Genomic DNA, 57,284 nt, shown 5'->3' on the forward strand with positions numbered 1-57,284 from the left:
CACCGGCAGCTTCGGGGGCTACGAGGCCATTGTGTACGCTGCCGACCACGGCTGCCGGGTTATTAACCTCTCGTGGGGCGGGGTGGGCGGCCGCTCCCGGTTCGAGCAGGACGTGATTACCTACGCCGCCGTTAACCGGGATGCCGTACTAGTGGCCGCCGCCGGCAACACGCCCGCCGAGCTGGAGTTCTTTCCTGCCAGCTACGACCATGTGTTGTCCGTGGCAACCCTGCAGCCCTCCGATGAGCGCAGCACCAACGCCACCTACAGCCGCCGCGTCGATCTGTCAGCGCCAGGCATCAACATCCTGACAACCTGGGGCGATACGGATACCGACTACATGGGAGTCGGGGGCTCGTCGTTTGCGGCCCCGCTGGTAGCGGGCGCGGCGGGGCTGCTGCGCACGCACTTCCCGCAGTATAATGCCGCCCAGATTGCCGCTCAGCTGCGCCGCACCACCGACAACATCAATGCCCTACCTGGCAACGTAGCCTTTGCCGGCCGTATTGGGTCGGGCCGCCTGAACGTGCTGCGGGCTCTTACCGAAACCGCCCAGCAGTCGGCGCGGGTAATCAGCCGTACTACCGCGCCGGCCCGCCGCGCCTACGCCCCCAACGACACCCTGCGCCTGGCCGTAACGGTTCAGAACCTGCTTAGCCCCGTCACGAACCTGACGGTTACCCTGACCTCGCTTTCGCCTTACGTTACTGTTCGGCAGGGCACGTTTGAGGTGGGCGCGCTGGCTACCCTCGCTCAGCGCGGCAACGCTACGGCTCCCTTCCGGCTGGCCGTGGCCGCCTCGGCGCCCCTTAACACCCGCGCTGTACTGCGCTACCGCCTGCAGGATGCCAGCACCGGCTACCAGGAAGATCAGTACGAAACCCTCATCCTCAATCCCGACTACGTGGTGCTGGATGCCAATGACCTGCACCTTACCCTCACCAGCCGGGGCAATCTGGGGTATGATGGCCTGGGCTCCGATGTGGGCGAGGGCGTCAGCTACCGGGGCAGCGCTCCGCTACTGGCTGAGGGAGGCCTGCTGATTGCTACCCCTACGGCCCGCGTAACCGACAACGTGCGCAACGACCGGCGGAGTAACGACCAGGACTTCACGGCGCTGGTTCGCGCTGGCATCTTAACCCAACCTCTCCGGGCCGATCAGGAAGCCTACGGGGTGCTGCAGGACTCGCTGCCCGGCCTTACCAACGGGCGCTCCGTGGGCGTGCGGGTGCGACAGCGGGGCTATGCCTGGGCTGCCGCTCCGCACCGCGACTACGTGGTGCTGACTTACACCCTCACCAACCTCACGACGGATACGCTCAAGCCCCTGCACGTAGGGCTTTACATGGACTGGGACCTGCCCGGCGAGCCCGGCCGCAACGTGGCTACCTGGGAGGCCGGCCGCCGCCTGGGCTACCTCTATGATCCGGCCAAACCTACCTATTATGCCGGGGTAAAGCACCTGGCGGGCGGACAGGCCAGCGTATACTCCATTGACAACCAGGCGCCCGCAGGAGCAGCCGTACGCCTCGCCGATGGCTTTAACACTGCCGAAAAGCTGCTGACCCTGAGTAGCGGTACCAGCCAGCAAACCAGTGGGCTACCGGCTGGCACTGATGCCTCGCAGGTAGTGGGGGCCACCCTCCCCCGCCTCGCCCCCGCCGACTCAGCGGTGGTAGCGTTTGCGGTGGTAGTAGCGCCTTCCTTAGCCCAGCTACAAGCCGCCGCCGATGCTGCCGCTACCCGCTACCAGCAGGTGCTGCCAGTGCGCCCGGCCCAGGGCATTGCGGTAGCCTTGTACCCTAACCCCACTACGGGCCGCCTGCTGGTAGAGCTGCCCGCCGGGCCGGCTACGGTGCGGGTGCTGTCGGCGCTAGGGCAGCAGTTGCAGGAGCACACTGCGCCCACCGGCCACAGCATCCAGCTTGATTTGAGCGCCTATCCGGCAGGGGTGTATGTAGTGCAGATCAGCACTGCCGGTGGTGTCACTACGTGGCGCGTGGTACGCCAACCGTAGCTACCTCGTTTACTTCACCTGCCAGAGCTCTTCCCAGTTAGTGGTATAGGCTGGGGAGCGAAAACCACTACGCCCGGCCCACGCCGCCGACCGGGTTCCGGTAGCGGCGTAGCGCACAGCATCACGCCCAAAGCGCTGATTTAAGCTGTCGAGGGTGCGCATGAGTTGCTGCTGCTCCTGCAGACGAGTTGGCTCAACGGGGCGGAATAAGTCGAGTTGGGGTTGCCCCGGTGGCTCCAGACCACTAAGCAGCACCCCAGCTCGCACGTAGGCGGTACCCGGTTGGTATAGTTGGGCTAGTCCACGGCGAGCGGCGGCCAGCAGCTCGCTGGTATTCTGGGTGGCCTGGGGAAGGTAGATGACGGCCGTGCGGGTAGCAACGTCAGTAGCTGCGGCAAACCTATCGGAGCCCAGCAGCACGGTTACCAGGTTGGCGGCCAGCCCATGGCGCCGCAACTTTTCAGCGGCGCGGGCCGCAAAGGTGGCCACGGCCTCCTGCAGCGCCAGCTGCCCCCGCTGAGGCTGCCCAAACGAGCGGGTGTAAGTTACGCTATGGCGGCGGGCTCCTGATTCATCCTCATCTTCGGGGCGGGGGTGCCAGCTCAGGCATGCTTCGCCCCGCAATTCCCTCCACAACCGCACCCCTACTACGCCACCCAGATTCTGGCGCACCCAGCCTTCCGGAGCAGCAGCCAGCTCGGCGGCCGTGCCTATGCCGGCGACCAGCAGTTTGGGGGCCTGGCGCCGACCAATGCCCCATATTTCCTGTATGGGAGTGGCTACCAAAGCTTTTGCCCGACTTTCCGGAGAATCCAGAATGAGCACACCGCCGGGGGTATGGCGGGCCCGGCGGTTCGCCAGCTTGGCCAGGGTTTTCGTAGGCCCTACCCCCACGCACACCGGAATACCTACCTGCTGTAAAACCGCTGCCCTGATTGCAAGGGCAACGTCCTCATAAGCTGGCCCATGCCGAGCAGGCGCGCCCAGGTGCACAAACGATTCATCAATAGAGTACAGCTCTACTTCCGGCGAAAACTGCCCCAGTACCAGGTTTACGCGGCGGCTTAGGTCACCATAGAGGGGGTAGTTGGAGCTGAATACCCGCACCCGGTGCTGCTCCAGCAGGGGCCGGGCCTTGAAATAGGGCTCCCCCATACGTAGTCCCAGGGCCTTGGCTTCATCGGAGCGCGAAATCAGACACCCGTCGTTGTTGCTAAGCACCACTACCGGCACGCCCACCAGCTCCGGCCGAAAGACCCGTTCGCAGGACACGTAAAAATTGTTACAATCGACTAGGGCGTACATGTAGGAGGCAGTAAGGAAAGTAGTACACAACCGACTAGCATGCGTTATTTCGTCCGGCGCTGCCACTGGGCCAGCGTTTGGGCGGCGGGGCGACCTTCCAACGCATGCACTACGTGGGTTACTACCCCCCACACCTCTAAGCGAGTGCCGGGCAGCAGGTCCAGGGTTGGATACAAGTCATTGGCGGCTTCCAGGCTTACCTGTGTCCCCCGGATGCGAAGGCGTTTCAGCGTGTGCTCTCCATCGAGCACAGCCACCACAATGTGCCCGTCACGGGGTACCAGGGCCCGATCCACGGCTATCAGGTCGCCAGGATGAATTTCGGCCCCAGTCATGGAGTCGCCGGCTACCCGAGCCAGAAAGGTAGAGGCCGGGTTACGAAACAGGTGGCTTTTCAGGTCGAATGCCGGGTCCTGCTGGTGGTCGTCGGCAGGGGAAGGAAAGCCGGCCGGAACCGGGCAGCCGTAGAGGGGCAGTTCGGCGGGCAAGAGCTGCAGCGCCGGAATTGCGTAGGTGAGCAAGGTATTCATAGGCAAAAGGCGCTTCAGTGTACGCCGCCGCTATTTACTAATTATATTAGCAAATAAGCAAATATTACCCTTAAGCTCAACCGTAGTTAACGCACTTATTCATTCTGGCATGTTTCATAGTTTTTATGGCCCTAATGCATTTTTACAGCATTTTATCACAAAAACAAAATACCAGAAAACAACCCAATATTTTTAGCTTATTGACGTCAATATTCTTATCTTTGGATATGTCGAAAGTAAAGCTTCCTGTCCCGCTTCCCGTGCAGCAGTATGCTCGCTGCGTTGATGCCAGCCGCCGCCCCGCCGACCATATTGGGGATTGGCCCGTTACCGGCCAGGTGTACCCCATCCAGATGCGCCGCAACGCCCGTAGCGGCGAGTTGCAGGTGCATGTGCTGGGCTTCTACGCTGAGCGCCCTTACGGTGCTTTTGCCCGTCACCGCTTCGAAACGGTGGCCCAGGTGTGGCTTAACTAGCCGTCTTCATCTTTCCACTCTTCACTCCCGGCTGTGTCGCTCCACGCGAAACCAGCCGGGTTTTCTTTTTGCTCAGATTTTATCCTGCTACAAATAGACAGAAGCATTAAGCCAACATCCGCATCATCATCGCCTCTAGCGGTACTGCCAGAAGATACCAAAGTCGAAGGGTGTCCAGAGGGCGGCTTTCTGGCCCGATACCTTCAGGGCATCGTTGGCCCAGGTGTTGCAGGTATAGAACAGGTTATAGGTGCGCGTGGCCTCATAGAACGCATCGTGCTGCCCGTAGCTGTAGCCCCGGATGAGCTCGGTCCGGCCCCGGGTGTCGTAGTCGAAGCTCTTCTTGATGAAGGCAATCAGGCGGGCGTATTCGGCGCGGGTCAGCAGCACTTTCACGCAGTCAGGGCCAGGCTGGGGCTCGTGGTGGAAGGTAGCATGCATGGCCGTGGTGCTCAGCCAGAACATGGCCTTCACGGCGGTGCTCGGCTTTAGCTCGGCCCAGGTGGGGGTGTTCAGATAGAAGCCCTTGTCGCCCCAGCCAAACCCCACGTAGCTGCGGGTGGTGTCCATGGCGGGCGTATCGGAGTAGGAAACCAGCTGAGTCCAGTCCATCTGGTCGGTTCGCACGGGCACTACCACGTCGGTATGCACGCCGTTGGAGAGAATGTAGGCTTCAATTTCGCCGGTTTCGGGCGAGTTGCGGCGACCAACGGGAACAGCAGAAAGGCCTACCGCGGCGGCCAGATACAGGGCCAATGCCCCCACTACTCCACCGCCTACGTAGGCGGCTCCTTTGGCTACTTTCCGAAAAGCATCGGACATAAAAAGAACTTGCGTGTACAATTGAAATCAGGACCTCATACGCAGCAGCGCGAAAAAAGCCGCTTACATGCCTTGATCGTGGCAACCTAGCCGATTCTCAGCTTTCCTGGCCCGCAGGCTCAGGTTATCTTCGTGCTTTCCCTACCCCCATGAGTCAGCCCAACGACCAATTATACACCATCCCGGCTCCGTACCGCCGCATGGAGAACCTGCACATCCTGTTCTGGCTGCTCAAGGATATCGGCTGGTGCATGGTGTGGAAACCCCTGGGCATTCTGATGGTTTTTCCTACCCTGCTCATTGCCGTGCTCATCACCTGGCGCACCCGCAGCATCAAGGCTGAGCTGGCCCATAACCTGGCCATTGTGTTCTGGATTTCGGCCAACTCCTACTGGATGATCAGCGAGTTTGTGGGCTTTGATACGGTGCAGCTAGGCGGCGGTGCCACGGGCAAGCACCTGGCCCTCCTACCCTTTCTTACGGGCTTACTGATTTTACTGTATTACTACCTGGTGCAGAAGCCCCGAGAAGCGCAGGCCGAAACGGTGGCTGCCTCATAGCGTGCCGGCTGCGCGCAGCATCTCCTCTATTAGGGCCACTGCCTGCTGGAACCGTGCGGGCCAGTCGCCGCCAATTTCCTTGTGTTCGATACCAAAGTCGGCCAGCGTTTGGCGGTGGATTGCGTCGAGGTGGAGGCGCTCGGCGGCGGGCAGGCGGGTGCCATCCTGCACGAAGGGTACATCGGGCAGCAGGTAGAGGTAGAGGTCGGCGTGGTTGAGGGAGTAGGTTTCGGCAGGCACCGGGAGGTAGGAGCCTTGTGTTAGTTGCGCGTAGGACTGGGTGATGTGAATGTCGGTATCCAGCAGCAGCAAAGGCCCGGCTGCGGCGCGGGCGGCGGCAATGCGCCGGGCGTGCTCGTCGGCCACAAGTAGCAGGTCGGTGCGGCTGAAGCTGGTGGAGTCCGAAATCAGGTCGCGGCCGGCTTCTGCCACGAAACTGGCTCCGAAGTGCGCGGCTAACTGCTCCGTTAGGGTGGTTTTGCCCGTCGATTCGGTGCCCAGAATAGCTACCGTACGGCGGTAGTAGGATTGCACCGCCGCCGGCAGGTAGGACCACTGCGCCCGCACCCCCTGCCGGATAGCAGTAGCCGATACCGGCACCTGCGCCCTTGCCCTATCAAAATCAAGGTGGCGGATGCCCATACGGGCGGCTACCAGCGCCCCATACGGCTCGGAGGTTACTACCAGCGAAACTCCAGGCACTACCTCCCGAAATGTATCGGCCCAGACGTGGGCCACGACCTCGGAAGAAACCGACGTGTTGGGCAGTTCCTCCTCACGGTAGTCCAGCAATTGCACGCTTACCTCGGGGCAGTGCGCGTAGGTGTCTTCTATCCATTGGGCACGTAGCGCGCCGGGCAGGGTTTCGTGGTTGCTGGCGCACACTAGCACCGTCAGGTAGTCGCAGTGCCGACGGGCGAAGTCAATGAGGGCAACGTGCCCCTGGTGGAAGGGCAGAAATTTCCCGAATACAAGTGCGTTCGTCATAGGTGCCGGGGTAGGAAGCTACGCGCCCCTACCCTCCCGAAGTAAGTAAAGTGCCTGGCCTCATAAGGCCTGGTAATTGGATCATATATGCAGGCGCACATCGAGGTAGAAGTTGGCCGGAGCCTGCACGAAGTACCTGCGGGTGCCATCGGGCTCTACCGTGCCGTTGTTGAAGTAGCGGGTGTTAGTGAGGTTGTTCCCGAACAGTGTTACCTCCCAGCGGGGCCGGGCGTACTGCACCCGCGCATTCAGCAAAGCGTACCCGCTGATGGCGGCGGAGTTGGCGAAATCGAGGTAGGAGCGGCTTTGGTAGCGGCCTGCTACCCCCAGCAACCAGCTCCCGGTTTGGTAAGTAGCTTCCTGATTAATGAGCAGCGCCGGGGTTAGAATAGGCCGGAAGGACTGCTCCTGCTCCCGGATGCGGCTGCGGTTGAAAGCCGAGTTGTTGGTAAGTGTGAGGCGAGGCAGCGGTTGCCAGCGCACGGTGGCCTCCAAGCCCATCCGGCGGCTGCTTTTCACATTATCCGTTAGCGCCAATCCGTTCGGACCCAATTGCCCATTCAGCACGATTTCGTTCTGAAAATCCATGTAGTAGGCGTTCAAGCTCGCCTCCAGGGTAGCACTCCGGTACCGGATTCCCAGCTCGTGGTCATTCACGTACTCGGCGCGGGTGCTGCTGAGCAGAGGTTGGCCGGTGCTGTCGGCCAGCAGGTCGTCATTGCCCCCGAACAGGTCGTTGCGGGTGGGCTCCCGGCCGGTGCGGCCCAGGGTGTAATACAGGGTAGTACGCTGGCCTACCATCACGCTGGCACCTACTTTTGGGTTCAGGAAACGCCACTCCAGGGTTTCCAGCGGCACGCTGCCCTTGTATCGGAACGAAACGGCCCGACCCTGCACATCGCCAAACAGCGTAAGGCGACCCAGCTGGTACTCGGCTTTGCTGAACACGCTACCCTCCCGCTTGTAGCCCGTATTGCGGTACAGTTCCCCGGCGGTTTGCTCGCTACCCAAGTGGCGGCGTTGGTAGGTGCTCAGGTGCAGGCCGCTGGTCCAGGTCAGCCGGTCGGTGCGGTAGGTATAGGTGCTGAAGGTCCCGAGCAGACCCGAGCGGAAATCGTAGCGGTACAGCTCCGTGGTGGGCGGCAGGCCCAGGAAGGTGTTCAGGTCGAAATCGTAGCCCCCACGTAGGCCTGAGGCGTACACGCTGGTATTCACCTCCGAGCGGCTACCCACCAGCCATTGATTCTGGAGTTGCACCAGGGCCTGCTGAAACCGGTCGTTTTCGGCTCCGTTGGCGTTGGCCCGGCGGTTGCGGCGCAGCACCGAGTCGGCCACGGGCAGCCAGGCCAGTTGGTTACGCTGCTGCCCGGCCAGCACACTCAGTTTCCAACTGGTTTTCTCATAAAACAGCCCTCCACTAACATACACCGACTGCGAGGTATTGGCCGAGCGTTCCTTATAGCCATCGGAGTGCAGGTGCGAGGCCCGAGCATACAAGGCCGCTCGTCCCCGCCGGCCGCTGGCGTACTCGCCAAAAGCCCGGTAGCTCCCAAATGAGCCGTAGCCCCCGCCCAACGTCGTACGGGCTGAGTCGAGCAACGAGGGTGAGAACAACTGAATGCTGCCGCCGTAGCTGGCCACGCCGTTTTGGGTAGTGCCTACCCCCCGCTGAATCTGCACACTGCTTAGGGAGTTGAACAGGTCGGGGTAGTTAGAGAAATAGGCCCCTTGGTCCTCGGGCTCATTGAGCGGCACCCCATCCAGGGTGGTATTGATGCGGGTCTGGTCGATGCCGCGTAGGCGGAAGTAGGCGTAACCCTGGGTGCTGCCAGCATCGGAATAAGCCGTGACGCCTGGCGTTTGAGTTAGCAGGAAAGAAGGCTCTTGGCCCACACTGAGGGCCGCTAGCTCCCGCCCGCTCAGGTTCAGAAACGTAACCGGCGTGCGGCTGCCAGCGCGGTAGGTTACGGCCACCTCCGGCAGCGCCTGGGTACTGTCCGTAGCCGTGAAGTCTGCTGGTGTTACCGGAGTTTGTGCCAGCGCTACGGGGGTAGCAACTAACAGAAGAGAGGTGGCGAGTAGAAAGTGCTTCATGCAGGAACGGCGCAGCAGAATCGGCGGAAACCGCGCGGCGCAAAGGTAAGCGGCTGGAGCTCGGCGGTTCACTTTTATGATTGTTCTGCTCCACCGCTCAGCAGCGGCTATTCGGCCTACTTCGCTAGGGCTATTTCTTTCTGATGCCGATACCAGTTTCGCAGCCCCCATATCCCTACTGCTAGCAGCAATACCCACAATTCCGGCTCCGACATGCGCTGCACGTCATCATCAACATCCAAGGCGGCGTTGCCGGCTAGCACCTCGTTCTGCTTGCGCAGCAGGGCGGCTTTCTGGGCTTCGTTCTCCAGAGCAAGGTAGGAAGTAAGCGGGCTCAGAATGCCCGACCGGAAGCTGCCCCGAATGGCTGCCAGGCGCATGGGCTCGGCGGCAGCGGGGTTGTGTGCCTGGTATAGCTGGTAGCCCTGCAGCCACAAGCCATCCTGCCAGGTTTGCCCCAGCGCACGGGGTAGGGAGAATGTTTCTGTCCCTAGCACCACCGAGGGCTGCCCGTTGTCGGGCAGGTAGGCACGGGGCTGCTCAGCCGTCGGCCAGGCCCGTACGGCCCTACCCTCCGCCGAGGTTTCAGGTGGCGGGAGCGGCTGACTGGAACGCTGCAGCAAAGAATGAGCCTGGGCGGAGCCATCGGCAGCCAACACCAGAAAGGTAGACTGCTCAGGAGTAGCCGCCTGCAACGCGGCAAAATTGGCGGGCAGCACTGCCTGCTGCAACGAACCCGTAACGGCTACCAGCACGGGGTACTCCGGGGTTGGGTGGAGCCAAGCTTCCGCTAAGAGGCGTTGCATAGCCCCTTCCAGGTAGTAGCCCCCAGTAGCTGGTGTTGCTTGCCAGGCAGATAGCCAATCTGTTCCGGCAGGCAAGGTGGTTATTCCGCTGTTCACCAGAGTATAACGGGCGGTAGCTTTGGCACCCGGCCGTTGCTGCAGAAAGCTTTCTATGCGTTGCTGATACGCCGTGGGCTTTGCGCTTGCAGTAGCCGAGGCATCAAGCAAAAAGTGGTAATAAGGCCGACGCTGTACTAGCGGTAGGGCTTGTTTGGCGGTGGCACTCAGATATACTACCTGCCCACCAGGGGTAGTAACAGATTGCCGAAGTGGTTGAGCAGCGGAAGCGGCCACTTCACCCAGTTGCACCGTCTGTCCGGCAATCTGCAGAGCTACGGGCTCTTTGTGCAGCACCCGAAAACCGGTGCGTCGTACTTCCAGGGCCGCAAACGGGAATACGCGCAGGGCTAGCCGGTTGCCTGTAAGGTAGTACAGAATACCAGGGTCGCGCTGCTCATTCCGGATTTGCGCAAACACCCACATAGCCGATTTTTTTTCGGCCAGAATGCCTTTTTCGCGGCGGCCGTGCATATCCAGGTAGTACTCCTGCACCCAGCAGCCTACGGGCAGCGCTAGTGTGGTGTGATATTCTGCGTTGCCCTCCTGGTCCGGATTGGTGATTTCCAGATCTACCCAGCTGCTCCAGGCCGCCTGCCGGGCATCGTAGTGGCTGCGGCTGGTTAGCTTGGTTAGCTGGGGGCGTGGTTCCTCCTCGGGCTCATCCCTTTGAAATTGTTCCCGATTATACACCGGCCGCTCACTGCCGAACACTTGCTCCAGTCGCCGCAGCTTTTCTTCTGACAGCGTGAGGTTATCGAGCACCAACCAGTTGAAGTAAGTAGAGAGATACGGCAGCTCGCTTCCGAAAACACTGGCACTAGGGTCCTTGTGCGCCCGCACCCGCTCCAGCGTATAGAGCAACGGGTTGGCATCAATTTGAGGGGTAGGCTTACTGTAATCCGGAGTGTAGATATAGGCCAGGGCTTGGTGCAGGGCCTGGCGACAGTACAGATAGTTGGCCGTAATGCCCAGGGGCAGCAACAGGCTGCTGGCAATCAATACTCCTATCACAAGTCGGGGTGAGAAATACGTTCGTAGTACCTCCACGTCCTGGCTTAGCTCGCGCAAATGCACCAGTAGCAACAACAGGGGCGTCAGCATCAGGAAGCCAACTCCAACGGCTACCACTGCAATAACGGATAGGGGTAGGAACGGCAGGAAGACGAGAAAAAAGTACAGCGTATAAGCCAGTGTGAAGCTTCGGCCCGCCAGCAGGGCCAGGCGCCACCACTTGTTCGCCGGGGCGGACACACACAGCAGCGCCCCGTTCAGTACGGCCAGCCCATAAAACCACCAACCGTGGAAATTCCCGAAGATGCCACTGGAAGAGGGCCCAAATTCTTTGAAGAATACGCCTGAATTCACCAGCAGCCCGAGCACTGGCATTACCAACGTAATCAGCACTTTCCAGAGGAGTTGATACTCAGCCCATACCCCCGCTTTTCGGGTGAGCAGGATATACACGCCGCGGGCCAGGAAAAACAGAAAAAGCAGGGTTCCGGTGATGAACAGCACGACCAGCGCGTGTTGCCCAAACTGGCCGCCAGGCACTTGCCACCATGGCAGCACTAGTTGCCCGAACAGGTAGGCGCCGATCGGCACGGCCAGGGCCACCCCAAAATTGGCTAGGGCCCGGTGGGGCCGGTCGGCCGGGGTTAGGTTGAGCAGAATGACGAGGGCGGCGTGTGCCAAGGTGGGCATCAGGAAGGTGCCGGCATACAGCGGCATTTCACCCGGCACCATCCAGCGCGGCACCTCCCGCGGAAACAAGCGGTCTAGGTGGTATCCGTACAGGTACAGGAACGCTATGTACGCAGCCAAAGCCAGAGCCCCGTAGAGCGTTGGCAAGGGCTGCTTACGCTTCAGCTGCCACCCGGCGTATGCTGCGTGCACTACCCCCAGGCCTATTAACAAACTGCCCAGCACGAGCCACAGTTGCTGGCTATCAGGGGGTAGCAGGGTATGGATAACGCCGTATTCCCCGCCCAGCAGTAATGCTAGCACGGCCAGCGGGAGCGTATTGAGCACAAATAGCCATTTCGGATTAAGCAGGTTCTGCATAAGAAGAGAGGTAGCGGGAGCAAAGCAGCCGGAAGCCGCCGTAGATAAGAATCAGAAAAAACAGATATACCAGCACGCCCTCCGCCTGATGCGCCCAGGCATAGCGCTGTCCTAACCCGGGAAGCAGCCGCTGCAGGGCCACCGCCGACAAAATACGGGAGGCATTCACCAGTACCGTGAGCAGGTAGCCCAGCACGGGCAAGCTCAGTAGCCACCCACCTCCCAGCGCTTTGCCAGACCCGGCATACCGCCCACCGATGGCAAGCAGCAAGCCGGTGCATACCAGCCAGAAGTTGAAGCCTGAGCAGGACTTGTCAATAGTGAACTGTAGATCGGAATGCACGAATCCTTGGGCCGGATCAAAGAAGGAACCAGAGCCTAGCGCTCCTCCTACCAAAGCATTCGTGGGGCCTAACAGCCACAACAGGTCAGTGGATGTGGCTCCGGCGTAAGCAAACTTTAAGAGCAAAAAGCCAGCTCCTATGCTGCCATACAGCACTGAGGCTTTTGTGCGTGAGGTATTCATAGCTAGCTAATAAAGACGAACACAGTAATGAACGCACAAACATATCATAAAGTACTTTGTATTTCAAAGTTTCATAAACTAATAACATTACTCCCTGATAAACCACTTCATCATTAAGCTTTCGCTTCCCAGCTGCTCGCTAGATCCGGCTCAGATTTTCCGGCTTCAGCTTCAGCAAGGGTTGTAGGCTGCCTTTGCGGGTGCCTAGTTGTTCCCGTAGCTCCACTACCCTACCCCCCACTTTCACCTGAATGCTAAGCGCGCCACTGGCGGCCTGTTGCACGGTGTATTGAGCACTCTTGTTCGCAAAGCGCAACTTGGTGATGCCAGAAGCTACCTGAATAGTAAACTTGTCGGTTTCAGCTCCAAACTCAGGATAAGTAAATTCTAACTGCCCATCTTTCCGCAGCAGCGCGTAATACAACATCAGGCCATTATCGGTGGTGAACAGCACGGCTTGCTTACCGTTGCCAACCACCTGAAATGAGCAGACTACCCGGATGCTTTCGTCCTCCAGATACAGTTCCTGGCTGGTGGTCTGCACCATGCGGGTACCACTCCAGGTAGTAGTGGTAGTCGTCTGGAATGGAAACCGCATCATGTCCATTTCCACCTGACGCACTAGAAACGGCTCCCCATTGCGAATAATGAACTCTGAGTCCTGGTGCCAGCAGCACCCACTCTTGGTTGAGGTGTAGAGGCGCTTGGTTTTGGCATCCACCTGAAACATACCACAGTAATCCTGGGCCAGATCCGTAAACGCCTGGCTATGCTTCAGCTCCGTGGGCAGGTTCAGGTAAATCTGGAAAGAAGGACCGTGGTAGCAGCTGTTCTGCCCGTCTTCAATGGCAAGGTCGAGCCGGCCGTCGAAGTTGAAATCCTCACTGATAATTAGGCTCTGCTCGCCGTAGGGCACCTCCTGAATGTTGGACTGCGCTTTACCGTTGTGCAGGGACAGCGCCAACTCCTCCGACTCTACCTTGACTACTTCTTTTTTCGTCTTCTTGTCGTAAATGGCAACCCAGCCGGGACTAAACACCTCCGCAGTATCCTGAATGTAGATTTTGCCGAAGTAACTCGGTGAGAAGTCATCGACTAAATAGGTTTGCTGCGCCCACGAAGGGTAGGCGGCAAGCAGTAGTAACAGTAAGAATAAGTAGCGGGACATGGTAGCTCAGTTGCAACAGCAAAGAACATCATTTAGAGCCCATCTTCCCGCATCGACAACCAACCTTGGAATTGAATTTTTAAAGTATCCCGCGCTTCAGTGTTCGCTGCAATAATGTCCATGCCACCGTCATAGGGAGCTATTAAGCACTGTTGTTCTCTTGAGACTAAGAAGAACCTTATATCATCCTGTGCCACGTCACGTAACGCGTTGTTCAGTACACCCCATTGCCAATCAACCTCTACGAATATGGGAAGGTAACAGTCCTCTTTCCCATATTCTACACTATTGACCTCTCTTAACGGCAGTGCTGGTAAAGCAGTAAAAGAGAAATGCTGCAAAGCTGTTTCTGTCCAGGGTATATCCATGTTGATGCTACCCTTAATCTCGTAGCCACCCGTTACTAGTAAAAGCTGGGCTCGTGTGCCTAACAAGGCCTGAGTAATTGTGTTCTGGCGATTAAGCAGCATTGTCCAGTCCTCCTCATCCTCTGGATATCTTTTGGATTCTGGCAAACTGTGAAACCTCACCCACCGATCAGGGTAGTCGTGTCTAAACAGGTAATTAATTGGTAATGTATCTGGATAAGCGCTAGACCAAAATTCGGTAAACTCTTCGGCTGTCATCATCTAATTCTTTTTAAAGAAAGCCGCCGCCTCTTTGGGGCAGCCGTCTTTACAGTAGTACTGCAAGAATATCTATTTCACTACTACCTGCACACCTATCTCCTGCCCTGCTGCTAGCTTCGGGATGAGGGCATGGTAGGTAATGTTGGGGGCTTCGGTAGTCATGCTGGGGCTGATGGTTACGTTGAGTAGCAGTTTGCTGGTGTAGCAGTCCTGCTGCAGGGTATAGTTGATTCCGCCTACCCCAGTGGCTAGCCCTTTCTTACCAATCACCAAATCATAGGTAACAAAGTCGATTTGTGGGCGGCAGCTGCCGCTTACTTGCTGCTCAAACTCTTGCTGGGAGCGAATGACAGTGTAGGTTTCCGACAGGTTGACATTCATCTGGCGGACAGTGTTCTCGCAGCCGTACTCCGTTTCTAAGCTTTTCACGACGGCAGGGATGTTCAGGCAAGGTTCCGGTTCAGTGCCACACACCGTAGCGCAGCCACTTACCAACATAGCAGTGCCAGCAAATAGAGTAAAGAATGTTTTCATAGTGAGTGGCCAACTATAAGTTCTTTCCTCCTCTGATTCAGCTTTCAATGAGAAGGTTGCAACTCGCCTGGCAAACACACGAAAAAGGCCGCCCCAGAATCTGGGGCGGCCTTTTTTAGAAAGCTAATGCTTGAATTATTTCTGCGACATCATGCTGCCACCGGCTTCCTTCAGGCGAATCAGGTTCAGGGCCGAGCCGGCTTTGAACCATTCGATCTGACCTTCATTGTAGGTGTGGTTTACCGTGATGAGATCAGTGTCGCCGTCGGCGTGGTGCAGACGAACCTGCAGGGGCTTGCCGGGGGCAAACTCCGTCAGGCCGAGGATGTCGATGGTGTCGTCTTCCTCGATCAGGTCGTAGTCGGCCTTGTTGGCGAAGGTCAGGGCCAGCATGCCCTGCTTCTTCAGGTTGGTTTCGTGGATACGGGCAAACGACTTTACCAGTACAGCGCGCACGCCCAGGTGGCGGGGCTCCATGGCCGCGTGCTCCCGCGACGAACCTTCACCGTAGTTCTCGTCGCCTACTACCACCGAGCCAACGCCCAGGGCTTTGTAGTTACGGGCTACCTGCGGCACGGCCGAGTACGGCGTACCCTGGGTCAGGGCATCCTTCACCGAGTTAGCTTCGCCATTGAAGGCGTTGATAGCCCCGATGAGCATGTTGTTGGAGATGTTGTCCAGGTGGCCGCGGTATTTCAACCACGGGCCGGCCATCGAAATGTGGTCGGTGGTGCACTTGCCCTGGGCTTTGATGAGCAGACGCAGACCCATCAGGTCTACCCCTTCCCACGGCTTGAAGCCTTCCAGCAGCTCCAGACGGTCGGAGTTCGGATCAACGATTACCTGTACGCCCGTGCCATCGGCGGCGGGAGCCTGGTAGCCGGCATCCTCTACGTCGAAGCCGCGGGGGGGCAGCTCGATACCCTGGGGCTCATCAAACTTCACCTGCTGGCCGTCTTTGGTGGTCAGCGTGTCGGTGAGGGGGTTGAAGGTCAGGTCGCCGGCAATAGCGAAGGCCGTTACGATTTCGGGCGAAGCCACGAAAGCGTGGGTGTTCGGGTTGCCGTCGTTACGCTTGGCGAAGTTGCGGTTGAACGAAGTGATGATGGAGTTCGGCCGCTTCATGTCGTCCATGTGGCGGGCCCACTGCCCGATGCACGGACCGCAGGCATTGGCCAGTACTACCCCACCCATCTGGGCGAAGGTGTCCAGCAGACCGTCGCGCTCCACAGTGTAGCGCACCAGCTCCGAGCCGGGCGTTACGGTGTAGTCAGCTTGTACCGTCAGGCCTTTGTCGGCGGCTTGCTTAGCTACCGAAGCAGCACGGGTGATGTCTTCGTACGAGGAGTTGGTGCACGAGCCAATCAAGCCAACTTCCAGCTTGGCAGGCCAGTTGTGCTCCCGAACGGCCGCAGCGAACTGCGAAATCGGCCAGGCAGCGTCCGGTGTGAACGGGCCGTTTACGTGGGGCTCCAGCTCCGAAAGGTTTATTTCAATCAGCTGATCGTAGTAAGCCTCGGGGTTAGCCAGAACTTCGTCGTCGGCGCGCAGGTGAGCGGCTACACCGGAAGCCATAGAGGCAATTTCAGCGCGGCCGGTGCCCTGCAGGTAGGCAGCCATTTTCTCGTCGTAGGCGAATACCGAGGTAGTAGCCCCGATTTCAGCGCCCATGTTGCAGATGGTAGCCTTGCCCGTGCACGAGAGGTTTTCAGCACCTTCGCCGAAGTACTCTACGATAGCACCGGTACCGCCTTTCACGGTCAGGATGCCAGCCACCTTCAGGATTACGTCTTTGGGAGCCGTCCAGCCAGAGAGCTTACCGGTCAGCTTCACGCCAATTACTTTCGGGAACTTCAGTTCCCAGGCCATGCCCGACATTACGTCCACAGCATCGGCACCGCCAACACCAATGGCAACCATGCCCAGGCCGCCAGCGTTGGGGGTGTGTGAGTCAGTGCCGATCATCATGCCGCCGGGGAAGGCGTAGTTCTCGAGCACTACTTGGTGAATGATACCAGCACCGGGCTTCCAGAAGCCGATGCCGTATTTATTGGATACCGAAGCCAGGAAGTCATATACTTCCTTGTTTTCGGAGTTAGCTACGGCCAAATCCTGGTCGGCGCCGCGCTCTGCCTGAATCAGGTGGTCGCAGTGTACAGTGCTGGGCACGGCCACTTGGGCTTTGCCTGCCTGCATAAACTGCAACAGGGCCATCTGGGCGGTGGCGTCCTGCATGGCTACGCGGTCCGGAGCGAAATCGACGTAGGAAACGCCCCGCTCATACGCCTGCGAAACAGAGCCGCCGTACAGGTGAGCGTACAGGATTTTTTCAGTCAGGGTAAGCGGGCGGCCAACGGCGGTACGGGCGGCTTCAATGCGAGAGCCCATGCCATCGTACACGGCCTTGATCATTTCTAAGTCAAACGCCATAATGCGAAATGGAAAAAGTGGAGAGAACGAACCTGTCGGAAACAGGTACGCAAATATAGTTGCCGGTCGTTGCGCTGCCTAAAATTTCGGGCCCTGGGCGGCCCTGGCGGCCTGATTTAGAATCATTCCAAAAGGCACCGCTACCTTGCCGGCAGGCAGAATGCGCTGCCGGCCTTACATTCGCGACCTTGCTTTACTTAAACTAATAGCAGGCGGTAGTAGTTTAGCCTCGAATCAACCTTTTAACTTTTTTCCCATGCCCGTCGCCTTCTCTTTTCGCAAGGCCATAGCCGGGGCCGGACTCGCGCTGGCCGCGGTGGCCTGTCAGTCCAATTCTTCCTCCGAAAAAACCGAGCCCGTGGAAACCACCGGCGCCAATGCTACCTACCTGCCGGCTGGTACCTGGCGCGGGGTGCTGTCGGCCCAGGGCCAGGAAATTCCGTTTCTGTTTGATGTAGAAGCGGGCAATAACAATCAGCCGGTAGCCGTGTACCTGCGCAACGGCGAGGAGCGCCTGAAGCTGGACGAAATCAAAACCGTAGGCGACTCTACCACCATCCGCCTGGGCGTGTTCGATGCCGCGCTGGTGGTATACGCCGACGGACAAACCAACCTGAAAGGTGCCTGGGTGAAGTATGATGCCAAGGAGCCCTACCGGGTACCCTTTTCGGCCAGAAAAGGCGAGGGCAGCTTGTTTGGGGCAAAATCGGGAAAGGAAAATCAATCTTTTGCCGGGACTTGGAAGGTCACGTTTAAGGGCGACGACGGCGAAACGTACCCCGCCGTAGGCGTATTCGAGCAGAAGGACCGGGCCGTGACCGGCACTTTCCTGACCTCTACCGGCGACTACCGCTACCTGGCTGGCAACGTGGATGGCAACACCATGAAGCTAACCACGTTCGATGGCAGCCACGGCTTTCTGTTTACGGCTGAAAAGCAGGAAAACACACTTACCGGCGACTTCTACAGCGGCAAATCGGGCCACGAAACCTGGACGGCTACCCTCGACCCGAACGCCAAGCTGCCCGACGCTAACGCCCTCACCGGCATGAAGCCCGGCCAGAAAAAGCTGGACTTCAAATTCCCGAGCATTATGGAAGGCGGCAGTATCTCGCCTGCTGACCCCAAGTACAAAGGCAAGGTAGTAGTGGTGCAGATTCTGGGCTCCTGGTGCCCCAACTGCATGGACGAAACCAACTTCCTGGCTCCTTGGTACGAGAAAAACAAAGGCCGCGGGGTGGAAATCATCGGGCTAGGCTACGAGCGCACCACCGACCAGAAAGTAGCTGCTCAGAAGCTGCTGAAGATGAAGCAGCGCATGAACGTGGGCTACGACCTGGCCGTGGCCGGCGAAGCCAACAAGGACGCCGCCAGCCAGTCGTTGCCCCAGGTGCAGAAGGTACTGGCCTTCCCTACCACCATCTTCCTCGACAAGAAAGGCGAGGTGCGCAAGATTCACACGGGTTTCTCAGGCCCCGGCACTGGCAAGTACTATGAGCAGGAAGTAGCCGAGTTCAACAAAACCATTGACCAGCTGCTAGCCGAGTAGGTTGCTGGCTGCTGTTTATATGACGGGCCTGCTCTTCTCTGGAGGGCAGGCCCGTTGTGCTATATCAGACGGGTAGCAAACTCCTGACAGCACTTTATCAGGCCCGACTTCCTACCCCATGCTCTGTAGCCAAACCCCACTTCATTCGTACTGATAGTCGGCTACGTCTGTCAGGACCTGCACATGAAGCGTCCTGCCCTTTTGCCCGACATTCCTACCCCTCGCCTCCATGCCAACCCCGATACAGCGCTATGTACCCCGCACGCGGCGAGCCGTCCGCAGCCTGATTCAGCTTCATCCGGCTCCCTGGCGCTGGAAGGTGGGCTTGGAAGCAGGGCTGGCGCTGGGGTTGCCGCTGGGGCTGTTTACCGCGCTGGGACACCAAGGTTGGGGGCTGCAGGCGGCACTGGGAGCCTTCACGGCCCTGTACGGAGCTAGCCTGAGCCGCCGCGACCGGATGAACTTGCTGCCGCTGGTAGCGGCCGGACTGGTTTTGGCCTCGGGGCTGGGGGTAGCGGGCGCCGGCAGCCTCTGGCTGAGCAATGTGTGCCTGGTGCTGGTGAGTGCAGTGGCATGCGTGCTGACGCTGGGTATCCGGCTGGGGCCACCCGGCCCCATGATGTTTGTGCTGGTAACGGCCGTCAGTGCCCACCTGGCCCGGCCGAAGGAGTTAGGCGGAGTTGGCTTGCCGGGCCTGCCGCTGATTGGGCTGGTAGCGGTGGGGGCAACCCTGGCTTACCTGGTGATTATCGCGCCGCTGCTGTTGCCCTCGGTCCGAAAGCGCCACGGGTCGGCCTCAGGGCTGCGGGTGCTGTATCCGAAGTTTCAACTCGACGAGGACACCCTGCTGATGGCGCTGCGCGTGGTGGTAGGCGTGCTGATTACCTGTCTGGTGAGTCGGCCGCTGGGGGCGCACCGGACGTATTGGGTGGTGCTGTCGGCAGTGGCGGTGCTGCAGTCCAGCGCTTCCCGGCAGCTGACGACCATCCGGGGAGTGCAGCGCATGATTGGTACGCTGCTGGGCATTGGGGTCTTTGAGCTGCTGACCTTGGCTCAGCCTTCGGGCCTGTGGCTGGTGGCACTGCTGATGCTGCTGCAGGCGGCTACAGAGGTAGTGGTGGCCCGCAATTACGCCTTCGCCCTGCTGTTTATTACCCCTATGGCGCTGCTGAATTCCACGGCCGGGCACCCCGGCAGCACGCTAATTTCGGTGGAAGGCCGCGTTTTCGATACCCTGCTGGGGGCCACTATTGCGCTGCTGTTGTTCTGGGCCAGCGAGTGGCTGGTGCGTAGGCTACCCCTGTTTACTCAGGCAAAGCCAACCAATGCGCCGTAGCACTGCCACCAGCCTACAACCGTAGTGCTACACCTGCGCCCGTGGCCGTTCCAGCAGCACAATGGGCTCGGCGTGGTAGGTGGTGCGGGCAAATTCCCGGAACCCAAACTTGTGCGCCACTCCCAGGGAGGCCGCATTGTCGGGGTCGATGATGCAGGTCAGGCGGGCCGTTGGAAACTGCGCCTCAATCCATTGCAAAGCCGCTCCTACTGCCTGGGTGGCGTAGCCCCGGCCGTGCACGCGCGGCGAAAGAGTCCAGCCGGCTTCGAGGGTGCCTTTGAGGGACGGCGTCAGGTCGCGCTGAAAGTCAAAGAACCCTACGGTACCGATGAATTCGCCGGTGGCCTTTTCTTCTATCGACCAAGCCCCGTAGCCAAGCAGCGTCCAGTGCCCCTGCTGAGCCAGCAGCCGACGCCAGCCATCTTCCTCGGTTTGGGGCTTGTTGCCGAGGTAGCGGTAGAACGCGGGGTCGGTGAGCATGGCGGCAAACGCGGGCAGGTCGGTTATGCGGGGGCCGCGCAAAAGCAAATCGGGGGTTTCCAGTTCAGGGACCGAAGAATGCGGGGCGGTTAGCAGGCTCAGGGGCTGGGTCATACAGGCAAGTATAGCAAAATAGCTTCCCGGTGCCGCATCAGAAGAAAAGGAAACGACGAGTAAAAGCGCCGATTGGTCGGTGTTTCGGAGGTAGTGCTAGATAAGTAGGCCAACGGCGGGCAATCGGGCACTGGGTTTGAATGAAGACTGGCAGAACGCAGCGCGTTAGGCGCTACCCTTACTTCAGCCTTCAACCTTCTCAGTATCATGAAAAAGCACCTCTTTAGCCTCGCCCTTCTTTTTGGTTTATCTTCTTCCATCGTAGGCACCAGCTTTGCCGCCGACCTGCGCCAGGATGACGGCCGCCAGCGTCGCCAGGGCCGCGAACAGCGCCAGGACCGTCGCCAAGACCACGACCGCCGGGGCAAGTTTAGCGCCCAGGAACGCCAGCGCCGCACCGATGAACTGGCCAAAGAACTGGACCTGAGCAAAAAGCAGAAGTCGAAAATCGAGAAGATTTTCCAGGATCAACAGCAGCAGATGCAAGCCCTGCGTGGCCGTTCGGGCCAGGACCGGGGCCAGCAGATGAGCGAGTTCAAGCGCATCCGCGAAAACACCGATAAGCAGCTCAAAGACGCCCTCTCGAAAAAGCAATATGCCCAACTGGAAGCCAAACGCCAGGAGCGCATGCGCCAAATGAGCAACCGCCGCGACCGGCAGCAGGACCACCAAGGTACTGACCGCCGCGGCTTCGGGGGCCGCAGCTAATTTCCTACCCCCTGCTTAGGCCGTAACCTGTTCAAGCCGCTCTGTCCGTTCGCTCGGGCAGGGCGGTTTTGCGTGGAGGCGGGGGTAGGGCGGGTAAACGGTAGAAACACATTTGCTACACAATAGGACGTGTCATGTCGAGCCCCGCGAGACATCTCGCTCGAATCGTTGGATTACTATTCCAACGTCAGCACGTGAGATGTCTCGACAAGCTCGACATGACACGTCTTTTATTGCAATGTTCCTGTGGTCAGGGGCTCACTGGCAAAGCATTGTGGCCTTTTGCCGGATGCAGTAAAGTATTTCCCGTATATAATCGACTACGGGCTTACCTCCTACCCCACTCGCATGCGCAAACCTCTCCGCTTCCTGGGCCGCCTCACGGTCAGCCTTCTGCTAGTTCTGCTGGTAATAGGCGTAGCCTTTGCCAACCTCAGCCCCGAGTTTGGGGGCAAGCCCACCAAGGCCGAGCGGGCAGCCTACGCGAAATCGGGGCACTACCAGGATGGGGAATTTCAGAATCTGGTACCCACTACCCTCATGACGGGGGGCAGCACAGTTGGCTCGCTCTGGCGCTTCTTGTTCAGTAAAACCCCCAACGACAAACCCGCCGGACCGCTGCCCATGCAGCCCCTGGACTCCGTGAGCATCACGCAAAAAACGCCGGAAGTGCTACGCGTAACCTGGTTTGGGCACTCGGCCAGCCTGGTAGAAATAGCCGGGAAGAACATTCTGCTTGACCCCATGCTGAGCGTGAAGATGGGCCCTATTTCCTGGATTACGCCCCAGCGCTACAATCCGCAGGTAGCCATTACCGCCGAGCAGCTGCCGCCTATTGATGCCGTGCTCATTTCCCACGACCACTACGACCATCTTGATTACCAGACCATTCTGCGGCTCAAAGACAAAACTACCCACTTCTTCGTGCCACTGGGGGTAGGAGCCCACCTGCGGGCCTGGGGCGTGGCGCCGGAGCGGATACGGGAGCTGGATTGGAACGACTCGGTGCAGCTGCCCGGCGGCCTGAGCATCACCAGCACGCCGGCCCGGCACTTTTCCGGCCGGGGTCTCACCAACCGCAACTCCACTTCCTGGAGCTCTTGGGTGATAAAATCGGCTACAAAGCGCGTATTCTATAGCGGCGACGGGGGCTACGGACCGCACTTCCAAACCATCGGCCAACAGCACGGCCCCTTCGACCTGGCCCTGATGGAATGCGGACAGTACGACGCGCAATGGGCTCAGATTCATATGCTGCCTGAGCAGAGCGTGCAGGCCGCCCTGGATGTGCAAGCCAGGCTGCTGTTACCCGTGCATTGGGGCGCTTTCACGGAGGCCCATCATGCCTGGAACGAACCAGTGCAACGGGCTTCGGCCGCCGCTGCTCGCCTCAATTTACCTATGACAACTCCCCTGCTGGGCCAAACTATTACGCTCGGTGCCGGCCCACTTCCGCAAACGAAGTGGTGGCAGTAGGGGTGTTCTGATGAGCATTAGACGAATTAAGCAGAATCTGGCCTGCAGTGAGGATTGAGTGAAAAATAGCTGTCATCCTGAGTATAGCGAAGGACCTTATCACGTCAGCACGAGTCGTAATAACGATTTGTTCTAGCGTGACAAGGTCCTTCGCTGCACTCAGGATGACAGCTATTTCGGCTACGCTAGCCGCTCAAACTGCAGCACTACTCCTTCCTGGGGCCGCAACGTTACCAAGGGCACGGGTACTACCTCCTCCTTCGTGATGGGCGCGACGGTGAAGTGCCGGAGCGTTTCCAGCAGTACCAACTGAATTTCAGCCAGGGCAAAGTGGTTGCCGATGCACAGACGCGGTCCGCCCCCGAAAGGCAGGTAGGCGTAGGCCGGCACCGGCGGCTGGGCACCCGGAGCAAACCGCTCAGGCCGAAACGCATTGGGGGCGGGCCACAGCGTAGGGTGGCGGTGCAGCCCGTAAATGTAAAGTGAAAAGAGCGTGCCCTTCGGAAACGGGTGCCCCTGAAACTCATCGTCTTCCAAAGCTACGCGGTCCAGAATCCAGGCCGGGGGGTAGAGCCGCATGGTTTCCTGAATCACTTGCATGGAGTATGGCAGGCGGGCTAGCTCCTCGAACTCCGGGGCCCGATGGGCCAGGCCAGCTGCCGCCCGCTCCTGCCGAATCTGGGCAGCGGCCTCGGGGTGCTCAGCCAACAAATAAAACAGCCAGCTTAAGGCGTTGGCTGAGGTTTCGTGGCCGGCCAGTAACAGGATGTTGGCTTCATCTACCAGCTGTTCTTCCATCATAGGCTCGCCAGTGTCCTCGTAGCGCACATCCAGCAGCATTTGCAGCAGGTCGTTATGAGGAGTGGCGGGGCTGGTACCGGCCCGCTGACGCTTGCGGATGTAGGTCCGGACCAGCTCGCGTAGCTCTCGGCTCAGGGCCTCGTGGCGGCGGTAGCTGCCGGTGCCTTGCAGCCAGGGCCGGAGGTAGGGCTGCCGGATGGTGCGCACGTAAAAAGCCTGAATCTGGGTCAGGATATCCGACAGCCGGTCGCGCTCCGCGTCGCTCATGCTGGTGCCAAAGGTGGCCTGCGCAATAATCCGGAACGCTACCCGCGTCATGGCCTCATGAATATCGACCAGGGCCGGACCGGTGGCCGTGCGGGCTTGCAGCTCCTGGGTCCACTCCTCGGCGGCGGCTTGCATCAGACGGGTAAGGCCGGCCAGGCGCTGGCGGTGGAAGGCCGGCTGAATCAGGCGGCGCTGCCGTAGCCAGTCGGGCCCCTCGTTGGTGAGTAGCCCCCGCCCGATGTAGCGGATCAGGCCGTGCGTGAGGTCCGACTTGAGGTAGCGGCGGTGGTGTTGACGGAGAATATGCTGTACCAGGGCCGGGTCGCGGGTGACGTAGCACGGCCGGATGCCGCCCAGGTGCAGCCCCACCGTGTCGCCGTGGGCAGCGTGGGCGCGGTTAAGGTTGCCGATAGGGTCGCGGGCCATGGCCAGCGAGGTAAGCAGGGTGCGCCAGCGGGGCACCCACGGAAAAGGCGCCGTCGGCGCCTCTATAGCAGGTAACAAGGGGGTAGGCATACGGAAATAGCGCAGTAATGCTTTCCAAGATAAAACAAAAACGAGGCCACCGGGCCGGCGAGCTGCACTCTCCTACCCCTTAGCACAACCCCAAGCCACCGTTCGCGCGTACAGCCTACTAGCCCCTGTGGCCTCCCGAACTTTCTCCAACAACCAAACTCTCGGCTCCTTATGTGGATTCAACAGAAAAATACCCCCGCCCCGCTCGATGAACTGCAAGGCCGTACCGTAGGCCTCAAATTCGAATGCAACGAGTGCCACACCGAAGTGTTTACCGACCTGATCGGCGTGCCCGCCCCCGACCATCTGGCCAACTCCATGGAAGACGACGGCCAGTTTGAAACGGAAGAAATTAAGTGCCCCGGCTGCGACATGACCCACGAAATCACCGTGAAAAGCACCTTTGATGGGGTACATTTTGAGGTATCGGAAGTAGCGCCGGACAGCGTTTCCTACCAGATTGCCGAGCCTGAACACTAAGCCACTTATAAGCAGCTGAAGTAACTCCGGTTACCTGATGCTTCAACACGAAAAAGGCTCGCCATTCGGCGAGCCTTTTTCGTGTTAAGTAAATTCCTGAATGATGTACGGCTTACTTCTCCCGCTCGATAGTATAGTTAATGAGCTGCTCCAGGGAAGTGCGCGAGGCCGAAGCCGGGAAAGTGCGCAGGATTTCCAGAGCTTCGTCGCGGTAGCGTTCCATCACTTTAATGGCGTACTCCAGGCCCCCGGAGGTTTTCACGTACTCAATCACCTGCTGCACCCGGTCCTTGCGGCCGTCGTTGTTTTTCACGTTATAAATGACGCGGCGCTTGGTTAGCCAGTCGGCCTGCTGAAGGGCGTAGATGAGGGGTAGGGTCATCTTCTTCTCCTTGATATCAATGCCCAGCGGCTTCCCGATTTCGGCCGTGCCGTAATCGAACAGGTCGTCCTTGATCTGGAAGGCCATACCCACCTTTTCGCCGAAAAGGCGGGCGCGCTCAATAGTTTTCGCATCGGCCCCGGCTGAAGCCGCCCCTACCGCGCAGCAGGAAGCAATCAGGGAAGCTGTTTTCTGCCGGATGATGTCGAAGTACACGTCCTCGGTAATGTCGAGGCGGCGGGCTTTTTCAATCTGCAGCAGTTCGCCTTCGCTCAGCTCCTTTACCGCGTTGCTCACGATTTTGAGCAGCTCGTAGTCGTTGTTTTCCAGGCTCAGGAGCAGGCCTTTGCTCAGCAGGTAGTCGCCCACGAGCACGGCAATCTTGTTTTTCCAGAGGGCATTGATGGAGAAGAACCCGCGCCGGTAGTTCGATTCGTCCACTACGTCGTCGTGCACCAGGGTGGCCGTGTGCAGCAGCTCAATCAGGGCCGCGCCCCGGAACGAGGCTTCCGGCAGCGGGTCGCCGCCGCTGATTTTAGCCGTGAAGAACACAAACATGGGCCGGATCTGCTTGCCCTTGCGCTTCACAATGTACCCCATGATTTTATCGAGCAGGAGCTGCCGCGTTTGCATGGACTGGCGGAATTTCTTCTCGAACTCCTCCATCTCGGCGGCGATGGGCGCCTGTATCTGGTCCAGCGTTACGGTCATGCGGGTATTTTGAGCGCTGCAATGATACGCGGAAAAAGGTGAAATAGTGAGTTAGAGAGACGGTGAGATACGGGCCGCGAAGCTCAGAACGAGGAACGGCACCTTTCGCTCCTTGGGGCAGCGCCGGGCAAATAGAGGAACCTTGCCGTTCACACGGCCGAGGTTTGCGACCTTTCAGGGGTAGGGTATTCATTCGGGAGAGTAAGTGCACCGGCTCAGGATAACAATGGTGGGCAGAATGGGTTTGTGGCGTTGAGAGGGGTAAGACAGCTGGAACCACCCCGCCAGCGCATCAGACTCGTCAGCTCACTATCTCACCATTTCACCCCTTACCTTCGCCCCCATGCCACTGCCTCAGCCCCTCCGCCTCGATTTCCAGCTCAGCAGCGCCCACCACACCCGCCCGTTCGCGGCCGATATGCGGTATGTGCCTACCGGCCAGCCCAAGCCGGTGGTGGTGTTCGTGCACGGGTTCAAGGGGTTCAAAGACTGGGGCCATTTTAACGTATTGGCCGATTGGTTTGCCAGCCAGGGGGTAGTGTTCGTGAAGCTTAACCTCTCGCATAATGGCCTGGTAGTGGATGGCACCGGCGACCTGGAGGACCTGGAAGCCTTTGGGCGCAACAACTTCTCCCTGGAGCTGAACGACATCGGCACCCTACTCGACTACCTCCACCAGACTGGCGAAACCCAACTGCCCCGCGCCGAAATGGACCTGACGCGCCTAGCCCTCATCGGCCACAGCCGAGGCGGCGGCCTGGTGCTGCTGAAAGCCGCCGAAGACACTCGCGTGAAGGCCGTGGTTACCTGGGCCGCCATTAACAATGTGAATCCCGGCTGGACCGAGGAGCTGATGCAGCACTGGCAACAGCAGGGCGTGTACTACGTGGAAAACAGCCGCACCAAGCAGCAGCTTCCGCTTTACTTCCAGATTGTGGAGGACTACCACCAGAACCGGCTGCGGCTGGACATTCCGCACAATGTGCGCCGCAAGCTCCGGCAGCCCCTGCTGATTCTGCACGGCGACCAGGACGAAACCGTACCTGTGCAGCGCGCCCACGAGCTAAAATCCTGGAAGCCCGAAGCCGAGTTGGCCATCCTGCCGGGAGTTACGCACAATTTCGGGGGTGGTCACCCGTGGCCTTCCCCGGAGTTGCCCGCTCAGGCCCTGACCGCGGCGGAGGTTACGATGGAGTTCCTGAGCCGCGTTCTGTAGTCTCATGCCCACCGCCTACCTCCTCCTCGGCTCCAACCTCGGCGACCGAACTACGATTCTGCGTGAGGCTATAGACCACCTGAATGCCACCGCCGGCACCGTGGTAGCCTCCTCGGCACGCTACGAAACCGCCGCCTGGGGTCTTGAGGATCAGCCGGCTTTCCTGAACCAGGCCATCTGTGTGCAGACTCCTCTCCTACCCCTCCAACTGCTGGAAACCTGTCAGGCCACTGAGCAGCGCGCCGGCCGGGAGCGGCTGGTTCGCTGGGGCGCCCGCACCCTCGACGTGGACATTCTGCTCTATGATGACCTTGTTCTCAACACGGAGCGCCTGACCCTACCTCACCCGCGCCTGCCGGAGCGCCGTTTTGCTTTGGTACCAATAGCTGAAATTGCAGCTGATGTCATGCATCCAGGGTTAGGAAAGACGGTAGTAAAATTATTGGCGGAGTGTACAGATATGTTGGAAGTAATACCATTAAAAACACGAGGATCAAATTCAGATGCACCTGCTCATATATCTAATATTAGGAATACAGAAGAGATAAGTTATACGAATAACATCAGATTATTCAGTAACGCATTACTCAACAACTATCTACATAAGGTAATTTTACATATAGACACTAACCCAACTTTTAATTCATCTGAAATCCCTCTCAAATTTCATTACGCAGGCTCTGCAACGTTTGTAACTCTTGACCAGCGTTTAAAAGTTTATACTTCTACGACTTCTGCAGGCTACGATACTTTTTGGACAGAAACCACTAAAGAGTCAGGAGCTGATGAAAGAATATTAGTCATTAATAGTAAGATTGTAAGTGTCCGGATTTCGAGCAGAAGTAATTTAGAACTCCCCTTCAAGCTTACAATAGAATTTGAAAATAAGAACCTGTTTCTTTACTGTGCAGAGATATACCCAGGTAATGACGGCAATTTCAAATACTCATCAAACGACGAAATGATCCTTGTTTTCGAAGATGAGAAAGAAGCTTTGAAGTTTGAAGAATTAATTGAGCTTTGACTAATGAATAATCATCTTCAGTCACACATAAATAGAAGCACTATTTCAAAATAAAAAAGGCCCGTTAGCAAAAACTAACGAGCCTTTTTGTTTGCTGGTGAATTTAACCTAAACGGCTGCCGAACTGACTGCCGCTTCTGGGGCAATTTTCTTCACCAAGCCTTGGAGAACTTTGCCGGGGCCACACTCTACCAACTCGGTAGCGCCGTCGGCTACCATGCGCTGCACGCTCTGGGTCCAGCGGACGGGAGCGGTGAGCTGGCGCACCAGGTTTTCCCGGATTTCGTCGGGGTCGGTGTGAGGGGCGGCATCCACGTTCTGGTACACCGGGCAAATGCCTGCCGAGAAGGTAGTGCTTGCAATGGCCTGAGCCAGGGCCGCTTCCGCCGACTGCATCAGGGGCGAGTGGAAGGCTCCGCCCACCGGCAGGGGTAGGGCGCGCTTGGCGCCGGCAGCTTTTAGCTGCTCGCAGGCCAGTTCAATGCCGCGCTGGGAACCCGACACGACCAGTTGGCCGGGGCAGTTATAGTTAGCAGCCACCACCACATTGCCACCCGCACTAATTTCCTGGCAGATGCGGGCCGTGGTATCGTCGTCGAGGCCGAGGATGGCGGCCATGGTGCCGGGTTGCTCCTGGCAGGCGGCTTGCATAGCCTGGGCACGCTGGGCTACCAGGCGCAGGGCGTCTTCAAACTTGAGCACCTTGGCGGCTACCAGCGCCGAAAACTCGCCCAGGGAGTGGCCGGCCACCATAGCCGGGTTCAGATCGGGCATCACAGCAGCCAGAGCTACTGAATGCAGGAAGATGGCGGGCTGAGTTACGTCAGTGCGACGCAGGTCCTCGTCGGAACCACTGAACATCACGTCCGTGAGGGAAAAGCCCAGGATTTCGTTGGCCTGGTCCATCAGGCGCTTGGCCTCGGGGTGCTGCTCGTACAGGTCGCGGCCCATGCCGCTGAACTGGCTACCCTGACCGGGAAAAATAACTGCTTTCATCAGTTCAGAAGAAATACAGCAGCCCAACTGCCTTTCGGCGGCAGGCTGCGCAAGGGTGGAAAAAACAAGGACGCAAGCTGCACAAATCGGCCCGAATGCCCAAAGGCTGCCCCGAGCATCAAGCCTCCAGCGGCTACTTCACCATTACCCGGCTGACCTCACCGGTTTGCTTATCTACGTTCACGGCCGCGTTATCAGGCTTTATTCCTACCCTATCAGAACGTTTCACCAGCACCTGCCAGCTGGTGCCGGCGTCCACCACCGTTAAGGTCTGCAGCTGATACACAGCCGAATCGGGCTGGGTGCGAAAGTAGCGGCTGGCCAGGGCTGTGGCCTGGGCCTCGGTAGTAGCCGCGGCGCTGGTAGTACTGTTAGGCTCAGTGGCAGCCGGCGGGGTAGTAGAGTCAGAATTGGTAGAGGTGCAGGCTGCCACAAACAGCAGCGCAACAAGGGGAGTGAGTCGGTTCATGCTTCAAAGAAAGCATAGTGCATTAAAAAGGCGGCCAGACTTTGGAGTCTGGCCGCCTTTTCAGGATAAGCGAAGTTTAGCGGTTAATCTGTACCCAGCCTTTGAACGTGCGCTTGGTACGGTTGGCATCCTTAAACTCTACCTCGGCCTGGTAGAAGTACATGCCTTCCGAAACGCGGGTGCCGGAGCCCGATTCGGCGCCTACATTGCCGCCACTCCAGTTGATGAGCGGGTCCCGGTCGCTTTCGTACACCTTGGTGCCCCAACGGTTGTAAATCCTCACTACCGTTCGCTCAATGGGACTGAACACCTTAGGCCGGAACGTATCATTCTTGCCGTCGCCATTCGGGGTGAAGATGTTGGGCAGGAGGAACAGCAGGCAGTTATCCTTACACTCCGTGTTGCTCAGCGCACTCACGGCCCGGTTAGCATCTACGGCCTGCACGGCGTAGCAACCGGCAGCGCTACGCAGGCCCTGGTGCACGTACGTAGTCTGGGTGCCAGGTACGCGAGCCAGCTCCTTCAGCGGCTCGTTGTTGGAGGGGGCGTAGTAAATGATGTAGGTAACAATGTCGCGGCTGCAATCAGCGGTGGGCTGGTTGCTCAGCGTCCAGCTCAGGTAGTTGTTATAGATTTCCCCGGTAGCGGGCGTGGTAGCCGGCAGATCGAAGAGTCGGCTGGCCAGACTGTCGCAGTTCGTGGGCTTGAGCGTCAGGATGGGGGTGCACGGAATGGGTAGCAGCGACACGCATTGCTCCTGACTTAGGTTGATCAACGAATCTGGCAGGGAGATGTCATAGGTGCCATTCGTTTTCACGTAGTAGCAGTAGGTTTCACCCTTCACCAGCGGCCGGGCCGTAGTGCCCTGGTCGGTGAACGTGCCACCTATTGCAGTGCCTGTTACCTTCCCAACGGGCGCGAACGTGCCGTTTTGCAGGCGCCGGTAAATGGTAGTAGGCCGCCGCGAGTTGTCCCAGGGCACATTGTACGTCCAGGTCAGCCCCACACTGTTGGTCAGCGGATTCGGGGTAGCCTCAATGCGCACGCTGGAAGCCGGGGCTGGCCGTTCCCGGATGCGGGTGGTATCGGAGGCATTGGCAGTAGCGGCCCGGAAAAACACCAACCGGTACGAATAGGCGTTTTCAGTGGTATTCAGGCCGGTATCTACCCAAGTAGTGTCATTCAGGCCAAATGCCTGATTGATGCGGGTGTAGCTGCCGGCCGCTGGGTTCTGCCCCACTGCCCGGTACAGGAGGTAGCCAGCCGGCGCGTTGAACGATGCCGTTGGAGCCGGCTTGTTCCAGCGCACCGTAATCTGGCCGTCGGAGGTGCTCGTGCGGTCCACGGTTACGTGGGTCAGGCGGGCCGAGCGGCCGGTTACTTTCACGCAGGCCTCGTTGGAGGCAATGCTGGCGCCCCCGGCAGGCCGGGCAAACTCCACGTAAATGCGGTAGCAGTAGTTTTTGCCCCGCTCCAATCCCCGGCCGTTGTTGTCGTCGAGGAAAGTACGGCTACCTACGTTGATGGTGCCAATCCGGGTGTAGCCCCGCGAGGCCGGAATACCCGTTTCGCAGGGGCCCGGCGTCCAGCCGCTTTCGTTTTCCCGCCGGTACACCCGAATCTCGGCGCCCGGATTCTGGCACAGGTAGTTATCCCAGTCGAGGCGGGCGTTGTTACCCACGGGGGTTACCCGCAGGTTCTGGGGGGGCGGCCCTACCACGGTGATGCGCAGCGGCCGCTCGTCAATGAGAGGAGTAAGCCCGGTTGCCGGCTGGTCGGTGGCTTTGAACAAAACCTGATGCGGATCGGAGCGGATGTCGTCGCAGGTGGGCGTCCAGTTAAACGTGCCACGGGCGGTGGGCGGCCCCTGCGAGTTTTGCACGAACGTAGCCGGCGGAATCATGCCGCCGTAGGCTTCCAGGGTAATGCGGTTGTTCTCCGGGTCGGTGGCCGTTACTACCACCGGCGGAATTGGGGTACCGGCAACCACGCACAAATCGGGCGGCACTACCAGGGTAGGGCGCAGGTTATTGCTTGGGGTTACGGTAATCTGCATATCCCGGACTACCTCCCCCATTAGGCGAGGCGGCGCCCCCGGAATACGGCGCCACTCCTGCACCACCATAGCCACATTGTACTCACCAACCACCTCCGGCGAGTTCCACACAATCTGCCCGGTATTAATGTCCTGCTGGTAGATGGCAGGGTCATTTGGCACCCCCACGGGCGGACCTGCATAGGGTACCTGTATAGCCCGGAAAAACCCATCATCAGGGAAGCGGAAACCGGAAGCATTAGTAGGACGGGGGTTGGAATTAGACCTTACCAGTGTTTCGGGGCTACCTGCCTGCTGGCTTTCCCGCCGCAGGAAAACCAGCGAGTCGCCATCGGCATCATACGCGGCCGGGTTGTGCAGAAACACCTGCCGGCGGCTGGCCTGGTCGATGGCCGGGGCCAGTAGCACAGGCGAGCGGTTTTCCTTTAGAATAGGATCAAGAATAATGCGCGTCGAGATGTAAAAGGACTCGTTTACTGAATTAGTCAAATTCTGCACCCCAGCTACCCGGTTCACGCTCAAGTAACTGACCAAGTAATTCCCGGGGGCGTTGTACGTATGCTCGAAATAGTACACATTCCGATACACGTTCGGGGCAATCAGCGTCTTTTTAACCCGCTTAATTGCCCCTAAACCTGAATTGGTGTTATCCCCGAAGAAGATAGTAACCTCCGGCTCGTCCGCCGCAAGCTGCCCGCCAGTAGTAGTAACGCTGGTATAGAGAATCATCTTGAAGAAGATTCTGCGCGGATTCCGGTTGGCAACGGGCAGGGTAGTATCCGTCTTAGCCTGGATGTCGCCGGCCCGCAGGTGGGTGGCATCGGCAGAGGAAGGCGTACCCAACCAGGCTACTAGCAATAGGAGCCCGGCCAGCCAAAGCCGTACCGGGCGGTTCAGTAGCGGAAGATTCATAGAGTCAGGGTATTGATAGGCGGAAAGGAAGGCAGGGAAGTTCAGTAAAAACCTAGCTAGAACCTAACAAAAGCCCTTGCATTTAGGTTAAGTAGTTACCGCAAGGTACTAACGGAGTTGACCAGCTATAGATTCACTCTAACGTGAAAGCCTTATTCAGATTGTTTCCTACTAGGTTGGAGCCTACCTTTGACCGTTACAACTGACCTACCCACACCCCTTCAGTAGCTCTCTATGAGTTGGATTACAAAAACCTTTTCCAGTAGCATCGGCCGTAAGATTATTATGGCCGTTACAGGCCTGTTTCTCTGCTCCTTCCTGGTGGTACACCTGGTAGGAAACCTGCAGCTGTTTAAGGCCGACAATGGCGTGGCGTTCAACGCCTATTCTGAGTTTATGGGCCACAACCCGCTGATCCGCACCTTGGAAATTGTGCTGGTTCTGGGCTTTGGCTTTCACATTTACGAGGGCTTGGCCCTGGCCGCTAAAAACCGCGCCGCCCGGGGCAACCAGCGCTACGTGTCTGACCACATTGAGCAAAACAGCTCCTGGCACTCGCGCAGCATGGCTCTGTTGGGCAGCATCGTGCTGTTCTTCCTGATCGTGCACCTCTACAATTTCTTCGGCTCCCTGCGCTTTACCGATGTACCGCGCGATGCCAACGGCAACGAAGATGCTTACGCCCTGGTACTTGCGGCCTTCAAAAATCCGCTGTATGTATTGCTCTACGTGGTAGGCCAGGTAGCCCTGCTCTACCACTTGCTGCACGGCTTCAGCAGCGCCTTCCAGACGCTGGGCCTGACCCACCGCAAGTACACGCCGGCCATCAAGTTTATTGGTTACGGCTTCTCGATTGTTGTGTGCGCCGCTTTCGCCGCCATGCCGATCTACTTCTACTTTTTCAAATAAGTCCTAAACTCGACTGCCGATGTTTCCGGATTCCAAAATTCCCGAAGGCCCGTTGGCCGAAAAGTGGGACAAGCATAAATTCAACGTTAAGCTCGTAAACCCCGCCAACAAGCGGAAATACGACGTCATTGTAGTAGGCACCGGCTTGGCTGGTGCTTCGGCCGCAGCCTCTTTGGCTGAGCTGGGCTACAACGTAAAAGCCTTTACCTACCACGATTCTCCGCGCCGGGCGCACTCTATTGCCGCGCAGGGGGGTATCAATGCCGCTAAAAACTACCAGAACGACGGTGACTCGGTGTACCGCCTGTTCTACGATACAATTAAAGGTGGTGACTACCGCGCCCGCGAGGCTAACGTGTACCGCTTGGCTCAGGTATCGGTCAACATCATCGACCAATGCGTGGCCCAGGGTGTACCCTTTGCCCGCGAATACGGCGGACTGCTGGCTAACCGCTCCTTCGGGGGTGCTCAGGTAAGCCGCACGTTCTACGCCCGTGGCCAAACCGGCCAGCAGCTGTTGCTGGGTGCTTACTCGGCCCTTTCGCGTCAGGTAGCCTACGGCAAAGTGAAGCTCTACACCCGCACCGAAATGCTGGATGTGGTTATCGTGGACGGTCAGGCTCGGGGTATCATCACCCGCAACCTGATTACCGGCGAAATTGAGCAGCACGCGGCCCACGCCGTAGTACTGGCTACCGGCGGCTACGGCAACGTGTTCTACCTGAGCACCAACGCCAAGTACAGCAACGCTACGGCCGCTTGGCGGGCCCACAAAAAAGGCGCCTACTTCGCTAACCCCTGCTTCACTCAGATTCACCCCACCTGCATTCCTGTATCCGGCGACTACCAGTCGAAGCTGACGCTGATGTCGGAGTCGCTGCGTAACGACGGCCGCGTATGGGTGCCTGCCTCCAAAGAAACGGCAGAGCGCTTGCGCAAGGGCGAAATCCGGGTAAATGACATCAAGGAAGAGGACCGCGACTACTTCCTGGAGCGCAAGTATCCCGCTTTCGGTAACCTGGTACCGCGCGACGTGGCTTCGCGCAACGCCAAGATGATGTGCGATGAAGGTCGTGGGGTAGGCAGCTCGGGTCTAGCCGTATATCTCGACTTTGCCGACGCTATCAAGCGCAACGGCGCCGACTGGGTAAGCCAGAAGTACGGCAACCTGTTCGATATGTACGCCAAGATTACCGGCGAGAATCCTTACGAGCAGCCCATGCGCATCTACCCGGCCGTACACTACACCATGGGTGGCCTCTGGGTAGATTACAACCTGCAAACCACGGTACCCGGCCTGTACGCTACCGGCGAGTGCAACTTCTCTGACCACGGCGCCAACCGCCTGGGGGCTTCGGCTCTGATGCAGGGCTTGGCTGACGGCTACTTCGTGATTCCCTACACCATCGGGGACTACCTGGCCCAGACCCCGCCCAAACCGGTCACCACCGAGCACCCCGCCTTCAAAGAGGCCGAAGCAGAAGTACGCGCCCGCGTACAGAAGCTGATGAGCATCAATGGTACCCGCACTCCCGACGATTTCCACAAGGCCCTGGGCCACATCATGTGGGAGTTCTGCGGCATGGCCCGCAACGCCGAGGGTCTGCAGCATGCCAAAGCTGAGATTCAGAAGCTGCGCCGGGAATTCTGGAGCGACCTGAAACTGGTAGGAACCGAGGCCGAAATGAACCAGGCTCTGGAAAAAGCCGGCCGCGTAGCCGACTTCCTCGAGTTGGGTGAGCTGATGGTGGACGATGCCTACCACCGCAACGAAAGCTGCGGCGGCCACTTCCGCGAGGAATACCAGACGCCCGAGGGCGAAGCCCTGCGCGACGATGAGAACTTTACGTATGTAGCGGCTTGGGAATACACCGGTGATAACCGGGCTTCGGCACTTCATAAGGAAGATTTGCGTTTCGAGAACGTGAAGCTCACCCAACGCAGCTACAAGTAGTGGGTCTGTCTGCAGGGGTGGTATTTCCCTACCCCTGCAGGCTGCTTCAACCGCTCACTACCTAATACTTACTACTCCATACTCTTGAAATAAAATGGCTGGAAGTAACCCCAATGCCAAACCCATGAACCTCACGCTGAAAGTGTGGCGGCAGAAAAACCGCAACGCTCAAGGCGCTATCGTGGATTACCAGGTAAAAGACATTTCGCCTGATATGTCGTTCCTGGAAATGCTGGACGTACTGAACGAAGATTTGCTGCGCCAGGGTGAAGAGCCGGTTGCCTTTGACCACGACTGCCGTGAAGGCATCTGCGGTTCGTGCAACCTGTTCATCAACGGCCGCGCCCACGGCCCTGAGCCGGGAACCACTACCTGCCAGCTGCACATGCGCAAGTTCAATGATGGTGACACCATCACCATTGAACCCTGGCGCTCCTCTGCCTTTCCGGTAAACAAGGACCTGAGCGTGGACCGCTCTGCCTTCGACCGGATTATTCAAGCTGGTGGCTACATCTCGGTAAACACCGGTGGTACCCCCGATGCCAACGAAATTCCGATTCCCAAGGACATTGCCGACCGCGCTTTCGAAGCCGCGACCTGCATTGCCTGCGGTGCCTGCGTAGCTTCCTGCAAAAATTCCTCGGCCATGCTGTTCGTATCGGCCAAGGTGTCGCAGCTGGCGCTCCTGCCCCAGGGCCACGTTGAGCGTAAGTCGCGGGTAGAAAATATGGTAGCTCAGATGGACAAGGAAGGCTTCGGCGCCTGCTCCAACATTGGCTCCTGCGCCGCTGAGTGCCCGGTAGGCATCTCTCTGGAGAATATTGCCATCCTGAACCGCGAATTCCTGTCGGCCAAAGCAACTTCGAATAACCTGGCTTAAGGTTTCCGGTTATTACGGCAGGACTCCAAAAAAGCGAAACGGAAATCCGTTTCGCTTTTTTGTTGCTTTCCCGACCCGAGCCCTGCCACCACCTGCGGCGCGGCAGGGCTCGGGTCGCTTCATCATTTATCTTTCCATTGATGATAACCATTATTGCCGGCACTAACCGGCCCAATTCGCGCGCCCGGCGCGTAGCCGACTTTTACGCCCAGTTGCTGGCCCAACACGGGGTAGCCTCCCAGCTGCTGGATCTGACGGAGCTTCCTCAAGATTTCACTACCTCCGCCCTGTACGGCAACACCGGCCGTCACGACGAGTTTAACCGCTTGGTGGCGCTGGCCGAAAGCGCGGAAAAGCTGGTTTTCGTAGTGCCTGAGTATAATTGCTCTTTTCCCGGGGTGCTGAAAGCCTTTATCGATGGCCTGCCTTATCCCGGTGGAATCCGGGGGAAGAAGGCCGCACTAGTAGGCTTAAGTAGCGGAAGTCAGGGTGGCATTCTGCCCCTCAATCACCTTACCGATGTGCTTATGTACCTGGGCACCGCGGTTCTGCCCCAACGAGTACGTTTGCCTTTCATTGATAAGTTTCTGACCGCCGAGGGCCTGATTACGGAGCCCCTGTACCAGCAGCTTCTGCGCGAACAGGTTGAAGCCTTACTGGCGTTCTAAGCTTACGCCCTACCCCTCGGTGTCAGCCCAAACCCTGATGAAGGCACCGGAATCTACCTGTCCGAAGCCTGTGTTCAGACCGAAAGTGGTATCTTGAGGTATCTGCTTACGCGCCGCGCCTATGGTTTCTTTTTCGGGCATCCGCTTTACGCAGTGGTTAGCGCCTGCCGTGGGGTTGCTTGGTTGCCTGCTGGTTGCCTGCAGCCCCACGGGCACAGACGAAACCGACGAAAGCCCTACCCCAGCCACGCCCTACACACTGGTATTACCGACCAACCTGCCGCAAAAGGTGGGCATTCCGAGCGACAACCCGCTCACGGTAGAGGGAGTAGAGCTGGGCCGAAAGCTGTTTTATGAGGTTCGGCTCTCCCGTACAGGAACGCAGTCCTGCGGTAGCTGCCATCAGCAAAGCAAGGCCTTCACCGACGGGTTGGCCCGGGCAGTGGGGGTAGCAGGTCAGCCGCACCCGCGCGGTACCATGTCTCTGGCCAATGTGCTGTGGGAAAAGAACCTGAACTGGGATGGTGCGGCTACCAGCCTGGAGCAGCAGGCCCGGCTGCCCATTGAAAATCCGTTGGAAATGCATCAGTCGCTTGCCGATGGTGTGCGGAAGCTGCAGCAAACCGACCTCTACCCGCCTCTTTTCCAGAAAGCCTTCGGCAGCTCCACTATCAGCGAAACCATGGTATTGAAGGCGCTGGCCCAGTTCGAGCGTACCTTGATTTCAGCTAACTCCCGCTACGATAAGTATCTGCGCAAGGAAGGCTCCCTGACGGCGGCGGAGCGGGCCGGCGCCGGCTTGTTTATTAACCACCCCAGCGAGGTTAGCGGCCTGTTTATTCGGGGGGGCACCTGTCACCACTGCCACACCAGCGAGGATGGCCTGTTCAGTTCCCCGGACTTCTTCAACAATGGCCTGGATGTAGCCTTCGCCGATATCGGCCGGGCCGGCGTGACGGGGCAGAGTGCCGACCGGGGCAAATTCCGGGCTCCTACCCTTCGCAACATTGCCCTGACGGCCCCTTACATGCACGATGGCCGCTTTCAAACGCTGGAACAAGTGCTGGACCATTATAATGAGCACGTTCAGACCAACAGTCCCGGGGTAGATCCGAATGTGTTGCTGTCCAACACGCCGGGCGGTACGCATCTGGACCTCACTCCTACTGAAAAAGCCCAGCTGATTGCGTTCCTGAAAACCCTGACCGACTCCACGTTTATTACGGATCAGCGGGTTTCTGACCCGTTTAAACCCTAGCGGCACTTTCAGTATGCCGGAAAGCAGTAGGTTTGGCATGTATTCGCTTTTGCTACGTGGCCACTTCTGCTACTCTTCCTACCCCGGCTATTGCCCAGACCTATCTGCCTGCTTTTACCGGGGTAAGGGCGCTGGCCGCGTACCTGGTGTTTCTGCACCACTTTAACCCGTTCCGCAACAACCCCGAGTGGCCGCGGCTGCAGGCTTGGGTTCTGGAGTTTCACGTCGGCGTCCCAATTTTCTTTGTCCTAAGCGGCTTTCTGATCACGCTTCGCTACGGGCAGCAGCCAGTGCAGTGGCGGCGCTACATGGGTCGGCGGCTTGCCCGCATCTATCCGCTGTACCTGCTGCTTTGTTTGGCCACGTACTATGCTTTCTGGCGGGCCAATCACTTTCTACCCCACCACTTTTTCCTCAGCCTTACGCTCACCCAGGCCTTTTTCTCCGATGCCAAGTATGCTGGTATTGCGCAGGCCTGGTCCCTGACCGTGGAGGAAAGCTTCTATCTGCTGGCTCCCGTAGCGTTTTGGCTGCTACGCCGGCGCGTGTCGCTGTGGGTTCAGCCCTTTGCCTTGCTGGGGGTAGGAATTCTGCTGGTGCTGGCGCTGAGCCCGGTGAGTGCCCGTTTGTATGGTTTGCTTGGCTCTTTCCGGCTTATGCTGCTGTTCTCTATATTCGGTAGGTGCTTTGAGTTCTACGCCGGCATGCAACTGGCCCGGTGGTACCAGCAGGGCCGACTTCGGCACCATTGGCGGCCTGCTCTGCTCACCTTATTGGGCATTGGCCTGATGATAGCCGCTGTGGGCGGTATGGTCTGGACAAAGGGTGGCTACACCTATGGGCAGGAGCATGCTTTCGGTATAGCACTTAACAACGTAGTTCTGCCAGGAGGAATTATGATGCTCTTTGCCGGTTTACTGACCGAGGCTACCTGGCTGCGTCGCCTGCTATCAACGCGGCTGCTCCAACTCCTGGGCAAAAGCTCCTATGCCTTTTATTTGATTCATCTAGGCTCCGTGCGCGACTGGCTGGCGCTTCATCTGACCCCGCACAACGGCTTATTGTTCGTATTACTTAATCTGCTGGCCATTGGGCTGCACTATGCCATTGAGGAGCCGCTTAACCGGTGGCTGCGGCCGTCGGTTGCGGTTGCCTAAGGTCTTCACGAAAACCTGTACCTGTCCATTTCTCTTCTTTCTATGCTGCCTCACCGCCTAGCTGGCTTCCTCTGTTGCGCGCTGCTGGTCACGGCCTGCACGCTCACCCCCCATTCTCACCGCGGCCGCATGCTCAACCCCGATCGGGAGCTGGCAGCTCCAGCCTTCGTTCCGGCTGATTCGACTGCCGTACCAGCTGACTCCCTGGCCCCCAGACCCTAAAAAAACCCACACAGCTCCTCTCTCTAGTCAGGGAGAAGCTGTGTGGGTTTTACGTGCCGGCTGTATGACTGAAAATCAGTCAGCGCCAAGCTGATGAGGTTCGTTAGTCCACGTTATCGTGCAGGAAGCGGTTGTCGCCTAGCAGCTCGTTATCATCTGACAGGTTGAAACGGCTGATGTTCTGCTCCGAAGACGGCACCACATTCTCCAGCTTCACCTGGCGCCGCAGGTAGGCCGGGGTTTCCAGCTGGTCCTTAATGGCGTCGTTGGTGAGCCCGTTGCTCAGGGCCTGCAGGCGCTGGCGGCGCTCTTCGGCCCGCGCATCCAGGGAAGGTCGCGGGAGCGTATGGTGTGTTACGGCCGGCTGAGCTCCTTGCTGTTGGAATAGCACAGGCTCCAGCGAGGGCGCGGAGGGAGCCGAAACCACCGGGGGTACGTAGGCGGCTGGGGCCGGAGAAGCCTCCAAATCGTACTTCACTGGCTGGGCTTCCGGGGCTGCGGGCACCGGCGCCCCAAAGGTGGGCACTACCGGAGCATCCTGGCGGTCCTTATCAAAGATGTTGATCTGCGGGTCGGGCTGGGTTGTGGCCAAGCTGTTATCAGGCTCACTGCTACGGGCCACCACGTTGGTGATGTTGTGCGCGTCGCGGGCAAAGCCGGTAGCAATTACCGTTACCCGAATGCTCTGACCCAGCGTGGGGTCGATACCGTGCCCGAAAATCACTTCGGCGTTCTGGCCGGCTTTGTCCTGAATGTACTCCGTGATTTCCGTGAGTTCATCCATTTCCAGCTCGGCCTGGTCGCCCGACATGATACTGAGCAGAATTTTCTGAGCTCCGTGAATATCGGTGTTGTTAAGCAACGGTGAGGCCAGGGCCTCTTCGGCAGCGCGCTGGGCGCGGTTTTCACCTTCCGTAATGCTGCTACCCATCACGGCCGCGCCCGAGTCTTTCATGACGGTTTTCACGTCTTCAAAGTCCACGTTCACGTCGGCCGTAACCGTAATAATTTCGGCAATAGATTTGGCCGCTGTGCTCAGCACGTTGTCGGCTTTGGCGAAGGCCGAGCGGATGGGCAGGTTGCCGTAAATCTCGCGCAGCTTATCGTTAAGAATTACCAGTACGGTGTCGCAGTTGTCGCTCAGCTCCTTGATGCCGTGCTCCGCCTGCTGACGCTTTTTCTTGCCTTCAAACATGAAGGGGGCCGTCACGATACCTACGGTAAGGATACCCAGCTCTTTGGCCACCTTAGCAATAACCGGCGCCGCACCGGTGCCGGTACCACCGCCCATGCCAGCCGTGATAAACACCATTTTGGTGCCGTTGCTGAGCAGCTCCCGAATTTGCTCGCGGCTCTCAATGGCCGCCTGCTTCCCCCGCTCCGGGTTGGCGCCGGCTCCGAGGCCCTCAGTCAGGTCGGCCCCAATCTGCAGGCGGTTGGGCACCGTGGAAGATGCCAGTGCCTGCTTATCGGTGTTGCAGATGACAAATTCTACGTCCTTGATGCCTTGGCTGAACATGTGGTTCACGGCGTTGGAGCCGCCGCCCCCCACGCCAATCACCTTGATGATGGACCTAGACTGTGCCGGAATATCGAAAGTAAAATTCATGTGGTGAGTCAATTAAAAATTAAAAATTGAGAATTAAAAATTGAGCGCAACCCGCCTGCCGCACATTCAAAACCTGTGCTCATTTTTAATTTTTAATTCACAATTCTTAATTGACATTAATACTGTTTGTCGTCGAAGTCATCAATCAGCAGCCCTTTGGTGCGGCTGATGATCTTCTGGAAAAAGTCGCCGGGGCCCGATTTTTTGGGCGCTTCGGGTGCTGGTTGCGTGGCCTGCTGAGGCTGCGCCTGTGGTGCCGCCGGCTGGGGTGCCGGCGCGGGGGTAGGCCGCACTTCGGGGGCGGTACGGTAGTAATTCTGCTCGGGCTCGTCGTAGCTGCGCTGGGCCATCCGGTCGTCGATGGAGCGGTAGCCGGCCAATACCAACCCCACTGTGGTGGCATACATCGGCGACTTTACGGCTTCGATCTTGCTTTTGCCCAGGTGCTCATTGGGGTAGCCGATACGGGTGTCCATACCGGTTACGTACTCCGTGAGCTGCACCAAGTTCTGGAGCTGCGAGCCGCCACCCGTCAGGACGATGCCGGCCGCCAGCTTGTCATGGAAGCCCAGACGCTGAATTTCAGCGTACACCAGCTCAATGATTTCCTCCATCCGGGCCTCAATAATGTAAGCCAGATTCTTGAGGGAAATTTCTTTAGGTGCCCGGTCACGCAGGCCCGGAATGCTCACGATTTCGTATTCCGAGGCTTCCTCAGCTATGGCCTTGCCAAACTTCACTTTCAGCTGCTCGGCCTGGTTTTGCATTACCAGGCAGCCCTGCTTGATATCGGAGGTGATAATGTTGCCACCGAAAGGCAGCACGGCCGCATGCCGGATGATGCCGTCTTTGAAGATAGCCAGGTCCGTCGTGCCACCCCCAATGTCAATCAGGGCGACACCGGCCTCCTTTTCCTCGTCCGAAAGCACCGACATACTGGAAGCCAGCGGCTCCAGAATCAGGTTGTCGATTTCCAGCCCGGCCTTGGTAACGCACTTGTTAATATTGTTGATGGCCGTGCTTTGCGCTGTGATAATGTGGAAGTTGCCCTCCAGACGCACTCCTGACATACCCACCGGGTCCAGAATACCTTCCTCGTAATCCACCTTGTAGTCCTGGGGCATTACATGGATGATTTCGGAGCCGGGCGGAGTTACCAGCCGGTACATATCGTTGGTGAGGCGGTTTACATCACCCAGCGTGATTTCGTTGTCGGTCGAAGTGCGCGTGATGCTGCCGTTGTGCTGCAGGCTCTTGATGTGCTGCCCGGCAATGCCCACGTTTACTACCCCAATGTTGATGCCCGACTGCTCCTCGGCCTGCCGGATAGCTTTCCGGATGGCGTCCACCGTTTTATCGATGTTGGATACGATACCGCGCACAACTCCCTCCGACACGGCTTTGCCCATGCCCAAAATTTCGAGCTTGCCAAACTCATTCTTACGCCCTACCAGAGCGCAGATTTTGGTGGTGCCAATGTCGAGGCCGACTACAATCTTATCGTGTTGCATGAAAGGGAGGGGCGAGAGAGTTGCGGTTGGTTGCAGGAAGAGGGTAACCTAATGCGCTATAAGGTAGTGCTTTAGGCCGATAGTTTTATTCGCAGATTATCTGGTCTTTGAACTCGACATTAACCCGGTGATAGGTGTCCCAGCCGAGAACAGGGGGAATTTGACGGTAAAATACCATCAGTTTCGCAAATTTTTCCGAAATATTCTCAGGAAAGCCAAATTCGATACGTTGATTGCCTACCTGCTGGGTGAAAGAAAGCTTACCGTTAGGCTCGATAAATACTTCGGCTACCTGCGCGCGCCAGAAAGGCTTCTCGTCAATGTAGCGCAAAAACTCCAGGTAACGCTGGCCGGTGCTGTCCTGAAAAAAGCTGGCCGGCAGCGGGTGCCCCCCAAGCCGGGAGATGGGTACCACGCGGGCCGTAAACAGCGGCGACAGGGGTAAGCGGCGGCCATCGGCGTCAAGGTAACTGTCCCGCCGGGTATCGCTGTGCACCAGGCGGGCGATGGGCCGGTTCTGGCGCACGTCGGCGTGCAGGTTACCGGCCAAGTCGCGGTACACCTGCGCTTCGTTCACGAAGCTGTGCGCCTTTAGGCGGGCTTCCAGGTCTTTCAGGTCCACGTCGGCGGGGGAAGCACCTTCCAAGCGGTCCTCGCCGTGGCGGGTGAGCAGACTGGTCACTTCCCGCTCGCTGATAAAGAAGTTATTAAACTCGTTGCTGATGGACACAATAACCCCGTTCACCGGCCGGGTAGCCTGGCGCACGGCGGCAAAGGCGCCTAGTGCAACCAGCAGCACCAGGCAGCCCGTGGCAAACAGTAAGTTATTGGCTTTACGCTTCAACTCCATTCCAGCGAAGATTCAAAATATTCTTTAATCTAGGCACCAACTGGTCGATGTCTCCGGCCCCAACCGTGGCTAATACGTCAAAATTGGGATTGGTTTCGGCATTCCGCAAAATTTCTTCTTTGGACTGCAACGACTTCAGGGGGGTCATTATTTGGGACAAAATCAATTCCGACGTCACGCCCGGCATAGGCAGCTCCCGCGCCGGATAGATATCGAGCAGCACCACCTCATCGGCAAGGCTCAGGCTTTCAGCGAATCCCGGCGCAAAGTCGCGGGTGCGGCTGAATAGATGGGGCTGGAAGATTACCCGCAGCTGCCGGCCCGGATACAAGGCCCGCAGGGAACGGAGAAAGGCCTCTATTTCGCGTGGATGGTGGGCATAATCATCTACATATACCTTGGGTACGGCGGGCGTACCGGCCGTGAGGATAAACTCGAAGCGGCGCTTTACCCCCCGGTAAGCGGCTACGGCCGATTGCAGCTGCTGCGGGCTGAGACCATGAAGCTGGGCTACGCAGGCGGCGGCCAGCATATTTTCCACGTTATGGTAGCCGGGCACCGCCAGTTCCAGGCTCTCTACCGTTCCCTGCGGCCCGTGTAAGGCAAATCGGAACCGGTGCCCCTCGGCGGTAATGGCATCGGCGTAGAGCTCCGGGCCCTGCTCCGGTGAGAGGCCGTAACGGATGACCTGCACCCCTTCGGGCGCGGCGGCGGCCACACTGGGGTCGGCGGTATGGTTGATGATGAGGGTTCCGCCCGGCTGAATCTGGCCCACAAACTGCCGGAACGACTCTACCAGAGCCTCCTTGTGCCCATAGATATCGAGGTGGTCGGCGTCCGTGCTGGTAACAATAGCCACGGTCGGGAACAAGGTCAGAAAGCTACGGTCGTACTCGTCGGCTTCTACCACTACGGGGGTGGTAGCGGCTGGGGCTGAAGCTGGGGGCAGCAGCAGGTTGGAGCCCAGATTTACGGCAATACCGCCCAGGAAGGCCGCGCAGGGTACGCCTGCATGATGCAGCAGGTGCGCTACCATGCTGCTGGTGGTGGTTTTGCCGTGGGTACCGGCTACGGCAATGGTTGGGCGGCCCTGGGTCAGCAGGCCCAGCACCTGGCTGCGCTTGCGAATATCGTAGCCCTGCTCTCGCAGCCAGGCCCACTCCTGGTGGCCCTGGGGAATAGCGGGCGTGAGAACCACGAGGGTTTGGGTCCGATTCTCGCGTACCTCGGTCGGAATATTGGCCACGGCGTCCTCGTAGTGCACGGCTATGCCTTCGGCGCTCAGGGCCTCCGTGAGGGGGGTAGGCGTTTTGTCGTAGCCACTGACAGAGTGCCCGTTGGCCTTAAACCAGCGCGCCAGGGCCGACATGCCAATGCCGCCGATACCGAGGAAAAATACGTGAGGAAAAGCCGCTACAGGATTCAACGTCAGAAGCAATTAAGAGAGGAGGCAGTTAGGAAGTTGGCATGAGCTTCTCCAGCTCATCAACGATGGTAGCCGTGGCCTGGGGCCGGGCCAGCTGCCGGATGTGGGCAGCCAGCTCCTGCTGCCGGGCCGGGTTGGCAAGCAAAGCCAGGGCCTCATCATAGAGGGTAGCGGCAGCGGCCTCGTCGCGCACCAGCAGAGCAGCGTCTTTGCGGGTGAGGGCCAGGGCGTTCTTGGTCTGATGGTCTTCGGCTACGTTGGGCGAGGGCACCAGGATGCTGGGCTTACCCGTGAGGCAGAGCTCCGACACCGATAGTGCCCCGGCCCGACTAACCACCACATCCGCAGCGGCGTAGGCCAGGTCCATGCGGCGCACAAACTCCAGAGCCTGCAGGTTGTTAGCCGCAAACGGCGCGGCTTGCTCTTGCGCCTGGGGGTAGTACGCTTTGCCCGTTTGCCAGAGCAGCTGTACCCCTGCTTCGCGCAGGCGCGGCAGGGCAGCGGCCGTGGCCTGGTTGAGCGTGCGAGCACCCAGGCTACCCCCAATTACCAGCAAAACCGGCCGGCCGGCATCCAGCCCGAAAAACTCCAGGGCCTCAGCGCGCTGCCCATCGGCAATTTCGGTGCGCACAGGGTTGCCGGTCAGGATGAGGCGGTCGGCGGGAAAGAACTTCTCCATGCCCTCGTAGGCCACGCAGATGCGCTGAACCCGCTTGGCCAGTAGTTTATTCACGAGACCGGCGTAGGAATTCTGCTCCTGAATCAGGGAAGGAATACCGCGCGAGGTAGCGGCCAGCAGCACCGGGGCGGAGGCGTACCCCCCTACCCCTACCACAGCGTCGGGCCGAAACTTCTCTATAAGCTTGCCAGCCTTGCGCACGGCGCGCATCACCCGGATGGGGAACAACAGGTTCTGGGGCGTGAGGGTGCGCTGCAGCCCCGTAATATCAAGACCCACAATATCATAGCCTGCTTCCGGCACGCGCGTCATCTCCATGCGGCCGTTGGCGCCCACAAACAGGATTTCCGCCTCGGGGTGGCGGCGGCGTATTTCATTGGCAATGGCTACCGCCGGGAAAATGTGCCCGCCTGTGCCGCCGCCGCTGATGATGAATTTCATATTCTGTTATTCGTTTCTTGATTTTCGTTGCTCGTCTAGCGTCCTCGGGCACTCACAACCCGAGCAACGAAAAACGAATAACGAAAACCGCTCTACGCGTACTGCGATACCCGCGGAATTCGGGCCGTGTCTTCGGGCTCGCCCACCATGGGCCGGATTTCCCGCTCGCCCCGGCTTACGGCCAGAATAATCCCGATGCTGATACCGGTGAAAATGAGGGAGGTGCCACCCATACTCAGCAGGGGTAGCGGCAGACCCGTAATCGGGCCCAGCCCTACGGCCACGCCCATGTTTACCATGGCCTGCAGCACCAGACTAAAACTAAGCCCCGCCGAGAGTAGTCCTCCAAAGGCACCGTAACTATTAATGACCGTTTTCAACCCCCGGTACAGGAAGGCCAGATAGAGAAACAAGACCACTACCCCCCCGAACAGGCCATACTCCTCAATGATGATGGCGTAGATAAAGTCGGAGTACGGGTGAGGCATGATGTTGCGCTCGGTGCTCTTGCCGGGGCCTTTGCCGAACAGGCCGCCCGTGGCTTCGGCAATGTAGGCGTGCTCCAACTGGAAGGGCACCGGCTTGCTTTTGTCGAAGAAAGTTTCAAGACGGGCTTTCACTGTGCCCCAACGCTGCCCTACCGTTAGCGCTACACCGCCCAAGCTCATCACAATTACTACAGTCAGCAGCATATGCTTGATAGGCACGCGGCCAATGAACATTAGCAGCAGGCAGGTAGCAAATAGCAACAACGCCGTGGAAGCATTAGACAGAATAATAAGACCACAAATCACGCCTACCCATATTATTACGGGCAACAGAGTATTCTTGAAATCTTCCACATGCTGCTGACGACGGCTGAGCATGGAAGCTAGATGCGAAATCAAAGCTAGCTTGGCTAAGTCAGAGGGCTGAAAAGTTTGGTTGATAACTGGAATGGTCAGCCAGCGTGAAGCGCCGTTTACTTCACCTCCCATCACAAAGGTGAAGATGAGCAGAGGCACTGAAAGAAGTAGCGCGTAGAGCGAGAGCCGCGAGTAGTAGCGGTAGTCAATGCGGTGAGCCAGCCACATAAAAAACAGGCCCACGAAGATCAGGCTGGTATGCTTGAACAGGAAGTACTCCGTGTTGCCGCCCATCTTCTTGTAAGCCAGCGTACCCGTAGCAGAGTACACCACCGCAATGGAAATAAACGAAAACAGCAGCACGATACCCCAGAGCACGGGGTCACCCTTCAGATTTTGCCGCAGCCAGTTGGTAATGGGTTCCATGGCGTTGAAATAGTGAAATGGTGAAGTGATGAGTGTATGGACAAGCTATTCGGCAGCGCCCCGGCAGATTAGCCGTTCTGCAACTCTGCCACGGCGGCGGCAAATTGCCGGCCCCGGTCCTCGTAGTTCCTGAACAGGTCGAAGGAGGCGCAGGCGGGTGAGAGCAGCACCACGTCGCCGGGGGCAGCAAGCTCGGCGGCGCGGCGCACCGCCTCGGTCACGCTTTGCGTTTCTTCCAAATAAGGCACTACGCCACTGAAATTGGCTTTCAGCTTTTCGTTATCCACGCCTAAGCAAATCAGGGCTTTCACCTTTGACTGGGCCAGCGGAATCAGGGTCGAGTAGTCGTTGCCTTTATCGGTGCCGCCGGCAATCCAGATGATGGGCTGCCGGATGCCATCGAGGGCGTACCAGGCGGCTTCCACGTTGGTGGCCTTGCTGTCGTTGATGAAGGTAGCGCCACCTATTTCCCCCACGGCCTGCAGGCGGTGGTCGGCGTTGCGGAAGGTGGCCAGACCGGCTTCAATCTGCTCGGCCGAGAGCCCGGCAATACGAGCGCACAGCACGGCCGCCAGCATGTTTTGGCGGTTGTGCTGCCCAATCAGCGGCGAGTTAGCCACGCTTACCTCTTCCCCATCCAGCCCCATGCCGGGTACAAGATTAGTGCAGAGGCAATCTTCGTGGGTGTAGTAGCCGGCCAGCTGAAAATCGGGACGGCGGTGCAGACTAAACGGCAGCTGAATCACCGGGCGCAGCGCGGCCGGGAAGTAGCGCTGAATCGTCTCGTCGTCGGCGTTGTAGATGAAGTACTGTTCGCTGTCCTGGGTTTGCGTAATGCGCAGCTTGGCCTGGGCGTAGCTTTCCAGAGAGTAACCGTACCGGTCGAGGTGGTCGGGAGTGATGTTGAGCAGCACCGAAACCCAAGGCTGGAACTCGTAGGTATCGTCGAGTTGGAAGGAGCTGAGCTCTACTACGTAGTACTCATGCTTGTCTTCCAGAATCTGCTCGGCCAGGGAGTAACCTACGTTGCCGGCCAGGCCCACATTCATGCCTGCTTCCTTCAGGAGGTGGTAGGTGAGCAGGGTGGTAGTGGTTTTGCCGTTGGTACCGGTAATGCAGATGCACTTCGCCTGGGTGTAGCGCCCGGCCAGTTCGATTTCCGAGATGATAGGCGTGTTCTGGGTGCGCAGAGCCTGAATAACCGGGGCCTTTTCTGGAATGCCGGGGCTCTTTACCACCTCATCAGCCTTCAGGACTTCCTCCATCGTGTGCTGATTTTCCTCGAAGGGAATACCAGCCCGCGTCAGCTTCTCTTTGTAACGCTCCTGAATCGGGCTTTTATCCGAAACGAACACGGTGTGGCCTTTGGCCTGCGCCAGTAGCGCAGCCCCTACCCCACTTTCCGCGGCTCCTAGAATGACGTAGTGCATAAGTTGTTCTGGTGTAGGTAGCCCGCAGAGGGCGCAGTGTTGTCGCAGAAGGCGCAGAACGACTCAACGCCCTCTGCGACAACACGGCGGCCTCCGCGGGAACTGTCATTAGCGGAGTTTCAGCGTTACCAGCGTCAGGACGGCCAGCATGATGCTCACAATCCAGAAGCGCGACACGATTTTGGATTCGTGGTAACCCAGCTTCTGGTAGTGGTGGTGCAAGGGCGACATGCGCAGCAGGCGGCGGCCTTCGCCGTATTTGCGCTTGGTGTACTTAAAGTAGCTCACCTGCACCATAACCGAAAGGTTTTCAATGAGAAACACTCCACACAGCACCGGAATCAGCAGCTCCTTCCGCACGATGATAGCCAGCACCGCAATGATGCCCCCAATGGCTAAGGAGCCGGTGTCGCCCATGAACACCTGGGCGGGGTAGGAATTATACCACAAGAAGCCCACGCAGGCCCCCACGAATGCCGTGCAGAAAATTACCAGCTCCCCCGAGTTCGGAATGAACATCACGTCGAGGTAGTCGGCCAGCAGGGCGTTACCGCTCACGAAGCAGAAGATAGCCAGCGTGATGCCAATAATAGCCGAGGTACCGGCCGCCAGGCCATCAAGCCCGTCGGTGATGTTGGCGCCGTTGCTCACGGCCGTGATAATCAGGATGACGATGGGAATGTAGAAGAAGGCGTAGTACTCATTAAAGAAGTCGCCGGCGGTAGCAAACAGGTCACCGTAGTTCAGCTCGTTGTTTTTCAGGAAGGGCACCGTGGTAATCATCAGCTTCACATCCTGGTACACGGAGCTGGCATCCACGGCCGAGAACGAGCCGTTGGGCAGCGCATACTGGCGCACCGTCACGTCGTTGGAGAAGAACAGCACCCAGCCCACCGTGATGCCCAGTCCTACCTGCCCCAGCACCTTGAACCGTCCGGCTAGGCCTTCCTTGTCCTTCTTAACTACCTTAATATAATCATCCACAAAGCCAATCAACCCCAGCCACACTGTGCTCAGCAGCATCAGCACGATATAGATGTTGTCGAGCTTGGCGAATAACAGTACGGGCACCAAAATGGCCAGCAGAATGATGAGCCCGCCCATCGTGGGAGTGCCTTTCTTCTCGATCTGACCCTGCAGACCCAGGTCGCGCACGGTTTCGCCAATTTGCTTGCGCTGCAAAGCCCGGATTAGCGGGGCGCCGAAGAACTGCGCAATAATCAGGGAAGTAACTACCGCCAGCGCCGCCCGAAAGGAAATGTACTGAAATACACCCGCGCCCGGCAGATGATGCACTTTGTAGAGGTAATTAAAGAGGTAATAGAGCATGGGCGCGAGGGTCAGCAGTTGGGGTTCAGAGGAAGTCCAAGCTGCAAAGGTTCAGGTTTTTTAAAGCTGGTCAAACGTTGCGTTTGTGCGGATTTTGGATTATTCAGCGCTATTTGCCTAGTAACCCGAACATTTCAGTCAGCACCTGCTTGTCGTCGAAGTCAGTTTTCACCCCTTTGATTTCCTGGTAGGTTTCGTGGCCTTTGCCAGCTACCAGCACAATGTCGCCGGGCTGGGCTAGGGCTACGGCCGTTTTGATGGCTTCGCGCCGATCGGCAATGGTCAGCACTTTCCCTTGGTTCTCGGTAGGAACGCCGGCCTGCATCTGGGTCAGGATGTCGTTGGGGTCCTCGAAGCGTGGATTGTCGGAGGTGAGCACGGCACGGTCGGAGAGCTGAGCGGCCAGGCGAGCCATGATAGGCCGCTTGGCGCCGTCGCGGTTGCCGCCACAGCCGACCACCGTAATGACCTGCTGGCTAGGCTGGCGGATGTCAGCAATAGTTTGAAGCACGTTTTCCAGCGCGTCAGGCGTGTGGGCGTAATCCACGATGCCCGTGATACGCACCCGCTCCGACACTACCGGCTCAAACCGGCCCGGCGCCGAAGTCAGGCCCGACAGCACCGTCAGCACCTCCGTGGGGTCTTCGCCCAGCAGCACCGCCGCGCCGTAGATGGCCAGCAGATTGTAGGCATTGAACACCCCTATCAGACGGAACTGCACTTCCCTACCGTCCATTTCCAGATGAAGCCCATGCACTGCGTTTTCAATCAGGCGGCCACGGAAAGTAGCGGCATTGCGTAACGAGTAGGTTTCGCGGCGGCCTACCACGTTCTGCAGCATCACGGGGCCACGCTTGTCGTCTTGGTTGGTGAGAGCAAAGGCCGACTTCGGCAGCATATCGAAGAAGCCTTTCTTGGCTTTCAGATAGGCGTCGAAGGTGCCGTGGTAGTCGAGATGGTCATGGGAGAGGTTCGTGAAGATGCCCCCCGAGAAGTGCAGGCCCGTTACGCGGTGCTGCACCACGGCGTGGGAGCTAACCTCCATAAATACATGCGTGCAACCCGCCTTGAGCATGCGAGCCAGCAATTCATTTAGCCGGATGGCGTCGGGGGTGGTGTGGGTGCTCGGAATAACTTCCTCATCAATCTGATTCTGCACCGTGCTCAGCAGCCCGCAGTGGTAGCCCAGCTCCCGGAAGAGCTTGTGCAGCATGGTGGCGCAGGTGGTCTTGCCGTTGGTGCCCGTTACGCCTACCAGCTGCAGTTGCCGCGAAGGGTTGCCGTAGAACTCGGCCGCCATGCGGGCCATAGCCTCGGCACTGTCCGGCACCTGCACGTAGGTAGTACCGGGATTCAGATCAGCGGGCAATTTCTCCACAACCACTACCGCTACGCCTTGTTCCACCGCCTTCGGAATGAACTGGTGCCCATCGGTGGCTGTGCCCCGCAAGGCAAAGAACACCGCGCCCGGACCCGCCTGACGCGAGTCGAGGGTGAGAGTGGTTACGGCCACATCAGCAGCACCGTGCTGGGCACGAACCGTAACGGCTTTCAGAAGAGTGGGAAGAGAAATCGGTGTATTCAAATCGTAACAGGCAATGTGCCGCTTATGTCTTGGAACGAAGAAACCCAGGCTAAGCTTTAGGCTTGGGTTTAATGACTGCCGCCGCCGCTTTCGCAGACGCTTTTTTAGCGGCTGCCGTTTTCTTGGGGGTAGTACTGGCGGATTCTTTCGACTGAGCAGCCAGCTTCTTTTTATCAGCCGTTTTGCCGCCATTGCCGGCGGTAGCAGTTGCTGATTCGGAGCGCGGCGTACGTGCCTCAGCCAGGGTAACTGAGCTGGGGGTAGGCGGCGCGGCCGGCACCGGAGCCGCTAGTCGGCCCCCGATGGGTTCCAGCTGCAGCACAATGGTAGTACCGCGCCGAGCCGCGGAGCCCACGGCTATCGACTGCGCCTTCACCCTACCCGTGCCCACGGCCCGAACCCTCAGACCCCGGTTTTCCAGCAAAAAGAGGGCGTCGCGCAGCGTCATGCCCTGCACGTTGGGCACTCGCCCCGGTCGTACAGCCATGGGCTTCAGGCTCAGACTTTCCGCTTCTGAGTCGGTCGGCGCGGTACGCACCCAGTCTTCGGCACCGGTGGCGCCGTTGTGGGTGACGCCCAGCTTGGTAAATACCATCGACAACTCCTCCTGCATGCCAGCCGGTACCGCCGGCACCCGCGACTTACGCACCGGAGCGCGCGCCAGCAACGGGCGCTGCGAAGCAGCGTCGCGAGCCATGGCTTTGTCGGCCACCTCGCGGAACACAGGCGCGGCTACGTCGGCACCATAAATGCGGCCGTTCTTGGGCGAATCGACCACAACGATGCAGCTGTACTTGGGGTTATCGGCGGGGAAATAGCCGCAGAAACTGGTGGAATAGGTGCGGGTGTAGGCGCCGTTCTTAAATTTCCAGGCCGTACCGGTTTTGCCCGCAATCAGGTAGTCGTTGGTACGGATGCCACGGGCGGTGCCGTGCTCCACTACCCCCTCCATCATGGCCCTAACCTTCTGCAGGGTTTCATCGGAGCAGATTTTAGGGATGAGCACCTGGGTTTCAAACCGCTCCAGCACCTTATCAGCCTGCTTGATTTCCTTGACAATCATGGGCTGCACCTTCACGCCCCCGTTGGCAATGGCGTTGTAGAAAGCCAGTGTCTGCAGGGGCGCCAGCTTCAGCTCGTAGCCGATGCTCATGGTGGTCAGAGAAGTGCGGCTCCAGCTCCGGTCACGGGGGTCCTTGATGTAGGGACGAGCCTCGCCGGCCATCTGGAAGCCTAGCGGCTTGTCCAACCCGAAGTTTTTCAGGTAAGTAGTGTACTTCTCGGGGGTTTTACCGAACACCTGATCGGCCAGCATGGCTACCCCGATATTGGAAGACTTCTCGAATACCTGCTGCAGCGTGATGCGGCCGTAGGGGTGGGAGTCGGTTTTTACGGCCCCGCCTATCTTTTTAGAGCCGGTGTTGCCCGTGTTAATCGTATCGGTCAGCTGCAGGTCGGGGTTTTCCTCGAAGGCGGCCATCATGGAGGCCAGCTTGAAGGTAGAGCCCGGCTCGGTGCGGCCCTGGTCGGCAATGGCGTAGTTGTAATCCTCGCGGTACACGCCCTCGTCCACCTTGCCCAGGTTAGCCACCGCCTTGATTTCACCGGTTTTCACCTCCATCAGAATCACGGTGCCGTACTGGGCGTTGTTTTCCACCAGCGACTTGTACAGGGCGTTTTCGGCCACGTCCTGGAGGTTAATGTCCAAGGTAGTCTTCACGTCGTAGCCCGGCTGGGGCTTTACCTCGGTACCGTCGTAGATGGGCTTGTTGCCGCCAGGCAGGCGCTCGAATAGGGCCTCGCCATCCTTACCCGCTAGGTGGCGGTTGAAGGTAAATTCCAGGCCAGCACCATTTTTATCCTCGTTCACGAAGCCGATAGTCCGCTGCGCCAAGCCACCGAAAGGTCGGAAGCGTTTGTCCACCTTCTCGAAAATGGCCCCGCCCTTGTTCTTGCCTTCCCGGAAGATGGGCCACTGCGCCAGCTCTTTCTTCTCCTGGAAATTGATCTGCCGGGAGTTAAGGCGCAGATAGCGTACCGAGGGTTTAGCGTTCTTGGCGTTACGCAGCTTGCGGGCGTACTCCCCGGGTGTCCGGTCGCCGAAAAACCGGGACAGCAGCAAGGCCAGGGAATCAACTTTTTCATTGAACAGCCCCCGATCCACCACGCTTGGGTCCCAGGCTACCCGGTAAAAGGGCAGCGAAGTAGCCATGATGCTTTCGTTGTCGGAGTAAATGTTGCCGCGGGTGGCAAATACCGGCTGGTACACAATGCGGCGCTCCTGCTCCAGGGCGCTCCACTTGGCGCCTTCTTTGAACTGCACCTGCGTTACGCGCCATACAATGGCGCACGAAAACAGGCACACGCCCAGAAAGGCCAGCCGAACGCGGGTTACAATGCTCTTTTTAACGTTTCCTTTCATTGCGGCGCGGTTGGGCTGAACGATTGGAAGTGGTAGATTCAGTAGCAGGCTCGCCGTTGAGGTCGGTGCCGATGGGAACGGGCGGCGCGCCTACCTCTACCGAGTCGCCCACCGATGGCCCACCGGCCCGGCGCAAGGAATCGGCCTTGGCCCGGGCCGTCATGGCGGCCACCGAGTCAGCCGTCAGCAGGGGTAGCATATCCAGCTCGGCCTCATCGAGGCGACCGGCGGGCACGGTAATCCGGAAGGGCGGCGAGGAGCTTTCCACTAAGCCGTAGGCGGCCACTTTGCGGGCTACCTCGCTTTGCTTGCTGGCCTCCATGTAGTCCGATTTCAGGGTGGTGTAGTCGGCGCGCAGGTCCTCAGTTTCCAGCTTCAGCTTCTGGATGCTGCGGTTCATGCGGGTGGCGTAGTGCGTATTGCCGATGTACACCAGCGTCAGAAACATAATAAAGAGCAGGTGGGGCAGGTAGCGCACCGGCAAGCCTTCCCGAAACAGCCCATCAACCCTGGTTACGCGCTCCAGCAGCGAAAACACACTCCAGGTGCTACGCTTCTGGGCCGCCGGCCGAGGCTCCCGCGGAGCCTTGGGGCGAGGCGGAGGGGTAGGCTCCGGCTCGGGCGGGCGCACCGGCTCGGGCGCGATGGGCGCCACCTGCCGCGGGGCATTTACACGGGGCTGATTCGCCGATCGGAGGGTATTGGTAGCCATGCTCAGTTTTTAATTGCGATGCGCAGCTTGGCCGAGCGGGCCCGGCTGTTCAGAGCTATTTCTTCAGAAGAGGCCTCCACCGGTTTGCGGGTAAGAGCCTCGAAGGGCACACTGGTGCGACCGAACAGGTCTTTCTCTACTTCCCCAAAGAATTTGCCTTTGGCAATGAAGTTCTTCACCAGCCGGTCTTCCAAGGAATGGTAGCTCATCACCACTAGGCGGCCGCCGGGGCGCAACACCTGGGCCGTTTGCTCCAGCATTTGCTGCAGGGCCGCCATTTCGTCGTTGGCTTCAATGCGCAGGGCCTGGAAAACCTGGGCCAGGTACTTGTTTTCCTTGCCACGAGGCGTGCAGGGCGCAATGGCCTTTTTCAGGGCGGCAATGGTGGTAATGCTCTGCCCCCGCCGGGCCGATACCACCGTAGCGGCCAGCGTGCGGGCGTTGGTTACCTCACCGTACATCCCGAAGATGCGGTGTAGCTCGGTCTCCGAATACTCATTGATAATATCAGCGGCTGAAGCGTCGTCGCCATCAGGGTTCATACGCATGTCCAGAGGACCATCGAAACGGGTGCTGAAGCCGCGCTCGGGCGTATCGAACTGGTGCGACGACACGCCCAAATCGGCCAGCAGCCCATCTACGGGCAGGGCGCCGTGGCGTTTGAGCTCCTGGTGGAGGTAGCGGAAGTTGCTGCGGATGAAGGTAAACTGGGGCCGGGCCAGCTTTTCAGCCTCCCGCTCGGCATCGGCGTCCTGGTCGAAGCTGTAGAGGTGACCCGTCTCGTCCAGCCGCTCCAGGATCCGGGCGGAGTGCCCGCCCCCGCCGAAGGTAACATCTACGTAGCGGCCGCCGGGCTGTAGGTTAAGGCCTTCGAGGCACTCGCGCAGCATCACGGGGCGGTGGTAGGCGGTATCGTTTTCGTAATCGTTCAAGGCGTTGCTCATGCGGCCAGGGGGCCGCCAGGGCCGGTTTCGGTGGTCAAAAATTTCTGGGCCAGCTTCGAGAAGCTCTGCTGGTCTTTGATGAGGAAGTCATTGTAGCGCTCCGGGTCCCAAATTTCGCAGCGGTTTCCCAGCCCCACAATAATGGCTTCCTTCTCGATGCCGGCGTAGCGCAGCATGGTGCGGGGCAGCATAAACCGCCCGATGGTGTCCAGCTCTACCTCCGTCATGCCCCGAAAGAAGTTACGCTGAAACTGCCGGTACTCCTCATTAAACTCGTCCAGCGCCATCACCTTCTCATGAATCACGCGCCACGCGGCCCGGGGGTAGAGCACCAGGCAGGGCTCAAACCCGCGCACCAGCACCAGCTGATTGCCGGAGGCTTCGGGCAGGTTGGCCTTCACCTTCGCCGGCAGCACCAGCCGACCTTTGGGGTCGAGCTTGCACTCGTATTCGCCGGAGAGCAGCTGGGTTATCATGTGTGGGAAGATTGGGCATGGGAACGGGGTATAGCAAAAGTACGGAACCCGCCGGAAAAGGCCACCACGATTTACCATTTTCTACCACTTACAAAACAGGCCTTTTTGGGCCGATCAGAAGCCTTTTTGGAAAATTGAGGGGGTAGAAGAAACTAGGCTTGCCAGAATGTCAGTCGCCACCAAGTAGCTTAATGGTCAGGCTAAGGGTTGAGCTTGCACGAAGGGGGTAGGAAAAGATTCCGCACCTTTTGTTTCCGGATTCTGTACCTGAGCAAGCGGCAGCTATGTCGTATATTTGCAGGGTAATGAAACGCCCGCTTCGTCATCGGCTCTTCAGCATCTGGCTGGCTCTGCTGGTGCTTACCACCTCGGTAGGCTTGGCAGTGCAGCAGCATACCTGCCGGGAAAGCGGCAAGCACACGGCGTCCGTTATTTTCAGTCCGGAGCGGCACGGCTGCCCGGCTCCCAAGCCTGCGGCCGGCCCCGATTCGCACCGGACCAACAAGGCCCAGCTGAACAAGGCGTGCTGCGAGTTTGGCGCTCACTTTCATAAGCTGGATGCGCCCTCAGCGGAGCTGGCCTGGGTAAAAGCCCCCGTACCAGCCCTGATGCCCGCGTGGCCCGCGGCTACCGTGTGGCCCTCAGTCCCCCCTACCCCCTTGCGGCTCGCCGAAGCCCGCTGGCATGCCGCCGACTCCTCGCCGCCCTTACGGGCCGGGCGGGTGCTGCTCACGTTTGTGGGTGTCCTCATCGTCTAGGGTTTCTCTTCCGCATCTGTTCCCGACAGGGCCAGACCGCCTTGTTGGGCTTCCGAAGAGAAACCTTAACTTCCTGACGATATGAACTCTTTTCCCGGTCCGGGCCGTCTGCTGACGGCCGCCAGCTTTGTGCTGGGTAGCGCCCTTGCTGCTGCGGCCCAAACTCCCGATGCTTCCACGGCCCCCGTGCGCGGGCAGGTGCTCGATGGTAGTACCAACTCGCCCGTACCGGGCGCGGTAGTGCGCTGGCTGAGCG

The 57,284-nt window shown here is 58.7% G+C and carries 49 protein-coding genes (2 of these 49 only partly in view); 19 read left to right on the forward strand and 30 right to left on the reverse strand.

From position 1 onward, the window contains the following. On the forward strand, positions 1–2,017 hold the 3' portion of the coding sequence (locus tag FGZ14_RS09355; protein WP_139923600.1) for a S8 family peptidase. It extends 818 nt beyond the left edge of the window; 2,017 of the gene's 2,835 nt are visible here — the last part of the coding sequence; its start codon lies beyond the left edge, outside the window; the stop codon is at positions 2,015–2,017. 9 nt (positions 2,018–2,026) lie between these two features. Here the strand turns inward: FGZ14_RS09355 and FGZ14_RS09360 are convergent, their stop codons facing one another. Together FGZ14_RS09360 and FGZ14_RS09365 are read right to left on the reverse strand one after the other, a co-directional pair. After that, positions 2,027–3,322, reverse strand: coding sequence for a Y-family DNA polymerase (locus FGZ14_RS09360; RefSeq protein ID WP_139923602.1), 1,296 nt, complete (start codon positions 3,320–3,322; stop codon positions 2,027–2,029). Positions 3,323–3,366: 44 nt separating this feature from the next. Further along, the gene (locus FGZ14_RS09365) at positions 3,367–3,852 is read right to left on the reverse strand and encodes a LexA family transcriptional regulator (protein ID WP_139923604.1); all 486 of its coding nucleotides are present in this window, start codon (positions 3,850–3,852) and stop codon (positions 3,367–3,369) included. A 227-nt stretch (positions 3,853–4,079) separates the two neighbouring features. Between FGZ14_RS09365 and FGZ14_RS09370 the strand changes: the two genes are divergently transcribed. Next, entirely contained in the window at positions 4,080–4,328 is a 249-nt protein-coding gene (locus FGZ14_RS09370; protein WP_139923606.1) for a hypothetical protein, read from the forward strand. Between the two features lie 135 nt (positions 4,329–4,463). On the opposite strand, the gene FGZ14_RS09375 is transcribed toward FGZ14_RS09370, so the two are convergent. Then, positions 4,464–5,150 (reverse strand): TIGR02117 family protein, encoded by a 687-nt coding sequence (locus FGZ14_RS09375; RefSeq protein WP_139923608.1) that lies wholly within the window; start codon positions 5,148–5,150, stop codon positions 4,464–4,466. Between the two features lie 149 nt (positions 5,151–5,299). Here FGZ14_RS09375 and FGZ14_RS09380 point away from each other — a divergent pair, with 149 nt between their 5' ends. Beyond that, positions 5,300–5,710 carry a hypothetical protein gene (locus tag FGZ14_RS09380; RefSeq protein ID WP_219601132.1) on the forward strand — a complete coding sequence of 137 codons (411 nt, stop codon included), beginning with the start codon at positions 5,300–5,302 and terminating at the stop codon, positions 5,708–5,710. Here FGZ14_RS09380 and FGZ14_RS09385 read toward each other — a convergent pair. From FGZ14_RS09385 to FGZ14_RS09420, 8 genes are all read right to left on the reverse strand, one after another. Next, on the reverse strand, positions 5,705–6,697 hold the full coding sequence (locus tag FGZ14_RS09385) for an AAA family ATPase (RefSeq protein ID WP_139923610.1): 993 nt from the start codon (positions 6,695–6,697) through the stop codon (positions 5,705–5,707). The two genes, FGZ14_RS09380 and FGZ14_RS09385, sit on opposite strands and share 6 nt — an antisense overlap. Positions 6,698–6,778: 81 nt before the next feature. After that, positions 6,779–8,791 (reverse strand): TonB-dependent receptor, encoded by a 2,013-nt coding sequence (locus tag FGZ14_RS09390; protein ID WP_139923612.1) that lies wholly within the window; start codon positions 8,789–8,791, stop codon positions 6,779–6,781. Positions 8,792–8,907: 116 nt separating this feature from the next. Next, positions 8,908–11,757, reverse strand: coding sequence for an MSEP-CTERM sorting domain-containing protein (locus FGZ14_RS09395; RefSeq protein WP_139923614.1), 2,850 nt, complete (start codon positions 11,755–11,757; stop codon positions 8,908–8,910). Continuing rightward, positions 11,741–12,283 (reverse strand): exosortase K, encoded by a 543-nt coding sequence (xrtK, locus tag FGZ14_RS09400; RefSeq protein ID WP_139923616.1) that lies wholly within the window; start codon positions 12,281–12,283, stop codon positions 11,741–11,743. Before xrtK ends, FGZ14_RS09395 begins: the two co-directional genes overlap by 17 nt. Positions 12,284–12,422: 139 nt before the next feature. Further along, entirely contained in the window at positions 12,423–13,451 is a 1,029-nt protein-coding gene (locus FGZ14_RS09405) for a hypothetical protein (protein WP_139923618.1), read from the reverse strand. Between the two features lie 32 nt (positions 13,452–13,483). Further along, positions 13,484–14,080, reverse strand: a complete 597-nt coding sequence (locus FGZ14_RS09410; RefSeq protein ID WP_139923620.1) for a hypothetical protein — start codon at positions 14,078–14,080, stop codon at positions 13,484–13,486. A 69-nt stretch (positions 14,081–14,149) separates the two neighbouring features. After that, entirely contained in the window at positions 14,150–14,509 is a 360-nt protein-coding gene (locus tag FGZ14_RS09415; protein WP_139923622.1) for a hypothetical protein, read from the reverse strand. Positions 14,510–14,749: 240 nt separating this feature from the next. Further along, positions 14,750–17,044 (reverse strand): aconitate hydratase, encoded by a 2,295-nt coding sequence (locus tag FGZ14_RS09420; RefSeq protein ID WP_139923624.1) that lies wholly within the window; start codon positions 17,042–17,044, stop codon positions 14,750–14,752. Positions 17,045–17,300: 256 nt separating this feature from the next. Here FGZ14_RS09420 and FGZ14_RS09425 point away from each other — a divergent pair, with 256 nt between their 5' ends. Next, entirely contained in the window at positions 17,301–18,593 is a 1,293-nt protein-coding gene (locus tag FGZ14_RS09425; protein WP_139923625.1) for a TlpA disulfide reductase family protein, read from the forward strand. A 229-nt stretch (positions 18,594–18,822) separates the two neighbouring features. After that, positions 18,823–19,929, forward strand: coding sequence for an FUSC family protein (locus FGZ14_RS09430; protein ID WP_139923628.1), 1,107 nt, complete (start codon positions 18,823–18,825; stop codon positions 19,927–19,929). 27 nt (positions 19,930–19,956) lie between these two features. On the opposite strand, the gene FGZ14_RS09435 is transcribed toward FGZ14_RS09430, so the two are convergent. Beyond that, positions 19,957–20,523 (reverse strand): GNAT family N-acetyltransferase, encoded by a 567-nt coding sequence (locus tag FGZ14_RS09435; protein ID WP_139923630.1) that lies wholly within the window; start codon positions 20,521–20,523, stop codon positions 19,957–19,959. A 207-nt stretch (positions 20,524–20,730) separates the two neighbouring features. Here FGZ14_RS09435 and FGZ14_RS09440 point away from each other — a divergent pair, with 207 nt between their 5' ends. Continuing rightward, entirely contained in the window at positions 20,731–21,231 is a 501-nt protein-coding gene (locus FGZ14_RS09440; RefSeq protein WP_139923632.1) for a hypothetical protein, read from the forward strand. A gap of 348 nt (positions 21,232–21,579) precedes the next feature. Next, positions 21,580–22,707, forward strand: coding sequence for an MBL fold metallo-hydrolase (locus FGZ14_RS09445; RefSeq protein ID WP_139923634.1), 1,128 nt, complete (start codon positions 21,580–21,582; stop codon positions 22,705–22,707). 180 nt (positions 22,708–22,887) lie between these two features. Here the strand turns inward: FGZ14_RS09445 and FGZ14_RS09450 are convergent, their stop codons facing one another. Beyond that, positions 22,888–24,291, reverse strand: coding sequence for a cytochrome P450 (locus FGZ14_RS09450; protein WP_139923636.1), 1,404 nt, complete (start codon positions 24,289–24,291; stop codon positions 22,888–22,890). A 171-nt stretch (positions 24,292–24,462) separates the two neighbouring features. Here FGZ14_RS09450 and FGZ14_RS09455 point away from each other — a divergent pair, with 171 nt between their 5' ends. After that, positions 24,463–24,771 (forward strand): hypothetical protein, encoded by a 309-nt coding sequence (locus FGZ14_RS09455; protein ID WP_139923637.1) that lies wholly within the window; start codon positions 24,463–24,465, stop codon positions 24,769–24,771. A 112-nt stretch (positions 24,772–24,883) separates the two neighbouring features. On the opposite strand, the gene FGZ14_RS09460 is transcribed toward FGZ14_RS09455, so the two are convergent. Next, positions 24,884–25,864, reverse strand: coding sequence for a polyprenyl synthetase family protein (locus FGZ14_RS09460; protein WP_139923639.1), 981 nt, complete (start codon positions 25,862–25,864; stop codon positions 24,884–24,886). Positions 25,865–26,207: 343 nt separating this feature from the next. Here FGZ14_RS09460 and FGZ14_RS09465 point away from each other — a divergent pair, with 343 nt between their 5' ends. Beyond that, on the forward strand, positions 26,208–27,080 hold the full coding sequence (locus FGZ14_RS09465) for a S9 family peptidase (RefSeq protein WP_139923641.1): 873 nt from the start codon (positions 26,208–26,210) through the stop codon (positions 27,078–27,080). 4 nt (positions 27,081–27,084) lie between these two features. Further along, complete coding sequence (gene folK, locus FGZ14_RS22245; protein WP_139923643.1) at positions 27,085–28,104, forward strand: 2-amino-4-hydroxy-6-hydroxymethyldihydropteridine diphosphokinase; 1,020 nt, start codon at positions 27,085–27,087, stop codon at positions 28,102–28,104. A gap of 108 nt (positions 28,105–28,212) precedes the next feature. On the opposite strand, the gene fabD is transcribed toward folK, so the two are convergent. From fabD to FGZ14_RS09485, 3 genes are all read right to left on the reverse strand, one after another. Continuing rightward, positions 28,213–29,100 carry an ACP S-malonyltransferase gene (gene fabD, locus FGZ14_RS09475; RefSeq protein WP_139923645.1) on the reverse strand — a complete coding sequence of 296 codons (888 nt, stop codon included), beginning with the start codon at positions 29,098–29,100 and terminating at the stop codon, positions 28,213–28,215. Between the two features lie 133 nt (positions 29,101–29,233). Next, positions 29,234–29,569: a hypothetical protein gene (locus FGZ14_RS09480; protein WP_139923647.1), complete on the reverse strand. Its 336-nt coding sequence runs from the start codon at positions 29,567–29,569 to the stop codon at positions 29,234–29,236. Positions 29,570–29,645: 76 nt separating this feature from the next. Further along, positions 29,646–32,537, reverse strand: coding sequence for a gliding motility-associated C-terminal domain-containing protein (locus FGZ14_RS09485; RefSeq protein WP_139923649.1), 2,892 nt, complete (start codon positions 32,535–32,537; stop codon positions 29,646–29,648). 234 nt (positions 32,538–32,771) lie between these two features. Here FGZ14_RS09485 and FGZ14_RS09490 point away from each other — a divergent pair, with 234 nt between their 5' ends. The 7 genes from FGZ14_RS09490 (at position 32,772) to FGZ14_RS09520 (ending at position 39,585) form a co-directional block, all read left to right on the forward strand. Next, a complete protein-coding gene (locus tag FGZ14_RS09490) occupies positions 32,772–33,446 on the forward strand; it encodes a succinate dehydrogenase cytochrome b subunit (protein ID WP_139923651.1) in 675 nt (224 codons plus the stop codon). A gap of 19 nt (positions 33,447–33,465) precedes the next feature. Continuing rightward, on the forward strand, positions 33,466–35,400 hold the full coding sequence (locus FGZ14_RS09495) for a fumarate reductase/succinate dehydrogenase flavoprotein subunit (protein WP_139923653.1): 1,935 nt from the start codon (positions 33,466–33,468) through the stop codon (positions 35,398–35,400). A 124-nt stretch (positions 35,401–35,524) separates the two neighbouring features. Then, positions 35,525–36,280, forward strand: a complete 756-nt coding sequence (locus tag FGZ14_RS09500; protein ID WP_139926076.1) for a succinate dehydrogenase/fumarate reductase iron-sulfur subunit — start codon at positions 35,525–35,527, stop codon at positions 36,278–36,280. Positions 36,281–36,420: 140 nt separating this feature from the next. Further along, positions 36,421–36,948, forward strand: coding sequence for an NADPH-dependent FMN reductase (locus tag FGZ14_RS09505; protein WP_139923655.1), 528 nt, complete (start codon positions 36,421–36,423; stop codon positions 36,946–36,948). Positions 36,949–37,069: 121 nt separating this feature from the next. Next, complete coding sequence (locus tag FGZ14_RS09510) at positions 37,070–38,206, forward strand: cytochrome-c peroxidase (protein ID WP_139923657.1); 1,137 nt, start codon at positions 37,070–37,072, stop codon at positions 38,204–38,206. 56 nt (positions 38,207–38,262) lie between these two features. Further along, the gene (locus tag FGZ14_RS09515; protein WP_180754576.1) at positions 38,263–39,363 is read left to right on the forward strand and encodes an acyltransferase; all 1,101 of its coding nucleotides are present in this window, start codon (positions 38,263–38,265) and stop codon (positions 39,361–39,363) included. Between the two features lie 42 nt (positions 39,364–39,405). Continuing rightward, on the forward strand, positions 39,406–39,585 hold the full coding sequence (locus tag FGZ14_RS09520; RefSeq protein WP_139923662.1) for a hypothetical protein: 180 nt from the start codon (positions 39,406–39,408) through the stop codon (positions 39,583–39,585). A 103-nt stretch (positions 39,586–39,688) separates the two neighbouring features. On the opposite strand, the gene ftsZ is transcribed toward FGZ14_RS09520, so the two are convergent. The 13 genes from ftsZ to mraZ all read right to left on the reverse strand — a co-directional run bounded on the left by ftsZ (position 39,689) and on the right by mraZ (position 56,270). Continuing rightward, on the reverse strand, positions 39,689–41,194 hold the full coding sequence (gene ftsZ / locus FGZ14_RS09525) for a cell division protein FtsZ (protein ID WP_139923664.1): 1,506 nt from the start codon (positions 41,192–41,194) through the stop codon (positions 39,689–39,691). Positions 41,195–41,310: 116 nt separating this feature from the next. Continuing rightward, the gene (gene ftsA, locus FGZ14_RS09530; RefSeq protein ID WP_139923666.1) at positions 41,311–42,705 is read right to left on the reverse strand and encodes a cell division protein FtsA; all 1,395 of its coding nucleotides are present in this window, start codon (positions 42,703–42,705) and stop codon (positions 41,311–41,313) included. Positions 42,706–42,790: 85 nt separating this feature from the next. Next, positions 42,791–43,555, reverse strand: a complete 765-nt coding sequence (locus FGZ14_RS09535; RefSeq protein WP_139923668.1) for a cell division protein FtsQ/DivIB — start codon at positions 43,553–43,555, stop codon at positions 42,791–42,793. Next, positions 43,539–44,981, reverse strand: a complete 1,443-nt coding sequence (gene murC, locus FGZ14_RS09540) for a UDP-N-acetylmuramate--L-alanine ligase (protein ID WP_374221708.1) — start codon at positions 44,979–44,981, stop codon at positions 43,539–43,541. The genes FGZ14_RS09535 and murC overlap by 17 nt, the downstream gene beginning before the upstream one ends. Positions 44,982–45,009: 28 nt before the next feature. After that, positions 45,010–46,101 carry an undecaprenyldiphospho-muramoylpentapeptide beta-N-acetylglucosaminyltransferase gene (murG, locus tag FGZ14_RS09545; protein WP_139923670.1) on the reverse strand — a complete coding sequence of 364 codons (1,092 nt, stop codon included), beginning with the start codon at positions 46,099–46,101 and terminating at the stop codon, positions 45,010–45,012. A gap of 92 nt (positions 46,102–46,193) precedes the next feature. Next, positions 46,194–47,372: an FtsW/RodA/SpoVE family cell cycle protein gene (locus FGZ14_RS09550; RefSeq protein ID WP_139923672.1), complete on the reverse strand. Its 1,179-nt coding sequence runs from the start codon at positions 47,370–47,372 to the stop codon at positions 46,194–46,196. A gap of 68 nt (positions 47,373–47,440) precedes the next feature. Further along, positions 47,441–48,802 (reverse strand): UDP-N-acetylmuramoyl-L-alanine--D-glutamate ligase, encoded by a 1,362-nt coding sequence (murD, locus tag FGZ14_RS09555; RefSeq protein ID WP_139923674.1) that lies wholly within the window; start codon positions 48,800–48,802, stop codon positions 47,441–47,443. Positions 48,803–48,910: 108 nt separating this feature from the next. After that, the gene (mraY, locus tag FGZ14_RS09560) at positions 48,911–50,131 is read right to left on the reverse strand and encodes a phospho-N-acetylmuramoyl-pentapeptide-transferase (protein WP_139923676.1); all 1,221 of its coding nucleotides are present in this window, start codon (positions 50,129–50,131) and stop codon (positions 48,911–48,913) included. A gap of 109 nt (positions 50,132–50,240) precedes the next feature. Then, the gene (locus FGZ14_RS09565; RefSeq protein WP_139926078.1) at positions 50,241–51,704 is read right to left on the reverse strand and encodes a UDP-N-acetylmuramoyl-L-alanyl-D-glutamate--2,6-diaminopimelate ligase; all 1,464 of its coding nucleotides are present in this window, start codon (positions 51,702–51,704) and stop codon (positions 50,241–50,243) included. A 61-nt stretch (positions 51,705–51,765) separates the two neighbouring features. After that, on the reverse strand, positions 51,766–54,138 hold the full coding sequence (locus FGZ14_RS09570; RefSeq protein ID WP_257883388.1) for a penicillin-binding protein: 2,373 nt from the start codon (positions 54,136–54,138) through the stop codon (positions 51,766–51,768). Continuing rightward, the gene (locus FGZ14_RS21735) at positions 54,122–54,850 is read right to left on the reverse strand and encodes an FtsL-like putative cell division protein (protein ID WP_180754578.1); all 729 of its coding nucleotides are present in this window, start codon (positions 54,848–54,850) and stop codon (positions 54,122–54,124) included. Before FGZ14_RS21735 ends, FGZ14_RS09570 begins: the two co-directional genes overlap by 17 nt. 2 nt (positions 54,851–54,852) lie before the next feature. After that, on the reverse strand, positions 54,853–55,794 hold the full coding sequence (gene rsmH / locus FGZ14_RS09580; RefSeq protein WP_139923678.1) for a 16S rRNA (cytosine(1402)-N(4))-methyltransferase RsmH: 942 nt from the start codon (positions 55,792–55,794) through the stop codon (positions 54,853–54,855). Beyond that, on the reverse strand, positions 55,791–56,270 hold the full coding sequence (gene mraZ, locus FGZ14_RS09585; protein WP_139923680.1) for a division/cell wall cluster transcriptional repressor MraZ: 480 nt from the start codon (positions 56,268–56,270) through the stop codon (positions 55,791–55,793). Before mraZ ends, rsmH begins: the two co-directional genes overlap by 4 nt. Positions 56,271–56,575: 305 nt before the next feature. On the opposite strand from mraZ, the gene FGZ14_RS09590 reads away from it, so the two are divergent. Together FGZ14_RS09590 and FGZ14_RS09595 are read left to right on the forward strand one after the other, a co-directional pair. Beyond that, a complete protein-coding gene (locus FGZ14_RS09590; protein ID WP_139923682.1) occupies positions 56,576–57,028 on the forward strand; it encodes a hypothetical protein in 453 nt (150 codons plus the stop codon). 81 nt (positions 57,029–57,109) lie between these two features. Further along, positions 57,110–57,284 carry the start of a TonB-dependent receptor domain-containing protein gene (locus tag FGZ14_RS09595; RefSeq protein WP_139923684.1) on the forward strand. It continues 2,126 nt past the right edge of the window, so 175 of the gene's 2,301 nt are visible here — the first part of the coding sequence; the start codon lies at positions 57,110–57,112; the stop codon falls past the right edge of the window.

The organism is Hymenobacter sp. DG01 (genome assembly GCF_006352025.1).
Taxonomy (GTDB): Bacteria; Bacteroidota; Bacteroidia; order Cytophagales; family Hymenobacteraceae; genus Hymenobacter.

Coding starts and splice junctions, on each gene's coding strand:
- FGZ14_RS09435 (WP_139923630.1), bottom strand. CDS start 20,523: ATGACCCAGCCCCTGAGCCTGCTAACCGCCCCGCATTCTTCGGTCCCT.
- FGZ14_RS09510 (WP_139923657.1), top strand. CDS start 37,070: ATGGTTTCTTTTTCGGGCATCCGCTTTACGCAGTGGTTAGCGCCTGCC.
- murD (WP_139923674.1), bottom strand. CDS start 48,802: ATGCACTACGTCATTCTAGGAGCCGCGGAAAGTGGGGTAGGGGCTGCG.
- folK (WP_139923643.1), top strand. CDS start 27,085: ATGCCCACCGCCTACCTCCTCCTCGGCTCCAACCTCGGCGACCGAACT.
- FGZ14_RS09445 (WP_139923634.1), top strand. CDS start 21,580: ATGCGCAAACCTCTCCGCTTCCTGGGCCGCCTCACGGTCAGCCTTCTG.
- mraZ (WP_139923680.1), bottom strand. CDS start 56,270: ATGATAACCCAGCTGCTCTCCGGCGAATACGAGTGCAAGCTCGACCCC.
- FGZ14_RS09490 (WP_139923651.1), top strand. CDS start 32,772: ATGAGTTGGATTACAAAAACCTTTTCCAGTAGCATCGGCCGTAAGATT.
- FGZ14_RS09500 (WP_139926076.1), top strand. CDS start 35,525: ATGAACCTCACGCTGAAAGTGTGGCGGCAGAAAAACCGCAACGCTCAA.
- FGZ14_RS09430 (WP_139923628.1), top strand. CDS start 18,823: ATGCCAACCCCGATACAGCGCTATGTACCCCGCACGCGGCGAGCCGTC.
- FGZ14_RS09375 (WP_139923608.1), bottom strand. CDS start 5,150: ATGTCCGATGCTTTTCGGAAAGTAGCCAAAGGAGCCGCCTACGTAGGC.
- FGZ14_RS09385 (WP_139923610.1), bottom strand. CDS start 6,697: ATGACGAACGCACTTGTATTCGGGAAATTTCTGCCCTTCCACCAGGGG.
- murG (WP_139923670.1), bottom strand. CDS start 46,101: ATGAAATTCATCATCAGCGGCGGCGGCACAGGCGGGCACATTTTCCCG.
- FGZ14_RS21735 (WP_180754578.1), bottom strand. CDS start 54,850: ATGGCTACCAATACCCTCCGATCGGCGAATCAGCCCCGTGTAAATGCC.
- ftsZ (WP_139923664.1), bottom strand. CDS start 41,194: ATGAATTTTACTTTCGATATTCCGGCACAGTCTAGGTCCATCATCAAG.
- FGZ14_RS09370 (WP_139923606.1), top strand. CDS start 4,080: ATGTCGAAAGTAAAGCTTCCTGTCCCGCTTCCCGTGCAGCAGTATGCT.
- FGZ14_RS09395 (WP_139923614.1), bottom strand. CDS start 11,757: ATGCAGAACCTGCTTAATCCGAAATGGCTATTTGTGCTCAATACGCTC.
- FGZ14_RS09570 (WP_257883388.1), bottom strand. CDS start 54,138: ATGAAAGGAAACGTTAAAAAGAGCATTGTAACCCGCGTTCGGCTGGCC.
- FGZ14_RS09405 (WP_139923618.1), bottom strand. CDS start 13,451: ATGTCCCGCTACTTATTCTTACTGTTACTACTGCTTGCCGCCTACCCT.
- FGZ14_RS09480 (WP_139923647.1), bottom strand. CDS start 29,569: ATGAACCGACTCACTCCCCTTGTTGCGCTGCTGTTTGTGGCAGCCTGC.
- FGZ14_RS09360 (WP_139923602.1), bottom strand. CDS start 3,322: ATGTACGCCCTAGTCGATTGTAACAATTTTTACGTGTCCTGCGAACGG.
- FGZ14_RS09495 (WP_139923653.1), top strand. CDS start 33,466: ATGTTTCCGGATTCCAAAATTCCCGAAGGCCCGTTGGCCGAAAAGTGG.
- FGZ14_RS09520 (WP_139923662.1), top strand. CDS start 39,406: ATGCTGCCTCACCGCCTAGCTGGCTTCCTCTGTTGCGCGCTGCTGGTC.
- ftsA (WP_139923666.1), bottom strand. CDS start 42,705: ATGCAACACGATAAGATTGTAGTCGGCCTCGACATTGGCACCACCAAA.
- FGZ14_RS09590 (WP_139923682.1), top strand. CDS start 56,576: ATGAAACGCCCGCTTCGTCATCGGCTCTTCAGCATCTGGCTGGCTCTG.
- fabD (WP_139923645.1), bottom strand. CDS start 29,100: ATGAAAGCAGTTATTTTTCCCGGTCAGGGTAGCCAGTTCAGCGGCATG.
- FGZ14_RS09535 (WP_139923668.1), bottom strand. CDS start 43,555: ATGGAGTTGAAGCGTAAAGCCAATAACTTACTGTTTGCCACGGGCTGC.
- FGZ14_RS09485 (WP_139923649.1), bottom strand. CDS start 32,537: ATGAATCTTCCGCTACTGAACCGCCCGGTACGGCTTTGGCTGGCCGGG.
- FGZ14_RS09365 (WP_139923604.1), bottom strand. CDS start 3,852: ATGAATACCTTGCTCACCTACGCAATTCCGGCGCTGCAGCTCTTGCCC.
- FGZ14_RS09505 (WP_139923655.1), top strand. CDS start 36,421: ATGATAACCATTATTGCCGGCACTAACCGGCCCAATTCGCGCGCCCGG.
- FGZ14_RS09460 (WP_139923639.1), bottom strand. CDS start 25,864: ATGACCGTAACGCTGGACCAGATACAGGCGCCCATCGCCGCCGAGATG.
- FGZ14_RS09380 (WP_219601132.1), top strand. CDS start 5,300: ATGAGTCAGCCCAACGACCAATTATACACCATCCCGGCTCCGTACCGC.
- FGZ14_RS09410 (WP_139923620.1), bottom strand. CDS start 14,080: ATGATGACAGCCGAAGAGTTTACCGAATTTTGGTCTAGCGCTTATCCA.
- rsmH (WP_139923678.1), bottom strand. CDS start 55,794: ATGAGCAACGCCTTGAACGATTACGAAAACGATACCGCCTACCACCGC.
- FGZ14_RS09550 (WP_139923672.1), bottom strand. CDS start 47,372: ATGGAACCCATTACCAACTGGCTGCGGCAAAATCTGAAGGGTGACCCC.
- FGZ14_RS09440 (WP_139923632.1), top strand. CDS start 20,731: ATGAAAAAGCACCTCTTTAGCCTCGCCCTTCTTTTTGGTTTATCTTCT.
- mraY (WP_139923676.1), bottom strand. CDS start 50,131: ATGCTCTATTACCTCTTTAATTACCTCTACAAAGTGCATCATCTGCCG.
- FGZ14_RS09425 (WP_139923625.1), top strand. CDS start 17,301: ATGCCCGTCGCCTTCTCTTTTCGCAAGGCCATAGCCGGGGCCGGACTC.
- FGZ14_RS09465 (WP_139923641.1), top strand. CDS start 26,208: ATGCCACTGCCTCAGCCCCTCCGCCTCGATTTCCAGCTCAGCAGCGCC.
- FGZ14_RS09455 (WP_139923637.1), top strand. CDS start 24,463: ATGTGGATTCAACAGAAAAATACCCCCGCCCCGCTCGATGAACTGCAA.
- FGZ14_RS09420 (WP_139923624.1), bottom strand. CDS start 17,044: ATGGCGTTTGACTTAGAAATGATCAAGGCCGTGTACGATGGCATGGGC.
- xrtK (WP_139923616.1), bottom strand. CDS start 12,283: ATGAATACCTCACGCACAAAAGCCTCAGTGCTGTATGGCAGCATAGGA.
- FGZ14_RS09450 (WP_139923636.1), bottom strand. CDS start 24,291: ATGCCTACCCCCTTGTTACCTGCTATAGAGGCGCCGACGGCGCCTTTT.
- FGZ14_RS09390 (WP_139923612.1), bottom strand. CDS start 8,791: ATGAAGCACTTTCTACTCGCCACCTCTCTTCTGTTAGTTGCTACCCCC.